Source organism: Acinetobacter sp. YH12058 (assembly GCF_013419805.1).
GTDB classification, from domain to species: domain Bacteria; phylum Pseudomonadota; class Gammaproteobacteria; order Pseudomonadales; family Moraxellaceae; genus Acinetobacter; species Acinetobacter towneri.
This window is the reverse complement of record NZ_VOZL01000002.1, coordinates 115,344-173,014: the sequence shown is the minus strand read 5'-3', so window position 1 is coordinate 173,014 and position 57,671 is coordinate 115,344. Positions and strand designations below refer to the sequence as shown.

The window sequence follows — 57,671 nt, the reverse complement described above, 5'->3', positions numbered from 1 at the left end:
TTGAATAAAATTCAGACCAGACTGTGCAACACTCAATAACATGGCCTGAATACTATCGGCACTATAATTGGTTTGCACATAATCCATGACGATGCTGCTCATGTGCGAGGTATCAATTTCCATTTCTTCAATATGAAAAGTCGAAGACACCCACGGCAAGAAGGTCGAATTGATCCAGTTAATACCGACAGGAATACTGTCACGCGCAATCATCAACTGCTTCCAAACCAAAGGAATGATGTACCAAACTGCCAAAGTCAGCGCGATGCCAATCCCAATAAAAACCAAACTGATAGATAGCCAACGTGGCAAACCGACTTTGCAAAATTGTTCAACCAATGGGCTAAATAAATAAGCCATGAAAAATGCAACAACAAAAGGAATGACAACCGGTTTTAATAAGTACAGCACCCAAAGGAGCAGAACTATCCCAGACAGGATAAAAATGCGACGCAAGGTACGATCGACCATAGAAATTCGCCTTTTTTCAGTTTATTCGTTATAGAAGTTAAAATATTTGAATAAAGATAGCATTTTAGCGCATAAATAACATAAGAGTTTCGTATATTCAGGTATAATCGCCCCGCGAATGCGGAGACTTCATTATGAGCAACTCAACCTCTAACCCAACCACTGGTTTAAGCTATAAAGATGCTGGTGTCGATATTGAAGCGGGCGACGCGTTAGTCGATCGTATCAAATCTGTCGCTAAGCGCACGACTCGTCCTGAAGTGATGGGTGGATTAGGCGGCTTTGGCGCACTTTGTAAAATTCCGAAAGGTTATGAAGAACCTGTGCTCGTATCTGGCACAGATGGTGTAGGAACTAAATTACGTTTAGCGTTGAACCTAAACCGCCATGACACAATTGGTCAAGATTTGGTGGCAATGTGTGTAAATGACTTGCTGGTGTGCGGTGCTGAACCTTTATTCTTCTTAGACTACTATGCAACAGGTCACTTAAATGTAGACGTTGCAGCCAATGTTGTTACAGGAATTGGTAAAGGCTGTGAGCTTGCAGGCTGTGCGCTTGTAGGTGGTGAAACTGCTGAAATGCCAGGCATGTATGAAGGTGAAGATTACGATCTTGCAGGCTTCTGTGTGGGCGTGGTTGAGCAAAGCAAAATTATTGATGGCTCTAAAGTAAAAGCTGGTGACGTTCTGATTGGTGTCGCTTCTTCAGGTGCACACTCAAACGGTTACTCTTTACTTCGTAAAATTTTAGACGTAAAAAATGTTGATTTAACTCAACTAGTCGATGGTCGTCCACTGGCTGACGTTGCCATGGAACCAACACGCATTTATGTCAAATCAATGCTTGAACTGTGCAAACAAGTTGATGTGCATGCTATGGCGCACATTACGGGTGGCGGTTTACCAGGTAACTTACCACGTGTATTGCCAAATGGTGCGCAAGCAGTGATTGACGAATCATCTTGGGAATGGCCAGAACTGTTCAAATTGTTACAACGTGAAGGCGGTGTAGAACAGTTTGAAATGTATCGCACCTTTAACTGTGGTGTAGGTATGGTTGTTGTTGTAGATGCCAACGATGCAGACAAAACAGTTGAGCTTCTCAACAGCCTTGGCGAAAAAGCTTGGGTGATGGGTCATATTCAAGACAACGCCGAATCCGTTGAAGGCGCAGATGAAAAAATTCGCGTAATTTTTGCGTGATTTGACTCAGATGATCAAAATAGCTGTCCTCGTTTCAGGCAGCGGAAGTAACTTACAAGCCCTGATAGATGCCAATCTTTCAGGGCAAATTGTTGGGGTTATTTCCAATAAGCCTGATGCTTATGCTTTACAACGCGCTCAACAAGCAGGGATTCAAACTGCAGTGATTGAGCACAAACAATATCCGAGTCGTGAATTATTTGATGATGTCATGCATCAACAATTACTTGCATGGGATGTTGATTTGGTGGTGCTTGCGGGCTTTATGCGTATTTTAAGTGCCAAATTTGTGCACGCTTGGGAAGGTAAAATGCTCAACATTCATCCTTCACTCTTGCCGCATTATAAAGGCATGCACACCCATCAACGTGTACTCAATACAGGCGATACTTTACATGGTTGTACCGTGCATTATGTCACTGCTGAATTAGATGCAGGTCAAGCACTGGCACAAGGTGTGTTGCAAGTAAACATCCACGATGATGCCGAAAGCTTGGCGAACCGTGTGCATGTGTTGGAGCATTTGATTTATCCGCAAGTGGTTGAATGGATTTGTAACGGAACCATTCAGCACACTGCGCAAGGTGTGATGTATCGCCAACAACTGATACAACAACCTGTGCAGTTTTGCAATTTTTAAATATTCTTTAAGTATGTAGCTTTTGATATATACGAAAAAACGCCTGTTGATCAGGCGTTTTTTATGGTTCGTATTTGGTTCAGACTGAATTAAACAGAAGCAGCTTTACTCTGCTGTGCTTGAATCAAATCTTTAATCAACTGCACCGTCGCTTCAGGTTTTTCTAAAGGGAACATATGTCCACCTTCAACCACCTGATAAGCAATGTTGAATTTCTTGGCGGTAATTTGTGGGAAACCTGCTTTTAAGAACGGCCCTTTTTTTGCAATCACCAATTCTGTCGGCACTTGCAGTTTTGCTTGCGGTAACCACCACAGTGATGGATTGGTTCTAAAAATATTGACCTCGTCCATTTTTGGAATGGTCAATTGTACTCCGCCTCGCACATGGTCATCAGTCAAAGCATGCTCGATATAAGCCTGAAAACAATCGGCATCGAAATCTTGATAAAAACCTTTCGGACGCAATAAGTCTGCTGCTTGCTCACGACTTTCCCAATGATCACGACGGCGCAAAGACAAAGATGCAGGCGACAGTTGATCTACTGCTTTAAGCTTAAACATTTTGGCAAAATGTAAAAACACCGATGCTTTACCCATAATTAAAGGTGGATCAAGCATGATCACTTGTTCAAATAATTCAGGGCGTTGTAAAGAGGCTTGAAACGACAACACTGCACCTAAAGAATGCCCCAACGCAATCACTTTACGTCCCTGAGCTTGACGTACAACACTATCAATCACTTGTTGGGTTAAGCTTTGCCAATGATTATCAATCGGATAACGCTTATCTGGCCCCAACAAAGGGACGTAAATCACATCGTAATCATCTTTAAGTAAATCAAACAGTTTTTGATAAACCTTCGATGGCACGCCATTGGCATGCGCAAAATGAATCAGTGGTTTCATTGTAATTTCGCGTTTTGCTCAGTCTGAATATGTTGAGATAAAGAAGTGGCAAAGCCCTCTCCCACTGCTGCCCCCATACGACCCAACACAGAGTCTAAAGGACTGTGTTCAATGGTATAGTTCACTGTTTTATCTAGGTTTAAATCACGCTTCAGGCTATTTAAACTGCCAATCTTATCGGCAATGCCTAAAGTCACGGCTTGCTCACCTGTCCAGAACAGACCTGAGAAAATCGCAGGATCTTGTGATTTCAGTTTCGCGCCGCGTCCATCTTTCACTGCTTGAATAAAGTGGCCATGCACATTATCTAATACGGCTTGCACATGTTTTTTCTGTTCAGGATCAACAGGTTGTGTCATCGACAATAAGGCTTTATTTTCACCTGAGGTCATAGTACGATCTTCCACACCCATCTTCTGCATTAAACCGCTCAGCCCATAATTTGGCATAATCACGCCAATTGAACCCACCAAACTTGATGGATTGACAATAATTTCATCTGCAGCGGAAGCAATGTAATACGCACCTGAAGCGCCAGTATCGCCAATCACGGCATAGAGTTTTTTCCCTTGATGCTGTTTTTTCAGATATTGAATTTCTTGCCAGATTTCATCTGACTGCACAGGTGAACCACCCGGAGAATTAATATTTAGCACCACCGCCTGACTGTTGCTGTTTTCATAGGCTTTTTTCAGTGACTTGATGGTATCATTGCTGTTCACACTTTGCTTATCAGATGCAATTGTGCCAACAATATCCACCACCGCGATATGTGGACTCGCTGCCGATGGATTCGTGGTCGTGGTACTGCACCCTTTGCCCATTATCACCAACAGTAAAAATATATAAGCAAAAGTTAAAAACTTAAAGAAAATCCCCCAACGACGTGCACGACGTTGTTCTTCAACTGAAGCTAAAACAGCTTTTTCTAATAGTTTCCACTCATTGCCTGTGGGCTGCTGTGCTTGTGGAGATATTTGTTGTGATTCATTTTGTGGTTTTGGTGGCCAATCGGACATGAAACAATCCAAAAAATAGTAAATTTGCTCCATTATATACACGGAATTGGCAAAAACTGTCTAAAGCCTGTATTTTCTCCTATAATATTTTACATCTTTATCCTTTCTATCAATTGATGCTGTCGTTATGACCGAACCTGCACCGACAACGGCTTTATCGCGCCTGCTTGATTTTGTCAGTCGACAACCTTTAACAGTTGCGCGTTTTTTTGCAAAATCTTTGGCTTTTTTGGTCAATACACTGCGTTTGAGTAAAACCTCTCAAACCATTCAACTCAATCTACAAATTGCGCTTCCTGAGCTGAACTCACAACAACGCGAACAGATTATCCAGCAAGCAATTCGTAACGAACTGACCTCTTATTTTGAGTTTTTTCATATTTGGGGATCAAGCAATCAAAAAAATATTCAAAGAATCCATCAGGTACATGGTTTAGAACTATTACAAGATGCACTGGCTGCACAAAAGGGTTTGGTCTTAATTGTGCCGCATTTTGGCACTTGGGAAATTATGAATGCGTGGATCGCTCAATATACGCAAATGACCATCATGTATAAACCTGTCAAAAACCCTGCGGCAGATGATTTTGTGCGCCAAGCACGTAGCCGTGAACAGGCACATTTAGTCCCAACAGATGAATCTGGGGTACGTCAAATTTTTAAAGCACTCAAACAAGGCGGAACCACTGTCATTTTGCCAGACCATACCCCAAATATAGGTGGTGAGATGATTCCTTTTTTTGGTATTCCGTTGGAATCGAGTAATTTAAGCGCCAAATTGATTCAGAAAACTAAAGCAAAAGCTTTGTTCTTATATGCGTTAAGAAATGCAGATCAAGGCTTTGATATGTATATCGAAGCGATAGATGAGCACATTTATCAGTGTGATGCCAATGCAGGGACAGCTATTATTCACCGTGCAATTGAAGATTTGATCCGTCGTTATCCTACACATTATCACTGGAGTTATAAACGCTATAAAGCCCATCCAGATTTACGCGGGGTCTATCATAAACCTGTGCAAGAAGCCTTGGCAGATGTGCAGGCTGTACGTGCCCAGACACAGAACCAAACTAACGCTGCAACCACAATTTCTGCTGCCGATACGGCTGTATAAGCATACGCTGTTGTGCATCTACAGAAAAACGTACGCTGCCCTGTTGTATGGTGTTCATGAACGGAATATTGAGCGCAGCCAAGCGTTGCTGAACTAAAGAACTAGGATGTCCATAACGATTATCAAAACCTGCAGATGCCACGGCCAATTTGGGTTTAAAATGTGCTAAAAAATCATAGGCAGAACTGTGCTTACTCCCATGATGACCCAAAATTAACACATCTACTTTTAAATCAGGATATTCCTGCAACAATTGATATTCAGTTGCCCAACCTGCATCGCCCATCACTAAAAAATGCTGATATGGCTGTGCGGATGGCACTGAAATATACAACACACATGACAACTCATTTTGTTGCTGTGCGGCATAGGGTAATTGACTCGGTTTAGGAGATAAAACTTGTATCTGTACCTGATGTGGTAAAGACCACTGTTGCCCTTGCTGACACAAATTAAACTTGCTATTTACTGCCACATCTACGGTCTGATTGGCAAAGACATGCTGAATATTGACTTCATTTTGCAAATGAGGAAATGCACCACTATGGTCTTGGTCTAAATGACTTAAAACCACCAAGTCCAGTTGTTTAATACCATGCACCGCTAAAAATGGACGTAAAATTTGCTGTCCAATACTAAACTTACTTTCATCATAAGAACCGCCCACATCAATCATCATGTTGTAATGACCTGAACGTAAAAATAAAGCTTGTCCCTGCCCCACATCGAGTACTGTTAATTCAAATGGTTGTCGTTGGCTATCGACTATAATCAGTGGAACAAAACATAAGATTGCCCAAGTTTTAGGCAATACCGATTGTGGTAAAAATAGCAGAAATAAGCCTAAACATAGACAGACATACACCGCTGCAGACATCGACAAAGTATGTAACCGTGGTACAAAAACGGTTTCCATCCCCCGAAAAATCAAGCGCAACAAAGCCATAGCTAGATCATTCAATTGAAACAGTATTGACGCCAAGGGTTCAAAAATAAAAAAGCAAATTCCTGCCAAAACATCTAAAGGCACGATCAGCATACCAATCAATGGAATTGCGATGATATTAATAAGCGGTGCAATCCACGCCACTTGTTTAAAAAACACAATCACCAAAGGAAATAAGGCAATAAAAATTTTCCATTGCGACTCGATTAGAATTTTGCTGGCATGTTTCAGTTGCTGCCAACGATTCAGCTCTATACGTGGTTGCGCACTCAAGCTCTGATAAATACGCAGTAGAATAAAACAGGCCCCGTAAGACAGCCAAAAAGCAGCAGACAGTACACTTAAAGGATCAAACCATAATAATAAGGCAGCACTATAAATCAGCAAGGCAAAGCCTTGAAGCTTCTGCTTCAGCACTAACATTACTGTCACTAGACTGCACATCAGCAAGGTTCTTAATGCAGGAATTTCAAAACCGACAAAGGCGGTGTACAGCAATACACAACTTAAAAATGGCAACATGAGCAAGTATTGTTTAGGCATCCACAAATACCAATGCGGACGGTAATACCTAATCAGCTGACGTAATGCCCAACATAGCATGCCTGCAAAAATCAGCACATGTGGCCCTGAAATAGCCAATAAGTGGCTAATTCCAAAACGCTGAAACTGTGCTTCAGTTTCTGCATCTAATAGGCTTTTATCTCCTGTGAGTAATGCAAGAATTAAACCTTGATGATGCAAAGGTTGCTGCTGAATAAACAGTCGAATTTGATAACGCTGCTGTTCAATCCATAATCGAAATTTTGCCCATAGCGTCTGTTGGGCACGCCAATGTTGTGTAAACCCCATGGCATAAATTTGTTCAGCCGAGATAGGCTGAATCTGCTCAACCCGAAAACCACTCATAATATTTTGCTGTAAATACCACCGCTCTACATCAAATGCACCTGCTGTGGCATAACTATGCGCAGGGCGAATTTTTCCACTTAATTTGTAATAGTGTCCAAGTTCTAAATTTTGCTCTTGATCTACCTGAGTTTGTGCTAAAGTTGCTAACCATGTCACTGTTTGAGGATGTCGGTTTAACACCTCAACCCTTTGTGAAATGCTGTTGTCATTTAGCTGATTTAACTGTCTGACATAAACCACGACTTCAGCAAATTCAGGTTGTAGTTCACGCCATTGCAAACGCTGCTGCATCTGCGTATCCGCATAGATCAAACCGAAAACAAGACTCAAAACACCTGCCACTCCTACATTCAAACATTTCCAATAGATTGAAGATAAGCGAGCTTGCAACAAGTATTGCACAACGATACTGCATAAAATCAGTAAAACCATTGCACTAGGCATGGAAGTCAATGAATGTATTGGAAAAGAAGAAGAACGTATTCCGACACAGGCGATCCCAATCACCCAAGCCAGACCAATCAATTGCAGCATGAATATTAAACTTATTATTTTTATTGGCATGCATCATAAAGCCCACCGAAGTGGGCTTCAACAAAACAATCTTATTCCAGCAATTACTGTTTTAAACGCAATCGCTTTTGAGTGGCTTTACGAACTATGCCCCTTAAGCATCTACCCAAACACCATCTTGCATGTGCAAAATGGTATCGGCAGATTTTGCCAACTCTTCATCATGAGTCACAATCAACATCGCCATATTAAACTCTCTGCGTAATTCACGCAGCAATTCAAAAATTTTAACTGCAGTTTTGCGGTCTAAATTTCCAGTGGGTTCATCGGCAAGCATGAGTGCGGGTTTTGTTACTAATGCACGTGCCAACGCAACACGCTGACGCTCCCCTCCAGAAAGCTCACCCGGTTTGTGGGTTAAACGATGCGACAAACCGACACGCTCAAGCAGATACTCTGCCTGTGCCTTCACCTCTTTATAGTTCGTGCCTGCGCGTAACATTAACGGCATCGCCACATTTTCAAGCGCACTAAACTCAGGCAGCAAGTGATGAAATTGATAAACAAAACCGAGGTATTGATTACGCAAATAACCGCGCTCAGCTTCGCCTAAATTGTCAAAACGCTGACCATTTAAAAATACTTCGCCTGTACTTGGTCGGTCTAAGCCACCTAAAACATGCAATAAGGTACTTTTACCCGAACCACTCGCCCCAACAATAGACATAAATTGCCCCTGCTGAACTTGTAAATCTAGACCACGAATCACTTCAACAGTGGTTTTGCCATCGGTAAAGTGTTTAGAAACTTGTTTGGCTTCCAGAACAATCTTACTCATAACGCAATGCCTCTGCTGGTTGAATTTTCGCGGCACGTAATGCAGGGTAAATCGTCGCCAAGAAACTTAAAATTAATGACAAGCTCACAATCACCACCACATCTTGCCATCTTAAATATGAAGGTAAGTAGTTGATAAAGTAGGCATCAAATAAGTTTAGCCCTAATACATTATTCAACCATGCAATAAAGCCACTGATACTGGACGCGAAAATAATCCCCAAGATTGCACCTGAAACCGTGCCAATAACCCCAATGACCGTACCTTGCACCATAAAAATTTTGGTAATCGTGCTTGGTGATGCACCCAAAGTTCTTAAAATCGCAATATCCGATTTTTTATCGGTCACGACCATCACCAAAGACGACACGATATTAAATGCAGCCACCAAAACAATTAGGAATAACAATAGGCTCACCATTGCCTTTTCCATTTGAATGGCGCTAAACAAGTTGCCGTGCGTATAAGTCCAGTCCGAAGCATAAAAATTGGCAGGTAGCTCTTGCACAATATCTCGAGATACTTGTGGTGCAGCAAAAATATCATCCAGTTTTAAACGTACACCTTGCGCACCATCGGGTAAACGCAGCAAAGTCGAAGCATCATTCAGGGCGATATATCCCATCATCGAATCGACTTCTGCACCAATACTAAAAATACCAACCACTTTGAAGCGTTTAAAACGCGGTACAACCCCTGCAGGGGATGGCGTTGCTTCAGGTAAAACCAAGGTGATGCTGTCGTTTAAACCCAAACCCAAGGCATCAGTCATTTGTTTGCCCAAAACAATACCGAACTCACCCTTTTTCAGATTATCGATACTGCCTGCAACCATGTGGTTTTGAATGATGGATACTTTCTTTTCGTATTCGGGTTCAATTCCCGTGACCATAATGCCCGACACTTGCCCTTGTGCAGTCAACATGCCTTGCAATTGCGTAAATGGTGCAGCACCAACAACATGCTTATGTTGCTCAACTTTCGTTGCAAGTTCTGGCCAATTTGTTAAAATTTGTGTTGATGAAACAGTGGCTTGAGGTATCATGCCCAAGACACGATTTTTTAATTCACGATCAAAACCATTCATCACCGAAAGTACGGTAATGAGGACGGCAACACCCAAAGTTAGACCGATCATCGAAACTAAGGCAATAAAAGAAATAAAGTGGTTACTGCGCCGAGCGCGCGTATATCTCAACCCTATATATAGCGAGATTGGTTTAAACATACCATCAAGTCCGAGGTAATACATTATGGAAAATTTACAGCATCAAAGCGTCGCGTCTGAACGTCGTGTCATGTCACGAATTGATGCTGCCCTGAGAATCAATTACCAGATCATTTCTGACGATGTTGCGCTGAACGACCCTTACGATGCTAATTTTGTTTTACCGCGTTATTTTCTACTACTCGCAGAATTAGATCAATTTGATCATGCATTAAACTACGAATTAGAACAATTAACTGAAAAAGATCAACAAATTGCTCGAATCTTATCCTTATTCAACCAAAAATTAAACCTTATTACAGGGTCTTTATACGATGCAATTGTACAAAGCATGTTACCTATCCCTGAACAGGTCAATTTTTCAGAAAGTGGTTTCAGTTTTTATAGTGAACGTGAATTAAACACAGGCAGTTATATTCATGTCACGCTCAGCCATCCTGAAAACTTTTTCCATATAGCCGCAACCGCGCAAGTGGTTTACAGCCGTGAAGAAGAAAATGGACAATATCGTACTGGGGCGTATTTTATTACTTTACACCCTCAAGATCGCGTCAAACTTGCAGAAGCCGTTGCTTTAAAACAAGCATAATCTAAGAAATAAAATAAATCATTTCTGCATGTTCGCGTATATAAAATCACGTGGATAACGCCATCTTTGCATATCGTTAGGATGGTGTTTTGATTTTCTGAGCCAATGCCCGACTTGCTTTAAGATCACGATAAAAATACAGCACTAAGCCTGACAATAAAACCAAAGCGCCCAAAAATACCATGACCGATAAAGCTTCTTGATTGAGTAAAGCACCAATCAACAAAGCAATCATTGGCGTCATGACGGTGGTTAAAGATAAGGTGGTCGCCTGAATATTCTGCACCAATTTAAAATAACAGAACATTGCAATCAAAGAAGCCATGATCACGGTATAAAGTAAAGCTGCGATAGATTTAAGACTCGGCAAACTAGTCGGTACATATTGCCAAATAAACGGCACAATACATAAAGCCGCAATGGTTGATACCAAAATCGAGCCAGTTGCCTGTGCTACAGGTTCAACTTGCGCATTAACTTTTTTCACCCAGAAAATAGACATGGTGTAGGTCAATACACTAAACAGCATTAAAACAATACCCAGAGGATGCACATGCTGTGTTTCGCCGCCAAAGCAGATGATGCCAAGCCCTAAAATGGACACTGTCATTCCGATCCATTGAATACGTGCCAAATGCAACTGAAACACAAAACGACCAATCAAACCTGCTATGATGGGGGTCAGACCAAACATCAGGGCGATAATGCCTGAGCTTAAATAAGCGGTGGCAATGTAGGTGAAAATTTGTGAACCGATCAGACTAAACGAACCTGCCAAATAACTATGCCACGCTTGTAGATGATGTGGAAATTTCACTTTTAACAGCAGCAATAAAATAATAGCTAAGGGCAAAGCAATGAAAAAACGTAGCACCAAAGCCCAAAGCATGTGTAAATCTGACACACTCCAGACAATTGCCAAAGGCGTTGTTGCCCAAATGAAAACCAATAAGGCATAGGTCATCATAATATTGGTTTTAGAAGGCATGCGTGACTCGTATTAAGCAGTTTTACGTTTTTGCTTTTGGATAGTTTGATCTAGACTACTTGAAAACTCACGTTTATCACGTTCTGAAATAGGTGCTGGCCCACCTGTTTGTACGCCTGCACCACGCAAAGTATCCATAAAATCACGCAAATGCAGACGCGCTTTCACATTGGCAACAGTATAAATTTCACCACGTGGATGAATCGCTATTCCGCCCTTTTCAATCACTTGTGCCGCTAGTGGAATATCCTGCGTGATCACAATGTCGTGTTCCTTCATGCGATCTACAATTTCCTGATCGGCGGCATCGGCACCATGCATCACTTGAATAGAGTTAATCCGTACCGAAGGCGTAATCCCGACCGATTGATTGGCAACAAAAGTGACTTCAAGTTGGTAACGATCTGAAGCACGTAAAATGACTTCTCTTAGAATTTTAGGTAATGCATCTGCATCAACCCAAAGTTTAAATGGCAGCACTGTGCAACCCTGATAATAATATGCGACTAGTGTATCAAACTCATTACATTGCAGTATGTTTAAAATGCTCAGAATTGCATGCTAAAGTGTAGATGGATGTGATTTTGTTTCTGCTGCATCGCTGTCCACAATCTGTACAAATGCAGTGGCATTACATGAAATTTCAGCCAAAGACTTGAAAAATCGAAATAACCCTCGATCTAAGAGTAAAGAAAAGAACCCAACATCTCAAAGTGCTTATGAACAATCAAAATAGACCAGAAATCATCCGCATTGAAGATCAGAACTTCGGCAGCCATGTTGAACATTGGAATTTACTCACGGATGAACCCTGCACCGAAGTTCCAAAATGGTTAGGACTGGCTCTAGATGCACCAATTATGCCAATGGGTTTATGCCGCCAAGAAGCAGAAATGGATCAAAGCACATGGCTGATTCAAGGCCCAAGCAAAGAGGCAATTCAATTGACACAAGTGATTGCGGTTGAAAATAACAAACCACAAGCTGTAAAAACGGCTTTCCCTTGCTTTGAAAGTCCTTACAAAGTTGAAGCTAAAATTGAACGTATCATTAGCTGCAAATCTAACACTCAAGCGGTGCTTCGACTCAATTTAGGCAACAACAGTATTGTCTATGCTTTTGACAGTTTATACAGCGTCAACCATCAACAATACCAAAAAGATCAAACCTACTGGGTGCATTTAAACGCATGGGCGTATGAACTTGAAGCTGTTGCTGAAGGCGAACAATTGGTGGTCGATGATCCTGCGTCAATTAAACACCATCGTGCGCTGAATGATATTTTAGCAGCCAATGATGGTGTTGCACCTGCCAATCTGCAAGAACAAATTGACGCATGGCAACCTAAGTCCGAAGATGACAAAGCACCTGTAACGGTGGATTTTTCTAAAATGGTCGCATATTTATATGGCGAAAATATCGGTCAGGAAGATGAAGCTTGGTTTCAGGGCAATGTTGTTGGTAAAACCAGTTTTGAATTCATGAATCAAGCCTATACTGTTTATGATGTCACTCTAATTCATGATGAAAATCAGCCTACGATTTTAATTCGTCTTGCAACTAAAAATCCTGCGCACCAAAACTTTGAAATTGGACAATACATTCGTGGCAATATTTGGATTCAAGCCAATATTCACAATATAAAACAGTAGTTTATTAAAAATAAACCTCAAAGTAGCTGTCTAAATAATAAATTCATATTCATCATCCCCCCATCCTCGCCTTCTCCTCAGGGAGAAGGAACTTTCAATACTTATTTCACTGATGGCTTATAATCAATTTTTGATTGTTAAAAGCATGCTATTGATAGTATGAATATATTGATGCTTATTTAAGCATTTTAAATTCAAAAAAACGCAGTTATCCACAGCTTTAAATTTATTATAAATTCAAAATAAGCCATATTTTAAATCGAATATGTGGATAAGTTATTTTAAAACCCAAACATCTGCACCAAGCACCGTAGATAATCTGAAAGCCTTGAGTGGTGCGGATTTTAAAAATCAACACAGAATTAATTCATTATTGGCAGATATTATATTTAAAATAAAATTAGTACTTTATTTAATCAATTTTTTATGCTAAAAATATAGCCGTATTTAAATATTTAACGATAAATAGATCATCGGAAAATAATATCTATGAAAATCGTGCAAGAAGAAAACTTACAGCATGTAGAACATCAACTTGAGCAACGCTATCAGCTCGACCCGATGTCTTGCCTATTTTTTGCATTAGGCATGCTGCTCTCCGCCTACGGCTTACACTATTTTGTGTTCTGAGTTTCACTCATCAACAAGCCTCTATGACTTTTCACCTATTTCTATAAAAAAAAACCCAGCTAATTCAGCTGGGTTTTTGCTTTTTACTACTATCAATTAACCGTGACGTTTTGCAAAGTCATCCATAAAGTTAACCAAAGCTTGTACGCCATCTAATGGCACTGCATTATAAATACTTGCGCGCATACCACCTACAGAACGGTGACCTGCCAAGTTCAACAAACGGTTTTCTTCAGCTTCTTGCAAGAATTGTTTTTCCAGTGCGGCATCAGCCAAAGTAAACGGAACGTTCATAATTGAACGGTTTGCGCTATAAATTGGATTCGCGTAGAAATCGCTTGAATCGATATAACCGTATAATAATTTCGCTTTTTCTAGGTTAGCTTGATGAATCGCATCTACACCACCGTTTTGCAATAACCACTCAAACACTAAACCAGACAAATACCATGCATAAGTTGCAGGTGTATTCACCATGGAATCATTTTTTGCCTGTGCTGAATATTTCAAAATGCTTGGAATTTCAGGCTTGGCTTGATCAAGCAAATCTTCACGTACAATCACAATGGTTAAGCCTGCTGGGCCAATATTTTTTTGCGCACCTGCATAAATCAGACCAAATTTAGATACATCTAAAGGTGCAGATAAAATGCTTGATGAGAAATCACATACCAACGGTTTGTCTGTTTCTGGAATATTGGCAAACTGCAAACCACCAATTGTTTCGTTATCTGCATAATGCACATAGGCAGCATCGGCAGATAAGTTCCATTGGCTTTGTTCGCTAATGGCATGCTTACCTTCAATCTGAATACCCGCTTCAACGACATGAATATCGCCATAGCGCTGCGCTTCTTTTAAGGCTTTTTCAGACCAAATACCCGTGTGGATATAATCTGCCTTGTTGTTTTTACCCAACAAATTCAATGGAATCGCAGAGAATTGTAGCGATGCACCACCCTGCAAGAACAATACTTTGTAGTTCTCAGGAATATTCATGAGTTTGCGCAGGTCTGCTTCCGCTTTTTCAGCCATGGCAACATAGTCGGCACTACGGTGGCTCATTTCCATGATCGAAAGACCTTTGCCATGCCAGTCAAGCATTTCAGCTTGAGCTTTTTCAAGTACGGCAGTCGGTAATGCTGCAGGACCAGCACAGAAGTTGTACGCGCGCATGATTTTTCCTTTCAGAGTGAAACACAATAAAATGATGGCATTTAACCATATCTGGCAGGGTCTTGCACAAAATTATTTCAATCTATGAGCCAAGATAGAGTCAAAAAATCAATGTAGATTCGAGGGATAAATTTACTAAATCAAAAAAAGAGGCTGAAATGTGTGCGACAATATCTGTCGCAAATTGATCAAAAAACCACCCACTACTCCTAATTAAATGATATTTTAAATAAATATTAAAGGAGAAATAAACAATGACAACATTCCTCAATCACTTTAAGGTAGATAAAAATTTACTTGAAGTTGACTTCTTTGACCCTAATCTGGAAACAGATACTCGCTTATACATTGATAGTTATTATTTAACTCGTTGTGAGAACATACATTCCAAGTCTGCTCTGACTACTCAGCAAAATTTTATGAAATGTTTAATGGAAGCTCTTAAAGAAAAAGATGAAATTAAAGCAAGAAAATTATGCTCCCATTTTCCTGAGCCCAAATATACTGGCATTGGTGCAACTAAAGAAGGAGTAAATGGCAAAGGATCACACGATATTAAAGTTGAATATATACTCACATGCTTAAAGTCTTCTCAGGCAGCTCAGACAGGCTTATTAGAAGATCTTGAAGAATTAATATTAGTTGCAGATGGTATAGGTCCGGACACTATTTCAGATATAACGACTAGGGTCTGTTGACATTTCATAAATGGCTTGCGCTGTAGGCTAAAACTGAGCAGATCAGGCATGAAACGCAAGGAATAGCGAGATTATTGCTAAGTTTCATAACGCAATCTGAGAAAGTTTTAGCCACAGCCTTTCAGGGCGAGCATATTTTTTGCTGCTATTGCGTTATGTGCCAGTCATTTAAAATGACTAAATTTCCTGTCCCATGCCTTATAGCAGCTAAAAAATATGCGTTGCCGCAAACATAGACGAATTGTCAACAAACCCTAATATTTGCTTTAAACATTTTGCAGAATATACATTAGAACAATGTGAAAAATTAGGTATAGAAACGACTGAAACAAAAGAGGCTATTCATTTCTTTTGTGCAATCGATAACGAATGGAAAAAATCAAAATTTTCACTTCCTCACGCTCCTTGGGGGCCTAATAAAGTTGTTGGACCTGTAATTTTGTTACCTCAAAATATCTTGGAATCTATGATTAACTATAAAACTAATTATTTTTTCACTAATATTAGACCTCTTGCGAAAGTAAAAAATTGTTTATACTCATCTCATGAAATATGAAAATTTAACAAGATTTAATGATGAAGAATTTAAACGACTTGTTGGAGTTCCTCGTCCATTATTCTTAAAAATGGTATCAGTGTTACAACATGCTGAACTTGCCAAGAAAAAATCTGGAAGACCTCATTCGTTGTGTTTAGAGGATCAATTGTTGTTAACTTTAAATTACTTACGCTGTTATAGAACTCAAATTGAGTTATCCGCCGACTATAACCTAGCTGAAAGTAATGTGAATCGTACGATTCAGAAAGTTGAAAATGCTCTGATTCAATCACGGATTTTCGCATTGCCGAAAAGGAATCAAAAGTTTAATGAGGGGGATTATGTAATCGTTGATGTTACTGAGTCACAGATTGAGCGTCCCAAAAAAACAAAGAAAATTCTATAGTGGTGAAAAGAAGAAACATACGCTAAAAACACAGGTCATTTTTAACCCCCAATTAAAGCAAATTGTAAGTATACAGATTGAAGATGGCAGAAAACACGATCTGAACATTGCGCGTAAGCATTTGAAGGAGATGATTATTTATCCTTATATCATGGCAGATTTAGCCTATAAAGGATTTCATCAGATTAAGAGTAAGTTACTCATTCCAATCAAGAAACCTAACAATTTATCATTACCCCAAATAGCAAAACAGATCAACCAAGAAATCAGTCGGCGTAGGATCACAATTGAACATATCAACGGCAAACTTAAACATTTTCGGATATTAACAGAACGCCATAGAAATAGACGGAAACGATTTGGTCTAAGAATGAATTTAATTGCTGGAATGGTGAATTGGATGCTCTTAAATTAACTTTCGTAAGATCTATTGCCACCCCTTTATTTAAAGAAGAAGTTTTACGTAGAGATGCTTCAGCAAGCTTTATTTATTCTTTAAAATCTGGCGAGAAAAGAGTGAATGTAAAAAAATGCGAGAGCAACATCCTGAATTTCGAGGGGGGAAAAAGCAATATGGATGAATTAATCGCAAAAAATCCAAGACTTTTAAAAGAATATATAGAGAAAAAGTAGCTAAAAAACGCTATTTAAAAAGAAAAGGTAAAAAAAGAAGATTAGAGGACGCATAAGCGTGCTTTTTATAGACAAATGTACAAGAAACAATACTATAACTTTACACTAGTTCTATCTGCGAACCTTTGATTTATACTAGCGGGATAACATTACCAGCTTTAAATCAGTTTAGCGACTTTATGAACTTAAAGAAAAATAAAAGACAGCTTGTCTGGGGTTTAAATCTGCTTGCATCTATGATGTATGGCAGCTTTGCTCATGCACAGAGCATCAGCTTTCAGGATGCTGAACGTCAGTTGTTGCAAAATTCTTATAGCAGCCAAGCCTATCAAAGTCTGGAACAGGCTTCAAAACTTGAAGCTGAAGCAGTAAAAGGCGTAGGTCTGCCACGTGTCGACCTGAATGTTCGTGCCTATGCCTTTCACAGTGAAGTCGATATTCCATTAAAGCAATTTAAAAATAATCTGGAGAATTCACTCTCTCAAGGCGTGAATGGCCGGCTTAATGAGTGGGAGGCCAGTAATGGCGTGGATCTACCTGCAGGTATTACCGATCCACTGCGTGATGGACTTAACAATACTATTCATAGCGGAGTTGGTCTGATTCCGGATACGTCTAATGTCATCCTTGAAGATCAGGTGATTCGCCCCACTGTTTCCGTGATTATGCCAATATATACTGGAGGCCTCACCCGTAGTGCCAAAGAAATCGCCAATATTCAGGTCGGTCGTAGTCAGCTCAGCAACAAACAGCAGCAAGACACGCAGCGTTTTGAACTGATTCAAAGTTATTTTAATGTACAGCTCCAAAAGCAACTGCATGCAGCTGCGCTGTTTAATCTGAATGCCATGCAGCAGCATTATCGCAATGCCTTAAAGATGGAACAGCAAGGTTTTATCAGTAAAGGGCACCGCATGCAGTTTGAAGTGGCACGCAATAATGCCGAGCGCAGCCAGCAAAATACACAGGCCAATTTGAATGCTGCCCTGTTCCAGCTGAATAATCTGCTTCAGGAAAGTAGCATCACCGAACTTTCGACGCCTTTATTTGTCAATAAAACCGAGCCACAGGCCTTAAATCATCTGCTGAAAACCTTTAGTCAGAACTCTGCGCTGATTCAAAAAATGCAGCTGGATACTCAATTAGCTCAAGCCAATGTCAAAGCCCAGCAAGCAGCTAAAAAACCGAATGTTTTTGCTTTTGGCGAATATAGTCTGGATCAAAATGAAAACTGGATTGTCGGAGTTGCCGCACGCTATAACCTGTTTTCTGGGATCGATAAAAACAAAAATATTCAGGCTGCCGAACTCAAACGCTCTGCCACAGAACTGCTCACTGCACGCACCCAGCAGGAAATTGAAAATCTGATTTATAAATCTTATAGCGAAGCACTCAGCGCACAGCAAAGTGATGCACTTCTGGCACAAAATTTGAAAGCCGCACAGGAAAATTTACGCATCCAAGAATTGTCCTTTAAAGAAGATATGGGCACCGCCATACAGGTCATCGATGCACAAAATATGCTGAGCGGACTACGAGCCGAAACTGCCTTGAATGCTTACAAATATGTGATGTCACTGGCCACACTATTACAAAGCCATGGCTCGATTGCAGAATTTCCGAACTACATCCAACATACCAACACTCACTATATTCGCTAATGGAGCCGAACATGAACGAAGATCAAAAACCCAATGATCCTGTGAATGAAGCGGCTTCATCCAGCGATACAGAAAAATCGCCTGCGCAACAGGTAGAAACAAAAACTGAAATAGAAAACAACGCGACGACTTCGACCGAGCAACGACAAGCTCCTGAAATCGCTAAAAAGAAAAAATATTTATTGCTGGCCCTGATTCCAGTTCTGCTGGCAGTCATCGCATTTGGATTATGGAAAAGCTACCAACCGGCTCCGCTTGAATTGCAGGGTCGTGTAGAAGCTGAAACAGTTCAGGTGGCGACCAAAGTGCCAAGCCGTATTGAAGAAATTTATGTAGAAGAAGGTCAGCGAGTCAAAAAAGGCGATGTGCTGGTGCGCTTAAACAGCCCGGAAATTCAGGCCAAAAAACAGCAAGCCGCAGCGGCTTTACAATCTGCGCTGGCCTTACAATCGACTGCTGAACGTGGCTCGCAAGAAGAAAATATCGCCAGCCTGTATGCCAACTGGCAATCGCTGAAAGCACAGCAAAATTTAGCCAAAGTTTCTTATGAGCGTGGTGCAAATTTATTTAAGGAAGGTGTGATTTCACGCCAGCGCCGTGATGAATTGTATGCAGCCAGTCAATCAGCGGCACAAATGACAGAAGCAGCGTATCAGCAATACGCACGTGCCAAACGTGGCAGCACCTCGCAGCAAAAGAGTTCTGCCGATGCACAAGTAGATATTGCCCAGGCTGCGCTGGATGAAGCCAATGCATTAGAGGCAGAAACCCAATTAGTAGCACCTGTAAACGGAACGGTGTCTAAAACCTATGGCAAAGTCTCGGAGCTGGTAGCCACCGCAGTCCCTGTGGTCAGCCTGATTGAAGATCAAATGTGGGTGAGCCTGAATATTCGTGAAGACCAATATGCCCCGTTTCAGAAAATGAGCAGTATTGAAGGTTATATTCCCGCCCTAGATAAAACCGCCACTTTTAAAATCAAGCAGATCAGTGCTGAAGGTGAATTTGCCACCATTAAGACCACACGCCAAACCGGCGGTTATGATGTGCGAAGTTTTAAGCTGCATCTTGTGCCCACACCAGCGATTCCTGAACTGAAAGTTGGAATGAGCGTGTTATTTAAACTGAAAGAGACCCGATAATGTGGACGGGTATATGGCGCGAACTGCGCTATCTGCTCCGCGAAAAATGGGATCTGTGTCTGGTCACGCTCGCACCTGCACTGGTGATTATTTTATTCAGCAGCATGTTTGCTCAAGGGAAACCGGATCATTTACCGATTGCGATTATTGATCAAGACCAGAGTGCGCTGAGTCAAAGCATTTATCAGCATGTGGCGCTGAATCATACTCTTAAAATTGCTACAGTGTCGGAACAAACAGCTGAAATTGAGCGCCTGTTAAATCAAAATAAAATTTGGGGTTATATCCATATTCCCAGCGGTGCCGAGCAACGTCTGGTTCGTGCCCGGGATGCTGACATCAGTATTGCCTTTAACCAGAGTTATTTCAGCATCGGAAATACCATTTCCTCTGCCATGCTGGTCAGTACCCTACAAGCACTCGCTGAATTTAGCGGACAGCAATATCTGGGCAACCGGCTGCCTTCTCTCGAAGCACCGTCACCGCATATTAAAATATCTCCGCTGTATAATCCGCAGCTGAATTATGAATTCTATCTGGAACCCTATGTCATTCCGGCAATTCTGCATTTACTGCTGTGTTGTTGTGTGGCATTTTCCGTCGGTCAGGAACTGAAGCGGCAGACCTTAACAAGCTGGATTAGCAACTCATCCATCTGGATGGCATTGCTGTCTAAGAACCTGATCTATGTGGCTATTTTTAGTCTATGGACCTGGATCTGGATGTTCTGGCTGATTGAAATTCGCGGCTGGTTTGTTGCCGGCTCGCTCGCTCTGATTCTATCGGCACAATTTCTGCTATATAGCGCTTATGCATTTTTAAGCAGTGCAGTGGTTCTGGCAACCAAAGATTTAAGTAAATCTTTTGGCATCATTGCGGTCTATGGTGGTTCATCTTTAAGTTTTGCCGGTGTGACTTTACCTTTAAATAATGCGCCCCTATTCACCCAGCTCTGGTCCAATATTATTCCGTTTACGCCCTATGCCAAATTACAAACTGAACAATGGGTGATTGGTAGTCCATTGCATATTTCACTGCAAGCTGGATTCATGCTGCTGATCTATGCCCTAGTTTACGCTCTGCTGGCTTATCTGTTTCTTAAAAAAATAGTTAAAGGAGCAGTCCAATGAAATCCCTCTGGTTTTACTATCTGCAAAGCTTTAAGGATATTGTCAGTCACGGCACGATCTTTACCACGCTTATTCTATCCGTCTTGTTTTACAGCTTTTTTTATCCAACCGCTTATCAGGCACAGCAGGCTGAAGCCTTACCGATTATTATTGTCGATGAAGAACAAAGTAACTTAAGCACCCGTATTATTGGTCAAGTGGCACAAAGCCCCAATGTGGAGATTGAGGCGATTACCGGCAATTTTTCCGAGGCCAAACAATGGGTGGAATCACAAAAAGCCGATGGTATTTTACTTCTGCCGGACAATTTATCGCAAAGCTTAAGGCATGGTGAAACAGGTGGCATTGGCCTGTATTTAAGTACAGCCAACTTTTTAGTAACCAAACAAATTGGTCTGGGCTTAGCCACATCAGTTGAGCAAACTTTGGCAGATTATACTGAACGCTTTGGCAAGGTCTCGGATTTTTCACCTGCCCTTTCTGTGCATCAAATTCCTTTATTTAATCCGCTGTCCGGCTATGGCAGCTATGTCTTTCCTGCGGTTGCACCTTTAATTATCCACCAAACCATTCTTTTGGGTTTGAGTATGCTGATTTTGGTATATCGGGAAAGAAAAATAGAATTAAACACAAATGCATTGATTGGGATGTGTTTAGCGGTCTTCACCATTGGTTGTCTGGGATGTTTCTATTTATTCGGCTTTAGCTTCTGGCTATTTGATTATCCGCGCGGTGGCAACCTGCTCGGGATGCTGCTGGCTGTTGCGGTTTTTATCTACACGATAATTGGCATGACCTGCTTATTTGCTAGTTTTCTGGATCTGCCGGAACGTGCGGGGCATGTCATTGTATTCACTTCTATTCCACTGTTCTTTTTATCTGGTGCGGCCTGGCCGCATGCTGCCATGCCCACCTGGATGCAAGTCGTTGGCGAAATCCTGCCCTCTACCCAAATTGTGCAGATGTTTATTCAACTCAATCAGATGGGTGTGCCTACAACACTGATCTTGCCTAAATTGCTCTATCTTGGAATGATCGGTAGCTTGTGCTTTTTTTTGGCTTATCGACGTTTAATTTCTGGTCATCAAAGCAGATAGAGCATTATAGCAATGCTCCTATTCCACTTATTTACCCGATTCGCCAAAGACTTGAATATTGAAATTATGAATCTTGTTGCTACCATTCGGCTTGTCAAAACTAACATCATACTGAACCAGATTTTCCGGATAGGCAATTTCATAGCTGACCTTATATTGCCCAAGCTGATTGGTTGCTTCTTCAATCTCTTTGGTCATTAAAGTCTTAGACTTGTATTCACCTTGAGGAATTGAACGTGAAAAGCGTTTCATCAGCTTTTCATTGTCCTTAAACTGGGTTTGCAACTGCGGCTCTAACTGATCCAAAAACTCGTCATACTTCCCATCACGCAAATCCTCATAGGCTAGCTGTGCCGCCTTTTCCTGTTCAGGACTCGGATCTGGAATATTGTCCATTGAATTACAGCCACTCAATGCAACCGCTGCTGCCAACAACATTAATTTGGTTTTCATCGCTTACCCTTATGCAGTCAACGTTTATAAAAAAGGACGCCGAAGCGCCCTTTTTATCAGTAAAAAACTTATTCTTCTACTGAATTTTCACCGTCTTTTTCCACTTGCTCAGTTTCAGCAACTGCATCCGTTTCAGCCACTAAAGATTCTGCACCTTCAATCGCTTCAACAAACTCGTCTTCTTCAACAGCTTCAATCGCTTCTACACCCACCAGTGTTTCGTTTTCACCCAAGCGGATTAAACGTACACCTTGTGCATTACGACCTGTTTGCGCCACTTCAGAAGCGCGAGTACGCACTAATGTACCGCCATCAGAAATCAGCATCAGTTCTTTGCTTTCATCAATAGCAACTGCACCGACCAATTCACCATTACGTTCAGAGGTCTTAATGGCAATCACACCTTTACCACCACGTTTTTTGGTTGGGAAGTCGTCTACAGGTGTACGCTTACCATAACCATTCGCCGAAGCACACAAAACTTCGCCTGTTTCTGGTACTACGACTAGCGATACGATACGGCTGATGAGTGCTGAATCTGAACTGTCTTCATCATCGCCATCGACTTCTACATCTTCGACATCTTCAACTTGTGCTGAACCGAAGCTGACACGCATACCACGTACGCCTTTGGCCGCACGACCCATTGAACGTACATCGGTTTCAGCAAAACGAATCGCTTTACCTTCATTGGAGAACAACATAATTTGCTGTTCGCCATCGGTAATTGCAACACCAATTAAAGTGTCTTCTTCATTCAATTCAATGGCACGTAAACCATTCGAACGTACGTTACTGAATTGTTCCAATTCAACACGTTTCACTGTACCTGATGCCGTTGCCATAAAGACATAAAAGTTTTTACGCAAGGCTTCTGCTTGTGATGCAAATTCTGCAATGATCTCATCGTCTAAATCGGTTGCAGAAAGCTCTACACCCAATTGTTTCAATTGCACACGCAATGCATCAGATAAATCATCACCATCTGCTAATTCAGCAAAGGCAGCTTCTAATTCTGCATAATGTGCAGCAATGATTGCGTTGGTTTGTATATGTGTAGCATTGGCTTTTACATAGCTACGGAAGTCTGCCAAACGCTCGGTAAATTTCTTCGGTGCATCAATGACAGGTAAAATCGCGGTGATGGTTTCATTGGCATCTAATGGCAATAAGTTCACCATTGGACGACCTTTCGCACCACGCGATGCCTGTGGCACTTCAAACACTTTCAGACGGTACACTTTACCCACATCGGTAAAGCACAGCACCGTTGCATGGTTAGATGTCACGATTAAATGCTGCACATAATCATCTTCTTTCATCGACGTTGCAGATTTACCACGACCACCACGACGCTGCGCTGCGTAATCTGACAATGGTTGAGTTTTTGCATAACCTGTTTGTGATACTGTCAGTACCACTTGTTCTTCTGGGATTAAATCTTCACGCGAGAAATCAATGCGAGATTCTACAATTTCAGTACGACGTGCATCGCCATATTGCTGTAAAACTTGCGCCAACTCTTCACGAATCACGCCCATCAACAAATTAAAGTCATTCAAAATTGCAGTTAATTCAGCAATTTGTGCCAAAATTTCAGAATATTCTGCATGTAACTTGTCTTGTTCTAGACCTGTTAAACGATGCAAACGTAATTCTAAAATTGCGGTCACTTGCGCAGGTGATAAACGATAGACCTGACCATCTAAACCAAACGGGCGGTTAGGGTCTTCGCCTTCAATTTCATCTGGACGTACAGAAACTGAACCTGCTTTTTCCAATAACGCAACTACACCACCTGCTGCCCACTCGCCTGCCTGTAAACGCTCACGCGCTTCGGCTGGGTTGGCAGAAGATTTAATCGTTTCGATGATGGCATCAATATTGGCCAACGCAACGGTTAAGCCTTCTAAGATGTGTCCACGTTCACGCGCTTTACGCAACTCGAACATGGTACGGCGGGTCACTACTTCTTGGCGGTGACGAATAAATGCCGCAATAATATCTTTCAGGTTCATCAATTTTGGCTGACCATTGTCTAGGCAGACCATGTTGATGCTGAATGAGTTTTCTAACTGCGTATTTAAGAACAGGTTATTCACAATCACTTCAGCGTTTTCACCACGCTTCAGATCAATTGCAATACGCATCCCTTCTTTATCAGACTCATCACGTAATTCTGAAATACCTTCGAGTTTCTTCTCTTTCACCAGTTCAGCAATACGCTCAATGGTTTTGGCTTTGTTGACCTGATAAGGGATTTCAGTAAAGACGATGGTGGTACGACCAGATTTTTGATCTTCTTCAAAATGGTACTTACCACGAATATGCAAACGGCCTTTACCTGTACGGTAAGCATCAACAATGCCTGATTTACCGTAAATAATACCGCCTGTAGGGAAGTCTGGACCTGTGATATGTTCCATCAACCCTTCAATTGAAATATTTGGGTTGTCTGCATAAGCCAAACATGCATGCACCACTTCAGTCATGTTGTGCGGTGCCATATTGGTCGCCATACCTACAGCAATACCTGCAGCACCATTGACCAATAGGTTTGGAATACGAGTAGGCATCACTTGAGGAATACGCTCAGAGCCGTCGTAGTTATCTTCCCAATCGACAGTGTCCTTTTCTAAATCGGCCAACAGTTCATGAGTAAGTTTGCGCATACGGACTTCGGTATAACGCATGGCTGCGGCACTATCGCCATCAATCGAACCGAAGTTACCCTGACCATCGACCAATTGATAACGCAAACTGAAATCTTGCGCCATACGAACAATTGTTTCGTAAACTGCATAATCACCGTGAGGGTGATATTTACCGATGACGTCACCGACTACACGGGCAGACTTTTTGTAAGCTTTGTTGTAGTCATTGCCCAATTCGTGCATTGCGAATAGCACACGACGATGCACAGGTTTTAGACCATCTCGTACATCTGGCAGCGCACGTGACACAATCACGCTCATCGCATAGTCTAAATACGAGTGCTTGAGTTCATCCTCAATGGCAATCGGTCTAATTTCCGATACGCTCATGCATACTCCTTATTCTGCAAACAAATTTTGCTTGCATTTTATATGTCGTAAAACTTGCAAATGATTAGCCTGAAATGCAGGCTAAAAATAAAAACTAGCGAAAAATTATAGCATATACGCCTGTGTTTTTGTGCTTCAGAGATGATCTTAATCTTGTTAATTTACTTAAATTTAACGGTGATTTTTTAGGCAAAAAAATATTCACACCCAAGAAACAAAAGTGCGTCATATTTTTAAGAGTCACGTCAAAATATCTTCAACATATACTTGCTCGATATGTACCCACATATACGCTAAGTTCACATAATGTACTTAAAACCAATCACTGCATCTAAATTAAAAAAGACAATAAAAAACGCCCCTATGCTATTCACATAGAGGCGTTTTTGACTGTGTTCAGTAATTAGATTTTAGATACTAACTCTGGAACAACAGTGTTCAAATCACCCACTAACCAGTAGTCTGCTACTGCATTAATTGGTGCTTCTTCGTCTTTGTTGATTGCAACAATCACTTTAGAGTCTTTCATACCTGCCAAGTGCTGAATCGCACCAGAGATACCCACAGCGATGTACAAATCAGGTGCAACAATTTTACCTGTTTGACCTACTTGCATGTCGTTTGGTACGAAGCCAGCATCTACTGCTGCACGTGAAGCACCTTGTGCTGCACCAAGTTTATCCGCTAATGGATCAAGCACTTTGTGATAGTTCTCACCAGAACCTACACCACGACCACCTGAAACCACAATACGCGCTGCTGTTAACTCTGGACGCTCTGATTTCACAATTTCTTCAGATACGAACTTAGAAATACCCGCATCACCTTGTGAAGCAGCAGCTTCAACTGCTGCTGAACCACCTTCTGCAGCAACAGGGTCAAATGCTGTACCACGTACAGTACCCACCACAATCGCTTCTGAAGATTCTACAGTCGCAATTGCGTTACCTGCATAAATTGGACGTTTGAATGTCTTTGCAGAATCTACAGCGACGATGTCTGTGATCATGCTAACGTCAAGAAGTGCAGCCGCACGCGGTAAAATGTTTTTACCTGTTGTTGTAGAGGCAGCAAGGATATGGCTATAACCTTTGCCTAATTCTGCAACAAGTTTTGCTACGTTTTCAGCCAATTGGTTTGCATAAGCCGCATCGTCAGCAAGTAATACTTTGCTTACGCCTGCAACTTTAGCTGCTTGGTCTGCAACTGCTTGTGCACCAGAACCCGCAACCAATACAGTGATATCACCACCGATTTTTTGAGCTGCAGCAACAACGTTTAATGTTGCACCATTTAGTGCTTTATTGTCGTGCTCAGCGATAACTAAAATACTCATGATTTTTATCCTTCTGTATTAGATCACTTTCGCTTCGTTTTTCAATTTTTCTACAAGCTCATCTACAGATTTCACTTGTACGCCCGCTTTACGCTCAGCAGGTGCTTCAACTTTTACAGTTTTCAGCTTAGTACCTGTTGCAACGCCATAATCTGCAGGAGATTTGGTGTCTAGCGGTTTTTTACGTGCTTTCATGATGTTTGGAAGTGCCGCATAACGTGGCTCATTCAAACGTAAGTCAGTGGTGATGATTGCAGGAAGTGCAAGCTCAACAGTTTGTAAACCACCGTCAATTTCACGTGTTACCTGAACTTTGTCGCCATCTACTTTTACTTCTGAAGCAAAAGTACCCTGACCTGCACCAAGTAAAGCGCCTAGCATTTGACCAACTTGGTTAGAGTCGTCATCAATAGCTTGCTTACCCAATAAAATAAGTTGTGGTTGTTCTTGTTCAACAACACCTTTTAAGATTTTAGCCACTTCAAGTGCACCAATCTCATCGGCTGTTTCAACCAAAATACCACGGTCTGCACCAAGCGCCATTGCAGAACGAATTTGTTCCTGCGCTTCTTTAGGACCAATGGATACCACTACGATTTCTGAAACAGTTCCTTTTTCTTTTAAACGAACCGCTTCTTCCACTGCGATTTCACAGAATGGGTTAATTGACATCTTAACGTTAGTTAGGTCAACTCCACTATTATCCGGCTTAACGCGAACTTTAACGTTGGCATCTACCACACGTTTTACAGCAACAAGAGCCTTCATGTAATCCTCGGCTGTTTTAGCAAAAGTAAATATTGAGAAAAGTTAATAATAACTCTTCGCTTTAAATTTTTTAGGTGTCCTATCTTGCTATGTGATCGGCATTTCGGTCAAGTCAGAATTGTCTAAACAAGGCTAAAAATGCCGAAAATTAACTGAACGATGCGTTCATACTTTTTTATTTCTAAAAATTAACAAACCAAGCGACGATTATATAAGCAATTTTAAGCTTTGATTTATATTATGTTTTTTATTTATTTCCCTCATCAACAAGATTGATTGAAATGCAATTCAAATTGAGTTCCGCCTACAATTTAAGCAAAGTTCCTTACATAAAACCCCATAATCTGACTGTCATTAAAGATAGAAAACTTTATTTTTTGCAGTATTTTTTCAGATATAAATGCTCTTTTAAAATGTGACTGCTGGTTCACAAAACTGTATTCAGCAGTTTATTGGGTATGAAATAAACAATCTGTTTTATTTTGATGGATATTTATGCGCTTTCACCACGCCACCTCCCAGATAAAGGACATAAAAAAACTCAGCTTAAACTTGCTGAGTTTCTAAAAAGTCACGGTGGATATGACTTAAATCTATCAATTCATAGGCCTGTAAATTAAAAATTTCCCAAACTGCAATAAAATCTTCTTTTACATCTATTTTACTACCAGCGGATGAGCGTGCTTGCCACTGCTGATCTGAAATCCATAAATAGCTTTGTTGCGTTTGCGGATGAATCGCCTGCATTTTACCTTCGGCATTAATACCCTGCACTAAACAATCGGCAGGTAGTTCTTGCTCGATCATCGGCAAGCTTATTTCGACAAAATGTTTCACTTGACGCAAGCCATAACCTGCAAAAATTTCTTTTTGGCTTGGGCTTAATTGTTCATATTTTTCTTGAAGATTCGAAATCATGGTTTTGCCTATCATTTGATATCCAAAGTGTTATGCAGTGGAACAAAAAATAATGTCATCCATGTCTATTATTCGTGTGACCCACTCTTTCTGCTTCTTTATACTGCATAACGCACTTTTTTATTATTCTACAATAGTTGCAATGACATCTTGGTGAAAGCGCTTTTACTTAAAGTATTAAGTACAGCACAAAGGCTTTACAACTGACTGTGAGAAAAATATTTGCAGTATGAAATAGCTATATTTTAACTTGCAAAAATAATGCCGACTTTAGGTAAAGCTTTACTTTTTACTCGCACGTGGATGTGCCTGATCATAAACTCGCGCTAACTGATCAAAATCGACATGGGTATAAATTTGCGTGGTGCTTAAATTGCTATGCCCAAGCATTTCTTGGACTGCACGTATATCCCCACTATTCGACAGCATGTGACTTGCAAAACAATGTCGCAATAAGTGCGGATGCAAATCGACATTAACGCCCGCACGCTGCGCCTGAAACTTCACCCGATTTTCAATTTGGCGTGCTTTTAAGGGTTCACCTTTTTGAGTAATAAACAATGCTGCATCGGGTACAAAATCGCCCTGCCATAAAGGGTAAATCTGCAGCCATTGCATCACCGCATCTTTGGCTTTGCGACCAAAAGGCACTATACGGGTTTTATTGCCTTTACCCGTAATGCGCAGCAATTGACGGTTAAAATCTAAATCGCGGATACGTAAACTTTGTACCTCTGCTAGGCGCAAACCACTCGAATAGAGCAATTCTAAAATCGCTTTATCGCGTCGCCACATTTGTTGTTGTACTTCAGTTTCAGGTTCAGGCTGATCCAAAATTTGATGAATCGTTTCAATATCAATCAAACCCGGCAAAGGTCGTGGCTGACGTTTTAGCTGAAAATTATCAATTGGATTAAATTGTAAATACTGCCCTTGCTCGGCCCATTTCATAAACTGACGAATCGCTGACAACATGCGCTGTAAACTGCTGCTATTTAACTGTTGCTGTTCTACTTTTTGCGCTAAATAATGGCGCAAATCTGCAGCCTCTACATCATATAAGGCAAGTTGTTGTTGCTCACAAAAGCTAAAAAAATCGTTTAAATCGCGTGCGTAGGCTTTTAACGTATGCGGTGACTGCTGTTGTATTTCTCGTTCTTTGAGCCACATCTTTAATAGTTGCTGCGGATCGTACATTAGTCACGCTCCGATTGCTGAACTGCGGCAAACTGAGATAAATAAGCAGCAATGTGTTCAGCCGCCTGATCTGCATGTGTTTCTAAAAACAAATGATCACCATCATGCACAATTTTTAATACGGCTTGTGGAAATTGTTGTTGTAAAAACTCACCTACCGCCAGTGGACTTATCGGGTCTTGATCACCCCATAACAACAAAATAGGCATGTTGATTTTAGCAAAGTCTACCGTGTAATCGGCCTTTGCCTCTACAAACCAGTCAGGATAATTTAAATCACTTGCTTGATAGTCTTGTCGCCAATCTTGCACCTGAAAACTGCTTAAATCCATGCCACCAGATGTTGCAACCAATACTAATCCTTTGACTTTTTCTGGATATTGCAACGCGGCAGCAACTGCAAAAATACCACCCATCGACTGTGCAATGATAATGCAATCATCTGGGATATTCGCCAACACATAAGCCTGCAAACTTGCAAAATCATGTACCTGTGAATGTGCAGGTTGATGATTAAATTCAGGATAAGCCACAATTTTTACAGCATTCTGCCACGGCAATTTTTCAATTTTTTCGATTAGCGGATGAAAAAATGCGGTATTGCCTGAAGCGCCAGGTAAAAAAATCAGTTGCGGCATAATGAGTAGAAGTTTTTAGAGTGACATTCAGTACAGCATACCTAATCCGTGCTGCAAGATACAAAAAAGCACCATTCGTTTTGAAAAGTGCTTTTAAGTAAGATAAGAGCTGTTCATGTTAGAACGAAACATCAGCCCTGAAAATAATTTAAATCCAAACGACCGTGATAGACATTAGCAGTTGGCCCTGTCATCCACACCACATCGCCTTCACGCCATTCGATTTGCAACTTACCACCTGCCAGTTCAATTTCAACTGAATTAGACAATAAGCCACGGCGCATACCCGAAACGGCTGCAGCACATGCACCTGTACCACAAGCCAAGGTTTCACCTACGCCACGTTCAAACACACGCAAACGCGCATGTTTTTCGTCAATGATTTGCATAAAACCTGCATTGACGCGCTGTGGAAAACGCTCGTGTGATTCCACTTGTGGGCCAATACCTGCAACATCGGCAGTCAATACATCAGGCACAATGGTCACAGCATGAGGATTGCCTATGTTCACCACATCAATGGTCAATGCAGCACCATCTTTCAGCGCAATGTCATATAAGTTATCAGGCTCATCGGCAATAAAAGGAATTTCTTGCGGTAAGAATTTAGGGTAGCCCATATTCACCCGCACCCAACCATTTTGACCAAGTTCAGGTTCTACAATACCCGCTTTGGTCTGTACCTTGATTTTGGTCTTGGTGGTCAACTGACGTTCATGCACAAAACGGGCAAAACAACGCACACCATTGCCACACTGCTCCACTTCAGAGCCATCGGCATTGAAAATGCGATATTTAAAATCCACATTCGGCAAATCGGGCGGTTCCACAATCAGCAATTGATCAAAACCAATGCCAAAGTGGCGGTCTGCAAGGCGCTGAATCGTTAGTGCATCTAAATACGCACGTTGGCTGATGAGATCAACCACCATGAAATCATTGCCTAAACCATGCATTTTGGTAAATTCTAATAACATCTCGAATTCCCCTTATGGCAATAAACGCTCTCTTTCCCACAAAGATTCAATGCTTTCACGTTCACGGATTAAGTGTGCCTGATCTGCATCGACCATCACTTCGGCTGCACGACCACGAGTGTTGTAGTTAGAGCTCATCACAAAGCCGTATGCACCCGCACCCATCACGGCCAAAATGTCATTTTCAGCAATCGCCAATTCACGGTCTTTACCCAAGAAATCGCCTGTTTCACAGATTGCACCCACCACATCCCATGCTTTGCTTTCAACATCGGTACGTGGCGTCACTGGCTGAATATCCATCCACGCTTCATACAATGCAGGGCGGATTAAGTCATTCATTGCCGCATCAATAATCGCAAAATTACGATGTGTGGTCGGTTTCAATAAATCAACCTTAGTCAGCAATACTCCCGCATTGGCAGAAATACTACGGCCTGGCTCCATATACACTTTAAGACCTAACTTTTCTAAAGCTGGGCGCAAAGCATTGGCATATTCTTCAACGCTTGGTGGTGTTTCATCTTTATAGGTCACACCCAAACCACCACCAATATCAATGTGTTTCAGTTGAATACCCATTTCTTTTAGGGTATCAATCATCACAATGACACGATCCAAAGCATCCACAAAAGGTTGTGTTTCGGTCAATTGTGAACCGATGTGACAGTCAATGCCGACAATATCCAAGTTTGGCAAAGACGCAGCATATTCATAGGTGCTGTACACAGAATCTGAAGGAATCCCGAATTTATTTTCTTTTAAACCTGTAGAAATATAAGGATGGGTTTTGGCATCGACATCTGGGTTAACCCGTAATGAAATTGGTGCTTTGACATTCATGCTTGCCGCAACTTTTTGAATACGGTCTAATTCTGCATGCGATTCTACGTTAAAGCAGGCAATCCCAACTTCCAACGCTTTTTGAATATCGGCTTCAGTTTTACCTAAACCTGAAAAAACAATTTTCGATGCATCACCACCTGCTTTGAGAACACGCGCCAATTCACCGCCTGTCACAATATCAAAACCTGCACCCAACTTAGCCAATACATTCAATACCGCAAGATTCGAGTTTGACTTTACCGCAAAACAAATTTGATGATCGATAAAGTGGAAAGCACGATCCATATCTAAATAATGCTTTTCAAAAGTCGCTTTTGAATAAACATAGAGTGGTGTGCCAAATTGCTGTGCGAGTTGTTGTAGCGAACATTGCTCGGCGTGCAAAACCCCTTGAATGCGGGTAAAACTCATGAATGTATCCTTTATCTAGAAAGCGTTAAGGTGTAGTCGATGTAGATGCAGCAGGTGCAGCAAACTGCTGTTGCACAGGTACGGCTGTGTCTGACGATGTTGCCGATTGCGTTGCACGTTTAGGCGCAGCATCTGGATATAACAAATATTTTGCGCGTTTGTCGTAATTTGGGTCATTGGGTAACTGTAATGTACCTGACTGACCACAACCGACCAAAACCACTGTTGTAAGCAAAACACTCATGCAGCAAATGACGGTACGCATCTGACCACCTATAAAATATTTTCGATGAAGTATAACGCGATCACTGCCGCGACCAAAGTGCTAATGCAGAGAGATTATATTGAGCTTAGTAAAAATTCTAGCTTACTTACTATTCTGCTGGCATAGATTGACCTTATCAGGTCTGAAAAATTGCGACTTCTGACACAGATAAAGTCAATTTTATTTCAAGGCATCAATTGTCAAAATCTAAAAACTATGCAAAAAATATAACGTGCTTAAAACCAAGTTCTTTTAACAGGAAGTTTTAAAGACTGGCATATCACTTGCTTAATTTTTACAACTGTTCAACTACAGTCACAAACTAAGCATTTATACACTGCGTTTATAAGAAGAAATTTATGCAAAATTTACAATCGATCATGGAAACCTTAAGCGGCTGGGTCTGGGGTCCATATATGCTCATTCTCATTGTGGGAACGGGTGTTTTCCTTACCTTCCGTTTATTGTTCTGGCAATTCCGCATGCTGCCTCTGGCTTTTAAACAAGTCTTTTGCAAACATGACAAAGCTGAAAAAGAACCTGGCGATATTTCACATTTCGCCTCACTGATGACCGCACTCTCTGCCACCATTGGTACGGGGAATATTGCGGGTGTCGCAACTGCCTGTGTACTGGGTGGCCCAGGTGCCGTTTTCTGGATGTGGATGACTGCGCTATTTGGTATGGCGACCAAATACGGCGAAGGTGTACTAGCAGTTAAATATCGAATTAAAAATGAAAAAGGGCAAATGTCAGGTGGTCCAATGTACTACATTGAACGCGGACTAAAATGGAAATGGTTGGCGATTATCTTTGCTTTCTTTGGTACTGTTGCCTCATTTGGTATTGGCAGTTCGGTGCAATCCAACACGGTAGCTTTGGCTGTACAAAATAGTATGGGCGTAGAAACCTGGATGACAGGTATAGTGATTACTGTATTTTCAGCGCTCGTCATTTTAGGTGGAATTACCTCTATTTCTAAAGCGTCTTCGGTGATTGTTCCAATTATGGCCATTCTGTATGTCGCAGGCGGCCTGATTATTATTTTAAACAATCTGCACCTCGTTGTTCCTGCATTTGAACTGATTTTACGTGATGCCTTTACTGGTGAAGCCGTTGCAGGTGGTGCAATTGGTGCCGTGATTCGTTACGGTGTGGCACGTGGCGTGTTCTCGAATGAAGCAGGTATGGGTTCTGCGCCAATTGCCGCTGCCGCTGCCAAGACCGACCACCCTGCCCGTCAAGGCTTAGTGTCTATGACAGGTACATTTATTGACACCATTATTGTTTGTAGCATTACAGGTATTGTTTTGGTCATGGGCTTTATTATGGCCGACAATAGTTTTGGCGGTGCAACAGGTGCAGTACTCACCACACAAGTCTTTGACCAGTTATTACCTGGTTTCGGTGGCTGGGTGGTAACTTTCGGGATCATCTTCTTTGCCTACTCCACTATTTTAGGTTGGAGCTACTATGGCGAAAAATGCTGTACTTATTTATTTGGCGAAAAATACGTGTTGATTTACCGCCTGATTTATATTGCTTCGGTGTTCATTGGTACCATCGCGACACTCGATCTCGTTTGGTTATTTGCCGATACCTTTAACGGTTTAATGGCTGTTCCGAACCTGATTGCCTTATTATTACTGTCTGGTGTGATTGCCAAAGAATCTAAGGACTTTATTGCCAAACGCAAATCTGGCGAGTTGTATTAAGCCTTAGCTACAAATGTAATTTCATCCTTGCCCATCATACAATCACCATTGTGGTTGTATGATTTTCCTTGAAAGATCAAGATAACATTCATTTCCCCGCCTTTACTCTGTATGCTGTAGCCAGTTTTCAAATAAATACAACGACTGGACTTATGGCAAAAGTAAAAAGTGTCTATCGCTGTGAACAATGTGGCGCAGATCATCCTAAATGGGCAGGACAATGCTCGGAATGTGGCGAGTGGAACTCGCTGAATGAAGTCAGTATTGCACCTGCAGTCACGCATCGTGCCCAACCCAAAATGGGCGGTGGCTATGCAGGACAAGCTGCAGCAATTACTACATTAAACAAAGTATCTGTTTCGCATGAAACCAGACTAACCACAGGCATTGGTGAGTTTGACCGTGTATTGGGGGGCGGTTTGGTTACAGGTTCTGTGGTGCTCATTGGTGGTGACCCTGGTATCGGTAAATCGACCATTTTGCTGCAAACTGCAACACACATGGCTGCGGCCAACAACACCGCCTTATATATCACGGGTGAAGAATCGCTTTCACAAGTGGCATTACGTGCTCAACGCTTAGACTTACCCACAGATCAGCTCAAAGTCATGGCAGAGACCTGTGTTGAACGTATTTGCGAAGTGCTTGCGCATGAACGCCCTGCTGTGGCTGTTTTAGACTCAATTCAAACTTTATATACCGAAACGTTGCAATCTGCACCAGGTGGCGTTTCACAAATTCGTGAATCGGCGGCACTTCTAACTCGCTTTGCAAAAAACAGTGGCACAGCACTCTTTATTGTGGGTCACGTGACCAAAGAAGGCGCTTTGGCAGGGCCACGCGTCTTGGAACACATGGTCGATTGTGTCCTATATTTTGAAGGTCAGTCAGACTCTCGTTACCGTATGATTCGGGCCGTCAAAAACCGTTTTGGCGCAGTGAATGAACTGGGCGTTTTTGGCATGACCGATAAAGGCTTACGCGAGGTTGCCAATCCATCTGCGATATTTTTGAGCCGTTATGATGAGGCAATTCCAGGTTCTATTGTCATGATTAGCCGCGAAGGAACGCGACCACTTTTAGTTGAAGTACAAGCTTTGGTGGATGATGCACATGGTCAGCCTAGACGTGTGGCTTTAGGTCTGGAACAAAACCGTCTGAATATGCTATTGGCGGTGATGCATCGGCATGGCGGCGTACAAACTTCAGGGCAAGATGTGTATGTGAATGTGGTCGGCGGCTTAAAAATTACCGAAACAGGTTCAGACCTTGCTGTACTACTTGCCTGTGCTTCTAGCTTGCGTGGCAAAGCCCTGCCACAACAATTGGCAGTATTTGGTGAGGTCGGTTTATCGGGTGAAATCCGCCCAGTACCAAATGGTCAGGAACGCTTAAAAGAAGCTATTAAACACGGATTTAAATATATTATTGTGCCGCGTGGCAATGCCCCACAAAAAGCCATTGCAGGTGTGCAAATTATTGCGGTGGCGCGTTTGCATGAAGCCTTAACTGAAGCCATGAATTTAAGTGAAAACTTAGGTTAAATCCTTGGATGATATTTTTTCAGTTTCAAGAAAAAATATCATATTTATATTGAAATTCGCAGCAAATGCCTGCATAAATACACAGCTTAACTTTATTTTAATATAGGAAAATTTGATGGAAGTTCGACAGCGTGGTTTGATCGCAGCAATGCTCACAGCGACTTTATTGGTAGCTCCGTTAGCAGCAGAAGCAAAACGTGCAGGTGGCGGTAAAAGCCATGGCATGAGTCGTTCGGCTGCTCCAACTCAGTCTTACCAACAACCTCGTCAAACAACGCCAGCACAACAACCAACAACTGCACCAGCACAGCAAAAATCTGGTCCAGGCGTAGGTGGTATGGTTGCTGCAGGTGTTGCAGGTGCGGCAATTGGTGCGGTTGCTGCCAATGCCTTGGCCGATGATCAAGCTGCAAGTGCTGCCGAAGCGCAAGAGGAAAAAGGCGGTATTCCAAGCTGGATTTGGATTTTACTCGCTGCTGCTGTTGCCTTCTTCATTTTCCGTAAGATGGGCGCAAAAAAAAAACTAACGCCTAATCCGTATGCGCCAAATAGCGGTGCCAATCAGGCACCGTTTGCGCAAACACCACCTGCTGCAGCGCCACGTAACGACAATACCAATATTTTTGGTCAATCTGTTGGGGGTTCTGCCGCTTCTACCCAAGCGCCTTTTGGTCAAGCTGCCAATAATAACGCGCCATTTGGTGCAGCTTATACCAACAGTGGCAATCAATTGCCTGATGGTTCAGAGCCTGCAACCTTTTTACGTGTAGCGCGTCAGCGTTTTAACCATATTCAGTCTATGAACACAGCCAGTAATATCGCAGAAATTCAGCGTTATTTAACTCCTGATTTATATCAGTCGATGTATCAGGACATTATGGCAAACCAAGACCAAGATGTAGCAGAGTTTTCTAACTTGAATGCCATGGTGGTCGATTCTGCAACTGAAAATGGTCAATATGTCATAAGTGTACGCTTTACAGGTACAGTCAGCGAAGACCTGAACAGCTTACCGCAACCATTTACAGAAATTTGGCACTTTGTAAAACCTGCAGGCTCTAATCAAGACTGGTTAGTGGCAGGTATTCAGCAAGAGCAATAATTTCAATGGATCTAGAAAAACAGCGACTTCGGTTGCTGTTTTTTATGCCTTTCTTTATCTAAGTTGAGACCCATCATGTTTAAACAGCACGTTTAAATCTTCTAAGACATCAACACCGAATACATCCACACTTGCCACACAAAACCAAACCCTCGATTGATTAGATCTATCAAAAAGTATCATCATTCATCAATACAGTTTATTTAGCCCACCTTCTCTTTGTATCTACCCAGAGATAAATCAAATCACGTTATCCGTATCACTTTGGTTATTTCCAGTCGATCTCCATTTACTTAGCCAACAAAAAAGCCCTGCAAACGGGCAAGGCTAAATTGTTACTGTTAAATCTATTATTCAGGCAATGGAATAAATTGCTTATCGGTATTTTGAACTTTGCGCTCACCGACTGCGACTTCCAAATCTAAGGCTTCTTCACCACGTTCAACTGAAACAGTCACCGTCGTATGCGGTGCTTGTGCAGCAACATAATTAATTAAATGCGAGGTTGAAGTAATCGCTTCATCATTCACTTTTAAAATTTTGTCACCACGTTTTAAACCTGCTTCTGCTGCAGGGCCACCGCGCAGTACATCAGCAACCACTACACCGCCTTGTGCAGGTTCTAAAATGTTGTCTTGTTGCACAGGCAACAAACTAATACCTAACCAACCACGAACCACACGTCCATCTTTTAAAATCGAGTTTAAAACCTGCTGACAGACTTGTGCAGGAATTGCAAAGCCGATGCCCAATGAACCACCTGATTGCGAGAAAATTGCCGTATTTACCCCAATCAAATTCCCTGCCACATCAATCAATGCACCACCTGAGTTACCTGGATTAATTGCTGCATCGGTTTGAATGAAATCTTCATAGGTATTAATACCCAAGTCAGAACGTCCTGTCGCAGAAATAATCCCTTGAGTCACGGTTTGTCCCACACCAAATGGGTTACCAATCGCAAGTACGACATCGCCCACTTCATTGCCACTCAGTTTAAATGGCAATACAGGCAGTTTTTCTAGATCAATTTTAATGACCGCTAAGTCTGTGTCTGGGTCAGTTCCAACAACTTTTGCAACCGCACGGCGTCCATCGTGCAAAGCCACGACAATTTGTTCAGCCTGCGCGATCACATGATTATTCGTTAAAATATAACCATCTGGACGAACAATGACCCCAGACCCCAAACTGTTTTCATTTGGGCCTTGCTTAAATTGATCGGGTAACTGATTGCCAAAAAATTCACGAAATGCAGGGTCATTTAACAATGGATGATCCATTTGTTTCACTTTTTGTGTGGTAAAAATATTTACCACCGCAGGCGCTGCCACTTTAACCGCAGCGCTATACGACACCACCCCACCTGTCCGTGTTGTATCAATTAATGGTTCAACTTTCTCGGCAGGCATTTTGACCCCATCGGCAGCCACAGGCGCTTTCGGTTTTTGCAGTTGTTGCCAAGTCACAAAGCCAATAATAACCAGAATGAGTAACACCCAAGGTAACCAGGTAAAGGTCCGGCGCACGTTTTGTACCTCTAAGTAAATTTTTTTTGATGATTAAGTCATTGAATGAGCTATTGTAAAACGAAACACAAATAGAAACATAAAAAAGCCCAATAGTTTTGTCTTGCTTTAGTTACAATACAAAATATGTTTTGATATTGGCTAAATATGAGCAATTTGAGAAAGTTATGGCGCAGCTAAAAGAAATTATTCAATGGTGTGATCAAACTTTAAATACACATGAATTTAAAGATTACGCGCCCAACGGTTTACAAATTGAAGGTAAGTCTGAAGTTCAAAAAATTTTATGTGCAGTGACTGCCTCTCAAGAGGCTATTGATGCTGCTATTGCCCAAAATGCAGACTTACTGTTGGTACATCATGGCTATTTTTGGAAAGGCGAACCTTACCCAATTACAGGCATGCGCGGTAAACGCATCAAAAGTTTAATCCAGCATGATATTTCTTTGGTGGGTTATCACTTACCGCTCGATTCACACCCAAGTCTAGGCAATAATGCTGCCATTGCTGAATGTTTGGCATTAGAAAATTTGCAAGCCCTAGACCCGAGTGAACGTCATCCTATTGGCAATATTGGTTTTTTAAAGCAAGCCATGAGTGCAACTGAATTTCGTGACTATCTCACAGCACGTTTAGGCTTTAATACCATTCATCTTCCTGCCGAAAAAAGTCAGATTCAAAAAGTTGGGTTCTGCACGGGTGCAGCACAAGATTTTATTGGCAAAGCCGCAGAACAAGGTTGTGATGCCTTTATTTCGGGCGAAGTCAGTGAACGCACCTATTATGAAGCCAAAGAACTAGGCGTGCATTATTATGCATGCGGGCATCATGCGACTGAGCGCTATGGCGTGCAACGACTCGCAAAAGCTATTTCAGAACAGTTTAATATTGAGTATAGTTATTTTGAATTAAATAACCCAATTTAATACACCGTTTCACCCAACGATTTCACTTAAATGACATCTGTGTTTAACATAGTCTTTAGATGTATACATTCGAGTCTTATTCTGTATGGTTATTTATACCTAATGCGCAATTTATCTCGAAATCTATTACAATAGAGCCACTTAATGTTAAAACCCAGCAAAATGCAAGGAATTGAAAACATGACAACCATTACTTTACCAGCTTTACCGTACGGTTACGAAGATCTTGCTCCACACATCAGCAAAGAAACTTTAGAATTCCACCACGACAAACACCACAACACTTATGTTGTGAACTTGAATAACTTGATCGCGGGTACAGAGCTTGAAGGTAAAACTTTAGACGAAATCATCAAAGCAACTGCAGGTGATGCTGCTAAAGCTGGCGTATTCAACAACGCAGCGCAAGTTTGGAACCACACGTTCTACTGGAACTGTATGGCGAAAAACGGTGGTGGTAAAGCTACTGGTGCTTTGGCTGCTAAAATTGATGAAGCTTTCGGTTCTTACGAAAAATTTGCTGAAGAATTTGCTGCTGCTGCAACAACTCAATTCGGTTCAGGTTGGGCTTGGTTAGTAGCTGACGAAGTGAATGGCAAACTTTCTATTATGAAAACTTCAAATGCTGACACACCAATGGCGCACGGCAAAGTTGCAGTATTGACGATTGACGTTTGGGAACACGCTTACTACATCGACTTCCGTAATGCACGTCCTGTTTACATCAAAACTTTCTTAGAAAGCCTTGTAAACTGGGATTACGCAAATGCGAAATACGCAGGTCAAGATGCTGGTGTAGAAAAATAATTTCTATTTTTCTGTAGAAAAACTGCTCTTTATGGGCAGTTTTTTTATTTTTGCAGATGAAATGAATATTTATAAAGCAAACAATACATTTCTGATGATGAACGTGTTGACGACTTAAACTTTCATCCCTAAAATGCCCCACAGATTCTCCAATAGCTCAGTCGGTAGAGCGACGGACTGTTAATCCGCAGGTCCCTGGTTCGAGCCCAGGTTGGAGAGCCAATCTATTCTCCCATAGCTCAGTCGGTAGAGCGACGGACTGTTAATCCGCAGGTCCCTGGTTCGAGCCCAGGTGGGAGAGCCAAGATTCTAAAAATCCCACGCAGTATGACGTGGGATTTTTTTTTGCAATTTTTATTGTTTTTATAGTGGATATGATGTTCTAAACGAATGGAACAGGCCTCACTCTCCCCTTAAATCAAAATTAAAACCATACAGTGAAGATCGGGCTATCCCCTCTTGTGATGACTCTATTTTTTCGCTAACTTAGGTTCATCAACAACAATAAAACTTGAAAGCCCATGCAAGCGCCTTGGTTAAAATCCCTGATTTTTTGGACAATTCTGATTGTGGTGATTTTTGCAATTTTTCAATGTACGCAAAAATCTGAAAGCAATAAAACTGCTGCGACACTCATGTATGAACGTCTGTATCAATGCAGTCGTGATCTGAACGCACAACAACAAGCCACCTTAAAACAAATTCAAAGCCAAGTGAAAACAGAAATGACTCAGCAAGAGATGCTGCAATTAATTAACTTATGTCGTAAAACCAACCCACCACAGACACGCGAAGATTATATAAAAGCCATTCAAGCACTCTAAAAACTGCGTTGAAACAAAGCTAGATGATTATTTTTAAAGCAGTTAATCTATAATTACGGTTTTTTTTCAATTCCAGCTTGACCAAAAACAGATACCCACATAGAATGCGTGTCAGATTCTCCCATAGCTCAGTCGGTAGAGCGACGGACTGTTAATCCGCAGGTCCCTGGTTCGAGCCCAGGTGGGAGAGCCAAAATTCTTAAAAAACCCACGCATTATGACGTGGGTTTTTTATTCCTGCTGTTTAGGGTCTAACGACACCGCATCATCTATGTTTGAATCCAGTCAATCGACTTTCTTGCTTATTGGCAGCTTGGCTAGCCTTGCCCTGTTTATCTTAATTTTTAAGCAATTATTTTTCCCCAAGAAAAACTTTTATCCTAAACCGATGATGACTGCTTTTGAACGCAGAATGTTTATGCGTTTAAAACAAGCTTTTCCTGAGCATCACATCTTGGCACAAGTGGCGTTTAGCGCATTAATCACCAACAACCACTATAAAATTCGTGCGCTGTTTAATCGTAAAGTGACTGATTTTGTGATCTTAAATGCAGAAATGCAGGTCATTGCAATTATAGAGTTAGATGACCCCTCACATATTGGCAAAGAACAGGAAGATGCAGAACGGGATGCAATGTTTCACGAGGCAGGTTATCGCGTTGTCCGATACACCGAAATTCCGAGTATCAGACAATTGCAATCAGATTTGAGCTGAAATCATCAACTCGATATTAAGGTGTAGCTTCTGAAGCGGCTTGTATCTGACTGGCCTGCTTCGCTTGTTGTTCTGCAGCTTCACGCGCTTCAATACGCGCAATAATTTCTGCCTGCTGTTGTTTATATTTTTCCTGATTTTTAGCATCACTATTAACTGCTAAAAATGCCATGCTAACCAAGAAAATAGGAATCAACAAACCTAAGCTTGCCAAGAAAATCATCTTTTTTAGGCTTGGCTTTTTTGCAGGTGCTTGCTGTTCAGACTGTGACATCATCTATTCCTAATTCAAACTTCAAAATGAGGCTCAATATATCAGAATAATGCTGATTGTGCTTTGTGCATAAGTACGCACGTTCTAATGCTCAGTTTAATTTTTAACAGCAAAAATTGATCAGCGATCGAATAAAAAAGCACCTGACCAAACTACCATCAGATGCTTTGCTCAGTTTTTTATCGCACAGAAATATTTACATTAAAGCCAATACAATTCCCACAAAAATAATCAGCCCTACCCAACGGTTATGACGAAATGCCCAAAAACAGCGTTGCGGGTCTTTATCTTTGGTTTTACTCCATTGGTATATAAAGTCTGCAACCACAACCAGTAATGCCGCTAAACCAAACGGAATCAGTAAATTTTCTAACCACAATGCCGTACCAATCAAAAGTACACTGCCCGCTTGCAACAATGAAATAATTTGAATGTCATAGCGACCAAATAAAATTGCGGTAGATTTCACCCCAATTTTCAAATCATATTCACGGTCTGTAATTGCATATTGAGTGTCATAAGCCACAGTCCACGCCAAATTGCCAAAATACAATAACCAACAAGTAAGATCAGGCGTTGCACCTACAGCGGTATAAGCCATAGGGATAGACCATGAAAATGCCGCTCCCAAGAACACTTGCGGTAAATGAGTGTAGCGTTTCATAAATGGATAAATAAACGCTAAAAATAATGCCCCAAATGACCAATAGAAAGTTTCAATTGGTAAAAATAACAACATGGCTGCGCTTAGTGCAACCAAACCTAAGAATACATAAATGGCTTCTTTGGCACTAATCACACCCGTGGCTAAAGGACGTGTTTTGGTACGCTCTACATGACCATCCACCTTACGGTCAGCAAAGTCATTAATGGCACAGCCTGCAGCGCGCATAAAAATTGTGCCCAGAATCATAGGGATTAATATCCCGATAGACGGCATGCCCTGATTAGCAATCCACAAGGCCCACATGGTTGGCCAAAACACCAGTTCTGTGCCAATCGGTTTATCGAAACGACACAAATAATAATATGCTTCTAAACGCTCACGCCACGTGATCTGCTGTGCCAATGCCATACCAATCTCGTATCTTAATGTTGTTGAATAAATTGCTCAAAACGCGGTAAAAAAGTTTCTTGCACAATAAATTTACAGCCATGCCAAGTATAGCAACTCTGTCGTGTCCAGCCTTCATCGAGCAAAACCACACGCCTTTGACACAACGGATTGGTACGCTGAAATAAAAACCAGCCAATGGGTTTATTGCCAATATGCTGAAATAAACGGGCTTTGCTTTGCAAACTTAGAATCGGAAAAATACTTTTGGCTTTGACCCATGGCTGTTCATCACACCCATATAAATAGCTTTCACGCACCCATGAAGTGTGCCAATGTGGCATTTGCATCCACTGGGCATCTTGTAAATTTAAACGCTGAAAAGATTGCTGCAGTGGTTCAACTTTAAATTGTCCGCCTGCGAGCTGAGTCAGTTGTTGGGTCAAAGAACCTGCTGCATATAGCCATGTTTTTAATTCAGAAGGCAGATTTGCCTGCTTGGGAAAAATAGGCTGTGTTCGCATGTTCCGCCACCTTAACAAGATAGCCTAGTGTAGCCCAAATTTAGGCAAAGTTTTGTGACCGATGGCGCAATTCCCTGCAATTATCCAAAAAAATTAAGCGAATTCTTATATTTTGATAAAATCCATGCCAATTCAAAACCATGATTGCACCATCTAAAACAAAAAACCCGCCGAAGCGGGTTTTTCAAATTTAAGATTTTTGATGTATTACAAGCTGTAGTACATATCAAATTCAACTGGGTGAGTCGTCGTGTTCAAACGACGTACATCTTCAGTTTTCAATTCGATATAAGCATCAAGCATGTCTTTGGTGAATACACCACCTTTTAATAAATAGTCGTGATCTTCTTTCAAAGCATCAAGCGCCATTTCTAGGTTGTGTGCCACAGTTGGGATTTTTGCTTCTTCTTCAGGCGGAAGGTCATACAAGTTTTTATCTGCAGCTTCACCTGGGTGAATCTTGTTTTGAATACCGTCAAGACCCGCCATCAACAATGCCGCAAAACCTAAGTACGGGTTCATCATTGGATCAGGGAAACGCGCTTCAATACGTTTGCCTTTCGGGCTAGACACGTAAGGAATACGAATAGATGCAGAACGGTTACGCGCTGAGTAAGCCAACATAATTGGTGCTTCAAAGTGCGGTACTAAACGCTTATATGAGTTGGTCGATGGGTTAGTCAACGCGTTCAAAGAGCGGGCATGTTTGATAATACCGCCAATGAAGTACAACGCCATTTCTGACAAACCTGCGTATTCATCGCCTGCGAATAAGTTTTTGCCATCTTTAGAGATAGACATGTGTACGTGCATACCTGAACCATTATCGCCTACCATTGGTTTAGGCATAAAGGTTGCAGTTTTTGCATATTGATGCGCAACGTTCCAAACTGCATATTTGAACTGTTGCACTTCGTCAGCCTTACGCACCATAGTATTGAAGCTCACACCAATTTCTAACTGGCAAGATGCAACTTCATGGTGATGTACTTCTACACGACCAGGCCCCATGATTTCTTCAATTTTTGCACACATATCTGCACGCATATCTTGAGAAGAATCTACTGGTGGTACTGGGAAATAACCGCCTTTCACACGTGGACGGTGACCTGAGTTACCAGCTTCGTAGTCTTTACCTGTAGACCATGCAGCTTCTTCAGCGATTAATGTGTGGCGCGCGCCAGACATATCGATGTCCCATTTTACTTCGTCAAATACAAAGAATTCTGGTTCTGGGCCAAAGAAAGCAGTATCACCAATACCTGTCGATTTTAAATATTCTTCAGCACGGCGAGCAATAGAGCGTGGATCGCGGTCATAGCCTTGACCTGTCGATGGTTCGATAACATCACATGTTACAACCACTGTTGGTTCTGCAAAGAACGGGTCAATAAAACCTGTGTTGGCATCTGGGCGTAAGATCATGTCTGATGCTTCGATTCCTTTCCAGCCTTCAATTGAAGAACCATCAAACATTTTACCGTCTTCAAAGGTATCTTCATCGATACTGTCTGCAGGATAAGTTACGTGCTGCTCTTTACCCTTAGTATCTGTAAAGCGGAAATCGACCCATTTTGCACCACTTTCTTGGATGAGTTGAAGGACCTTGTTCGCCATGCTCATTTTGCTCCGATGTTTTTTGTTGCACCCGAAAGTGCGTGTTAGTAGTTGGCAGTTATTAAGCAATTAGCGTACCAACTTTTAAAAGCAAAGCTAAAACCATGAATTCCGTATGAGAATACATCATTTAAAAAAATTACTTTGTCTCTATTATACTGTCAGAAATACGATTTGCACCATATTCAAACACTGTTCATTTGATTTGATTTAAAACTGCAAAACATAGCACCATTTTAGTGCATTTATGTTTTATTTCTGTTGAATTGTAGATCAAAAAATAGCTCAAACAGTATCTATGCAAGCATTTTGCTGTGCCATGGTTGTATTAAGCAATGCAAATTATCCGACCAATCTTAAACAACACTTTATTTTTTATTGAGCAAAAATAATAAGATCGTTTAAAAATCCTAAACCTGTATTATTTTCGATCAAACTGATTGAAAATATCTATACTGCAGATTTGTATTTTCTATCGAAACGCTGCACTCAAACTACCTGACGTGAACCGCTAATAACATGCGCCATGATGCTACTTTTTAGCGCATTTTTTACGTTATCTATAAGTGTGAAGCTAAAATATGACTGGTGAATGACCCTGTTTGATCATGTGTTCATTTCTTTCAGATCAAACCTGAACATTGCGCAGCAAGCTTTGAAAATCTATAAATTGGTGAATGCGCTGATAAGCTTTAACAGGGATTATCATATAAATAGTCCGCAGAAAATGCTTATTTTTTGCTATGATGATAAGCGCTTCCTTATTCCACCTTCTTTTCGACAAGAAAAATAAAGTCCTTTCTCGTTATAGGCGCAGGAATAAAGCAAATTATCTCAGACTCTTTAGCACTTAAAGTGTTCAATTTTCAATAGGTTAGCTCATGCTTTTAATGATCGACAACTATGACTCTTTTACCTACAACATCGTCCAGTATTTTGGCGAGTTAAATCAGGAAGTAAAAGTCGTTCGTAATGATGCCGTGACATTAGAAGATATTGAGCGATGGCAACCCAAGTATTTGGTGATTGGCCCAGGCCCTTGTTCTCCATCTGAAGCAGGGATTTCTATTCCTGCAATTCAGCATTTTGCAGGCAAAATTCCGTTACTGGGTGTGTGTTTAGGACACCAAAGTATCGGACAAGCCTTTGGTGGAAACATTGTGCGCGCTAAAACCGTGATGCATGGTCGTTTATCGGATATGTACCACAGCAACACAGGTATTTTTAGCAATCTGCCTTCACCATTTTCTGCAACCCGTTACCACTCTTTGGTGATTGATCAAGCAACCTTGCCAGATTGTCTGGAAGTGACATGCTGGACCAAAGAAGCAGATGGTTCGATGGAAGAAATTATGGGCGTGAAGCACAAAACTTTGCCTGTTGAAGGCGTGCAATTTCACCCCGAATCGATCCTGAGCCAACACGGTCATCAAATCTTTAAAAACTTTTTGGAAATTTACGCATAATGAGCGAGTCAAATCACATGAATATTCAACAAGCACTCAACCATATTACAAAACAAATTCACCTGACTCAGCCTCAAATGGAAGATGTGATGCGCGCGATTATGTCGGGCGAAGCAACAGACGCTCAAATTGGTGCATTGATGATGGGCTTACGCTTAAAAGGCGAAAGCATTGATGAAATTACTGCTGCTGCACGTGTAATGCGTGAATTTGCCATCAAAATTGATGTCAGCGATATTCCTTACCTCGTAGATATTGTTGGTACAGGTGGCGATGGTCAAAACCTATTTAACGTATCTACCGCCTCTTCCTTTGTCATTGCAGCTGCAGGTGCAACCATTGCCAAACACGGTAACCGTGGGGTTTCAACCAAATCAGGCTCATCTGACTTACTTGAGCAAGCAGGCATTAATCTTGATTTAAACATGCAACAAACTGAACGCTGTATTCGTGAAATGGGCGTAGGTTTCTTGTTTGCACCGAATCATCACAAAGCCATGAAATATGCGGTTACCCCGCGTAAAGAGTTGGGTATTCGCAGTATTTTCAACTTGCTTGGGCCATTGACTAACCCTGCGGGTGTAAAGCGTTTTGTCATTGGGGTGTTTAGCAATGAATTATGCCGCCCGATTGCAGAAGTGATGAAACAGCTCGGTGCTGAGCATGTCATGGTGGTGCATTCTAAAGATGGTTTAGATGAAATTAGCCTTGCTTCGAGCACTTATGTTGCAGAACTCAAAGATGGTGAAATTACCGAATGGGAACTTACCCCTGAAAGCGTGGGAATTGAATCTCAAACTTTAACAGGACTGATTGTAGAAAACTCTGCTGAAAGCTTGAGTTTGATTAAAGATGCTTTAGGCAAAAACAAATCAGATAAAGGCGAAAAAGCGGCCAATATGATTGCACTCAATGCGGGTGCGGGTATCTATGTTTCGGGTCTAACTACAAGCTACAAACAAGGTGTCGCTTTGGCACATGACATTATTTATGGTGGACAAGCTTTGGAAAAAATGGGCGTGTTGTCTGAATTTACCAAAACGCTCAAACAGTACGAAGCATAAAGCAAATCAGGAAGGTGCATCATGGTGGATATTAGCAATACCATTTTAGGTAAAATTGTAGAACGTAAAAAAGAAGAGTTTGCCGAGCGTTTAAAACAACGCAGTTATGCAGACCTAGAACAATTGGCACGTGCAGCAACACCTGCACGTGGCTTTGCACAAGCCTTGCATAACAAACGCCCAGCGGTGATTGCGGAAATTAAAAAAGCATCACCATCTAAAGGCATTATTCGTGAAAACTTTGACCCTGCCGAAATTGCACAGCAATATGAAGCCGCAGGCGCAGCCTGTTTATCTGTGCTGACTGATGTCGATTTCTTTCAGGGTGCAGATGAAAATATTCAGATTGCCCGTTCACACTGTAACTTGCCTGCTCTGCGTAAAGATTTCTTGATTGATCCGTATGGTGTGGTAGAAGCACGTGCCTTACACGCAGACTGTGTGTTATTGATTGTGTCTTGCCTATCTGACCAACAGTTGGAAGAAATGTCGGAAACGGCTTTTGAACATCACTTAGATGTGTTGGTTGAAGTGCATGATGAAAATGAATTGGAACGTGCTTTGAATCTTTCAGAGCGTTGTATTTTAGGGGTCAATAACCGAAATTTAAAAACCTTTGAAGTCGATTTAAACACCTCATTGCGTTTAAAAAACTTGTTGCCGCCTGCGCGTTTATTGGTCACTGAAAGTGGTATCGCCACACCAGAAGATGTCCGCATGATGCAAGACCATGAGATTCACAGTTTCTTGGTCGGTGAAAGTTTTATGAAACAAGCACGTCCTGACCATGCCTTTACGGCACTGTTTGGTCAGCCTGAAAATCTATAATCCAATTTGAAATACCATGAGTAAACATGATTCTTCGCTTTCTAAAGAACAGTACAATTTACTAAAATCTTTTAAAAAGCAAATCACTCAGCCTCATACTTCAAGCATTGCCAAGCCGTCTGAACCCAAAGTTCAGACGCCTGAGCAACAACAGGAAGATGATCTCGCATTGTTTCGTCAGCAAATGCAAGGCGTTCAAAAAATGGACGCAGGCAATATTGCAAAAATCGAACACACTGCCAAGAAAAAACCAGATGCCCAAACGCTGGCCAAACGCGCAGCAGCCATAGGCCCTATGGAAACCGATGATACCTTGCTGTCCGATACGCAAGCCATGCTTAACCCTGTGGGCAGCCAAGCTTCGCTGAGCTATCGCATTGCAACTTTGCAACATAAAGTCTTTGAAGATTTAAAAGCAGGCAACTTACGCTGGTTTGAAGCTGTTGATTTGCACGGTTGTACGGTAGAAGAAGCGCGGGTAGCCGTTTTGCAAATCATTCAAATGGCTAAAGATGAAAACCAGAACGTGATTAAAATTGTGCATGGCAAAGGCCCTGAAGCCATTTTAAAAACTTATGTAAATGGCTGGCTGCGTCAGCATCGTGATGTTTTGGCTTTTGTGAGTGCGCCTGAAAAACAAGGTGGCACTGGTGCAGTTTTAGTGTTGCTTAAACGCAGCGAAAAGAACCCAAAGTTTAAACAGTAATCGGTTTCATCTTTTAAACAAGGCATTGCAATAGTTTTCTGTTACAATGCCGACCTTGTTCAATATCAGTGTAAGTGAACACGTCTTATGTCTATGCAGCAATCCTACGCAAACATCCTAACCGCCGTTGGTGAAGATCTTAATCGTCCAGGTCTAAAAGATACGCCGATGCGTGCTGCTAAAGCTTTTTCGTATTTAACTTCGGGCTATAGCCAAACCTTAGCCGAAGTGACCAATAATGCCGTATTTCCATCCGACAACCGTGAAATGGTCTTGGTGAAAAATATTGAGTTCTACTCACTGTGTGAACATCATTTATTGCCATTTTATGGTCGCGTGCATATCGCCTATTTACCTGAAGGTAATGTTTTAGGCTTGTCTAAATTTGCCCGTATTACCGAAATGTTTGCACGTCGTTTGCAAATTCAGGAAAATCTGACTCAGCAAATTGCGGAAGCTGTGGCTGAAGTGACCAAAGCACGCGGTGTTGCTGTGGTGATTGATTCAGCCCATATGTGCATGATGATGCGCGGTGTAGGCAAACAGGAATCGACCACACGTACCGTATCTTTTGTAGGTGACTTTAAAACAGATAAAGAAGCCCGTCGTGAATTTTTAAGTGCGGTGCCTGAGAGTTTTTAAATTGTGGCTAAGTTCCTCAATCAAATAAAAAATCCCGAAATTTATGTTCGGGATTTTTGGGTTTTAGATTAAAAAATTAGCTTGATACATCTTCAGATTCAACCTACAGACACATTGTTGCGTCCATTATTTTTTGCCATATACAAGGCTTTATCCACTTCTTCAAAAAAACGTTGATAGTCTGGATGCCCATCATATTCATGCACACCTATACTAATGGTAAAGTTAAATTCTTCACCTGTTGATGTTTTTAATGTGGCTTTTTCGACACGTTTACGAATATTTTCAGCGACTACCAAGGCACGATCAATGGTGGTATCAATCTGTAACAGTAAAAATTCTTCGCCGCCAATTCGGAAGGCATAGTCACTGCCTTTTGCATATTGCAAAATCACATCAGCTAAAAACTGTAATGCATCATCTCCTGCTGCATGTCCATAACGGTCATTGATTGATTTAAAATGATCGGCATCTATCGCCAACAATGTTAAAGGCGAATTATTTTTTCGTGAAAAATTAATTTCACGGGACACGATGGTATTTAAATAACGGCGGTTGAGCAGTTGAGTTAAGGCATCATTGCCTGAATTGATATATTCAGACACCTGAAAAATTTGATCGACTAAATGCAAAATTTCACGATTCTTGGCACGAATGGATTGAATCATTTCAATTGCCTGTGCCTGACTTTCACATTGACCAATTTTCTGAATTAATTCATCCACCTGATAAATAAATTCAGTAATAGTTTGTACTTGTTCCGAACTTGAAAATGCATAAGCCGCTTTATGAATAAACCATAAACCAAATTCTGTTTTAGATAAAATCGGTTGCGTCATTTTGGTGTGATCGGACACCACCTGAAACATCAGTTCATTTTCCCAATCCAGCAAAGTTCCGCGTTGTCGATCTTTGTGCACGGCAACATCTTGCATGGCAGAAAATAAGCGATAGGTATGTTTCATATCATTATGTACTTCGACCTTCATTTCATAAGATCGGCACATAATTTCTGTGGCAAAGCATAAAATTTGGCTTAAATAATTAAACTGATTTAAGTTGCTATTGGCTTCTGTTGCAAAAAACTCAAAAGCCTTTTTTATAATAACGCGCACACCACGAATAATCAGCCAAGATGGAATTTGTACACGTGCATGCACATCGCCCACTTTAAATTGCTTTTCTACAATCTCGTTATAATTGTGTTGAAACGGAACTTCAAAACTGGAAATTAGCCACTGATATAAAGAGTTTTTTAAGCGATTCTTCACCATCTCTGCAGACAAAAATTCTGTCGCATGTTCTTCAAGCAACATTTGCTGATAGAACTCGATCACAAAATCTTCTGCATGTGCTTGAATAAACTGGAATGTCGCTTGCAAATCTTCTGGCTTAAATTGCTCGCAAATTGACTTCCATTGCTCTGCAAGCTCATGCGTACACTCTTGATACATCCACAACAACCCAGCCAAAAGAAACTGCTAAATTTTAACGGGTTTCACCAGCAACTCAACTTGTTTAGCTGGTTTTTTACAATTCAGTATAAATTCAACAGCTCTTTAAAAAAAATGCACATAGCCTAAACTGGTCTTGTTCCAGTCCTGTTTGTCCTGTTGTTGATATTCCCAACCCAATCGCAACACATGCTGCGGGTTGAGTACATATTGCAACTGGCTGTTCAGCTTAAATTGCCATTGGTGACGATCTTCCCAATACGGTAATTCAAGCTGAACCAAACTATTCATGCGTGCTGACCAGATATTTTGACAACCCAGTGTTGGGCCAATTCCAACACGCCAGCCTTTGTCTAAAGCCTTACCCGCTTGCACATGATTTTGAATTTGCACATAACACAAATGTTCACGCGCTTGATTAGCCACGCTATAACCAAACTGTGTTTTTAAACTTAAAACACCATGCTGTTCCGTTTCGCTAAAAGCCCCGTGCGAATTCAGGGCTTCTTGCTGCCAACCCAAATTAAAGCCCCAACTAAGTGGTGTTTTAAATGCGGTCATTGGGTTATAAGAGTTCACCGAGAGTAAATCTAACTGATTCAGTTTTAAGCGGTCTTCACGATATTGCACAGAAGCTTCTAAAAAGTTGAGTTGCGTCCCTGTACGAAAACCACCTTGCGGATCAAGTAAGTCATGGTAAGCCTGTCGATGACTCAACTCTACAAAATGCTCGCCTTGCACCTCGCCAGTACGCACAGCAAAGCTTCGTGCATGATGCCCCTGCACAGGATCGACCTGAGGGCGTGCGACATCCTGACGTTGTTTTTCTAAATTGATCTGACTTCTTAAACTTAAAATTTGTCTCAGTCGCGGTTGTGCAATTTTGGCTTCAATTTTGCGTCCAATCAGTTTCAGATACAAATCGTCATAAGCCATTTCCAGAATTTTAGCTTGATCGATTTGGCTGTGATTTTGCAAAACTGCCGCCACATTTTCAGGTTCTGCTTCGGCCACTTGATGGGCAGTTTTTGCCAACGCTGTGCCATGTTGTCTAGCTTGCGCCAATAACTGAGTTTCCAAAGCAGGACGATAGACAACATCTGCCACTAAATTTTCCTGCTCTACAGCTTTTAGTGTTTCAATTGGAATAGATGCGACTCTAAACTGCTGCTGTAAATTCAGCTCAGGGCGCACCAAATCCATTAAACCCAATAAGCGATAGGCACAATTATCACTGATAAAATAATACGGAAATTGCACATGCTTCATTTCCCAAATGTGCTGCACTAAAAATGTGGTTTCCTGCTCATTCAGTGCCAGTTCATATTCCCACAAATCTCGGCTTTCTAAATCGCCATATTCTTTTACTTTGCGGTAATACGGCATCAGTGAATATTCACCCGGATATTGCCCTGTAAGTCCTTTCCATGCATAAGACCAACCTTCGCTGCCCGTTACCGTTGCTGCATAATTGACAGCATAAGAAATTAAATTCAGTTGTTTTTGATCTTTTGGGTCTAAGCGCAATAAAGTATGCCCAAACATAGAACTTGGATTGCCCATAAAGTCTGTGGCATAAATCAGCACTGCTTTATAAGGTTTAATTTGTCCAATCCATTCGTCCAATTCAGGACATTGCACCTGTGCCAAATCTTGTTGAGGAATTTGTAATTGTTCAATTAACCAGCGGCTACGTGCAGGAAATTTACACTGCACCGATTGATTGGCAGGCGCTGTTTCAAATAATGCCTGCACATTGCGAAGTAACTCTTGGTTTAAATTGCTTCCGCCTTGTTCCGACACAAAATAGCCTGCATATTGCACTTCACTTTTGCCTTGCTGCGCATACATTAAACGCTGCCAAGTCACCTGTTCTGCCAAGTGTAGGTCTTTGGCTTTTTGCACATAATGTGCGGAAGATATTGCTAATTTATTTGTATTTTGTACTGTAGAAGTGGCTGTAAGTGGCTGAATCTGTATTGGAGATATTTCAGGAGATAACGCAAAAACCGTAGGAGATAAAAAAACTAAACTACTTAAAATAATGGATTTCATGGACATTTTATAAATTTTATATACATATTCAGGCTTAAACGTATTCTTGTGCTATAAAAAAGCCCTGCGAATAATGCAGGGCTTTATTCAAACTTAAACGTATGCTTTTAAAACGTCATCATTCGCCATCACGCTCTGTAAAGATGCCAATACTTCTAAAGAAGTCTGGTTTTCTGCAGAATAAATAGATGCAAAGTTTTGCTTAGAAACCGCAAAGAAATGTGCTTTATCTTCTGCTTTAATGCTTAATAATTCAGCCAATACGTTCAAGCTTTCGCCTTCACCAACTGCCATATCGCGTGCCAATGTTTCAGCATTTTCATTGGTAAATGTCACAACTTGTGCAGTTACTGTACCTGTACCGCTACAACCTAAAGTACCAAATGTGATACCAAACAATTGGTTTGCAAAAATACCGTTTGTAGTTGCTGCTAAAATTTTTGCAACTTTGCCAGACTGACCTGCCCAAACTTGAGAACCGATACCACAACCTGCATCACGGTCTGCAAATGCTGCTGTAGAACCCACTGCCAAGACAGCAGCCAATGCTAATTTTTTAATCATCGCCTTACTCCAGAGATTTATTATTCGAAAAATTATGCTTCGAATCGTTATTCTTTATTGCTATGTGTAATTTTTATTACACTATTTTAAGATAGCGAGATGTCACTCAGAAGGCAAAACATTTATCACAAAATCAGGCATTATTTTTGTGCATTTTTGTAGCGTCGATTGGTTTTTAGCTTAAAGATTGGTCTTAAATTTGAAAATAGATTTTAGTGTTGAAGATAGCATTTAGATTTACAGCTGCTGTTGATCCTCAGTTTTCAGTGTCCACTGCCCTTCTGCATCGCGATAACCCAAAATTTTCATGACCAGAACCAGACTCAGTAACAGCAATAAATACCAAGAACCGAGTTTGCCCCAGCCGACCATGTGCCACGCATCGACCTGACTTGGATACAACCATATTTGATAAAAGGTGCTAATGTTTTCTGCGACCCAAATAATAAAAGCCAAAAGCATCAATACAGGCAACATTGGCAGTTGTAATTGAGACCGTTGTAATTGAAAACGAATTTTGGTTTTCCAGAAAATCACAACGCTCCACGCAAACAAGCCATAACGAATATCGGGGATAAAAAACTTGCTCATGAAGTTGATGTACGACAACACTGCCAAGGCCATCATATTGCTAAAAGTCGGCAAATTCCGTAAAGATACCCGATACAAACGCAAAGAACGCGCAAAGAAACTGCCAACTGCAGAATACATAAAGCCTGCAAAAAGCGGTACGGTCATAATTTTAAAGACAGCAGGTTGAGGATATTGCCACGATGCAATTTGTGGATGAGTTAAAAAAATTTCCATGATCATCGCTAAAATATGAAACAAAGCGATGACTTTGGCTTCTGCCCAAGATTCCAGTTTTAAATATAAAAGACAAACTTGAATAATTAAGGCATAGAATAATAAATAGTCGTAACGGAAAAATCCGAAATATTCCTGACTGCCCATTGATGCAGTGAGTGCAAATGCAATCAGCAATAAAATTCCAAATAAGGCAGCCGAAGCTGCCTTAGTCGAAAACTCAAGTCCTGACTTTAACCATGTTATCCACATGATCTGACAACCTGACCGAAGCTGAGATTACACCTATACATCTACAAATGATCCATCTATATCATTGTGCGATTATAGATATTTGGCACTGTATTCATGTACCGTGTCGATAAATACTTTAGGACGTTCAGGGTCTACCCACTGGGTAATACCATGCCCTAAGTTGGCTACATAACCTGTTTTTTCACCATTGGCATAGGCATCATCCAGCATCGCACGTGTTGCTTTGGCAATTGCTTCAGGTGAACCGTACAAAGTGGCTGGGTCTAAGTTACCCTGCAATGCGGCACGACCACTCACCGTTTGACGTGCGACATTTAACGGTGTTGTCCAGTCCAGACCAAAAGCATCTGCACCTGTTGCAATCATTGGCTCCAGCCATTGACCGCCACCTTTGGTAAATAAAATAACAGGGATTTTACGTCCATCTTTTTCACGTTGCAGACCTGACACAATTTTCTGCATATAGTGGAGTGAAAATTCAAGATATTCACGATGGGCCAATGCACCGCCCCAACTATCAAAAATTTGTACTGCCTGTGCGCCTGCATCAATTTGTGCATTTAAGTATTCGGTCACTGCATCGGCCAAACGGTCTAATAGTGCATGTAAAACTTCAGGCTGTGCGTACATCATGTTTTTGGTGAAACGGAAATCTTTGCTTGAACCACCTTCAACCATATACGTTGCCAAAGTCCATGGACTACCTGAAAAACCAATTAAAGGCACTTGTCCGCCCAAAGCAGAACGAATGGTCGATACTGCATTCATGACATAGTCTAAGTCTGACTTGGCATTAAATTTAGGTAAATTGGCAACGTCTTGCTCGGTACGCACCGTTTTATGAAACTTTGGCCCTTCGCCTACTTCAAAATACAGACCTAAGCCTAATGCATCGGGTACAGTTAAAATATCTGAAAATAAAATCGCAGCATCTAATTCATAACGACGCAAAGGCTGTAAAGTCACTTCACAGGCAAATTCAGTATTTTTGCATAGAGAAAGAAAATCTCCTGCCTGCGCACGTGTAGCACGATATTCTGGTAAATAACGTCCTGCCTGACGCATCATCCATACGGGCGTGCAATCTACTGGCTCACGTAATAAGGCACGAAGAAAACGATCATTTTTTAAGGTCGTCATTTACTTTCCCAACTCATTTTCAATCTTGCAGCCATCATATCAAAAAGGTTGAAGTTTTAATAACTTCATTTCTTGCTCGTCTTTTCAGCCTATTCTAAGTGTTCAAATTCAGCTTACGTTTATGTGAAATACATCACACAAACAAAAGTCACTGTAAAATTGGGGTTATCTTGCATATTTACACAAAACAACTACTGCATCTCCTTAGTTTTTCTGCAATACTTGGCTAGTTTTTATCTATGTAAATGAATAATTCTCAAGGTTGAATTACATGTTGGTTCGCACAATACTCGCAATGAGTTTAAGTTGCATTTTTGCAGGGACTACTTTTGCTGCATCTACTGCTGAACAACCGTTAAATCCACAAGTGATTAGCAATACCGCTATTGAAGATCCGATTGATCCTTTAGCGACAGAAGCATCGGCTGCACAAAATAATCTAAATGCAACAGACACTGCTATTACGCAACAAGAACAAAATGATTTAAATAAGGCTTCAAAAACCTTAGATGATCTACACAAAACTGAAGATACCACTGCCGATGTAGGCACTGCACCAACAAAAAGCTCTGCAAGCCAAACTGCTACATCCAACACAGCAGCACCAAAAGCTTCATGGACTTTAGATGGTTTAAATAATGCCACTTGGTATGAAAATATTGGTAAAGGTCAGTTCCCTGTGTATGCACGTGCACACGTGATGCTGAACAATTCACATGCTTCTCCAGGTGCAATTGATGGCACTAGTGGTAAGAACACCCTAAAAGCAATTGCATCATTCCAGCAAATGAATGGCATTAGCCCAACGGGTATTTTAACCAAAGAAACTTGGGATGCGTTGGTTGCACGTCAAGGTTCACGTCCTGCATTTGTAGAATACACGGTTACTGAAGCGGACTTAAAAGGTCCTTATGCGAAATCTATTCCGCATGACTATGCAGAACAAGCCAAAATGAAAGGCTTGTACTACACCCGCGTAAGTGAAATGTTAGGTGAAAAATTCCACATGGATGAAAATTTCTTAAAGAAATTAAATCCGAATGCAACATTTAATAAAGTGGGTGAAAAG

General features: G+C 41.3%; 56 protein-coding genes and 3 tRNA genes (2 of these 59 cut by a window edge). 30 read left to right on the top strand and 29 right to left on the bottom strand.

The window, feature by feature from the left end:
* Positions 1-471, bottom strand: partial view of a chloramphenicol efflux transporter CxpE gene (gene cxpE / locus FTU09_RS02240; RefSeq protein ID WP_167845886.1) — the start only. Its footprint begins 750 nt before the window's first position; the window shows 471 of its 1,221 coding nt (coding positions 1-471); it begins with the start codon at positions 469-471; its stop codon lies off the left edge, out of view.
* Positions 472-605: 134 nt separating this feature from the next.
* On the opposite strand from cxpE, the gene purM reads away from it, so the two are divergent.
* Complete coding sequence (gene purM, locus FTU09_RS02235) at positions 606-1,676, top strand: phosphoribosylformylglycinamidine cyclo-ligase (protein WP_104853216.1); 1,071 nt, start codon at positions 606-608, stop codon at positions 1,674-1,676.
* Between the two features lie 10 nt (positions 1,677-1,686).
* On the top strand, positions 1,687-2,316 hold the full coding sequence (purN, locus tag FTU09_RS02230; RefSeq protein WP_104853305.1) for a phosphoribosylglycinamide formyltransferase: 630 nt from the start codon (positions 1,687-1,689) through the stop codon (positions 2,314-2,316).
* Positions 2,317-2,405: 89 nt separating this feature from the next.
* Here the strand turns inward: purN and FTU09_RS02225 are convergent, their stop codons facing one another.
* A complete protein-coding gene (locus FTU09_RS02225) occupies positions 2,406-3,224 on the bottom strand; it encodes an alpha/beta fold hydrolase (RefSeq protein ID WP_004971819.1) in 819 nt (272 codons plus the stop codon).
* Positions 3,221-4,243: a signal peptide peptidase SppA gene (gene sppA / locus FTU09_RS02220; RefSeq protein ID WP_004971820.1), complete on the bottom strand. Its 1,023-nt coding sequence runs from the start codon at positions 4,241-4,243 to the stop codon at positions 3,221-3,223. Before sppA ends, FTU09_RS02225 begins: the two co-directional genes overlap by 4 nt.
* 127 nt (positions 4,244-4,370) lie before the next feature.
* Here sppA and FTU09_RS02215 point away from each other — a divergent pair, with 127 nt between their 5' ends.
* Positions 4,371-5,360, top strand: a complete 990-nt coding sequence (locus FTU09_RS02215; RefSeq protein ID WP_178865707.1) for a lysophospholipid acyltransferase family protein — start codon at positions 4,371-4,373, stop codon at positions 5,358-5,360.
* Here FTU09_RS02215 and FTU09_RS02210 read toward each other — a convergent pair.
* From FTU09_RS02210 to FTU09_RS02200, 3 genes are all read right to left on the bottom strand, one after another.
* A complete protein-coding gene (locus FTU09_RS02210; protein WP_104853215.1) occupies positions 5,317-7,752 on the bottom strand; it encodes a DNA internalization-related competence protein ComEC/Rec2 in 2,436 nt (811 codons plus the stop codon). The two genes, FTU09_RS02215 and FTU09_RS02210, sit on opposite strands and share 44 nt — an antisense overlap.
* A gap of 133 nt (positions 7,753-7,885) precedes the next feature.
* A complete protein-coding gene (gene lolD, locus FTU09_RS02205; protein ID WP_179991114.1) occupies positions 7,886-8,569 on the bottom strand; it encodes a lipoprotein-releasing ABC transporter ATP-binding protein LolD in 684 nt (227 codons plus the stop codon).
* On the bottom strand, positions 8,562-9,797 hold the full coding sequence (locus FTU09_RS02200; RefSeq protein ID WP_104853304.1) for a lipoprotein-releasing ABC transporter permease subunit: 1,236 nt from the start codon (positions 9,795-9,797) through the stop codon (positions 8,562-8,564). The genes lolD and FTU09_RS02200 overlap by 8 nt, the downstream gene beginning before the upstream one ends.
* A gap of 25 nt (positions 9,798-9,822) precedes the next feature.
* Here FTU09_RS02200 and FTU09_RS02195 point away from each other — a divergent pair, with 25 nt between their 5' ends.
* Complete coding sequence (locus FTU09_RS02195; protein WP_004971830.1) at positions 9,823-10,386, top strand: PilZ domain-containing protein; 564 nt, start codon at positions 9,823-9,825, stop codon at positions 10,384-10,386.
* A 76-nt stretch (positions 10,387-10,462) separates the two neighbouring features.
* Here FTU09_RS02195 and FTU09_RS02190 read toward each other — a convergent pair whose 3' ends face one another.
* Together FTU09_RS02190 and FTU09_RS02185 are read right to left on the bottom strand one after the other, a co-directional pair.
* Positions 10,463-11,374: a DMT family transporter gene (locus FTU09_RS02190; RefSeq protein ID WP_179989282.1), complete on the bottom strand. Its 912-nt coding sequence runs from the start codon at positions 11,372-11,374 to the stop codon at positions 10,463-10,465.
* Between the two features lie 12 nt (positions 11,375-11,386).
* Complete coding sequence (locus FTU09_RS02185; RefSeq protein WP_004971836.1) at positions 11,387-11,854, bottom strand: YaiI/YqxD family protein; 468 nt, start codon at positions 11,852-11,854, stop codon at positions 11,387-11,389.
* Between the two features lie 239 nt (positions 11,855-12,093).
* Between FTU09_RS02185 and FTU09_RS02180 the strand changes: the two genes are divergently transcribed.
* Positions 12,094-13,026 (top strand): hypothetical protein, encoded by a 933-nt coding sequence (locus FTU09_RS02180; RefSeq protein WP_180079468.1) that lies wholly within the window; start codon positions 12,094-12,096, stop codon positions 13,024-13,026.
* A gap of 489 nt (positions 13,027-13,515) precedes the next feature.
* Entirely contained in the window at positions 13,516-13,656 is a 141-nt protein-coding gene (locus tag FTU09_RS02175) for a hypothetical protein (RefSeq protein ID WP_004971840.1), read from the top strand.
* Positions 13,657-13,752: 96 nt separating this feature from the next.
* Here FTU09_RS02175 and serC read toward each other — a convergent pair whose 3' ends face one another.
* Entirely contained in the window at positions 13,753-14,832 is a 1,080-nt protein-coding gene (gene serC / locus FTU09_RS02170; RefSeq protein ID WP_004971842.1) for a 3-phosphoserine/phosphohydroxythreonine transaminase, read from the bottom strand.
* Between the two features lie 254 nt (positions 14,833-15,086).
* Between serC and FTU09_RS02165 the strand changes: the two genes are divergently transcribed.
* From FTU09_RS02165 to FTU09_RS02130, 8 genes are all read left to right on the top strand, one after another.
* Positions 15,087-15,530, top strand: coding sequence for a hypothetical protein (locus tag FTU09_RS02165; protein ID WP_004971845.1), 444 nt, complete (start codon positions 15,087-15,089; stop codon positions 15,528-15,530).
* Positions 15,531-15,771: 241 nt separating this feature from the next.
* The gene (locus FTU09_RS02160) at positions 15,772-16,086 is read left to right on the top strand and encodes a hypothetical protein (protein ID WP_167845881.1); all 315 of its coding nucleotides are present in this window, start codon (positions 15,772-15,774) and stop codon (positions 16,084-16,086) included.
* Positions 16,076-16,889 (top strand): IS5 family transposase gene (locus FTU09_RS02155; protein ID WP_180079467.1). Its coding sequence is split into 2 segments (ribosomal slippage): positions 16,076-16,462 and positions 16,464-16,889, totalling 813 coding nucleotides; the frame shifts between segments, so codons are not numbered across the junction. Before FTU09_RS02160 ends, FTU09_RS02155 begins: the two co-directional genes overlap by 11 nt.
* Positions 16,871-17,107 (top strand): hypothetical protein, encoded by a 237-nt coding sequence (locus FTU09_RS02150; protein WP_180079466.1) that lies wholly within the window; start codon positions 16,871-16,873, stop codon positions 17,105-17,107. The genes FTU09_RS02155 and FTU09_RS02150 overlap by 19 nt, the downstream gene beginning before the upstream one ends.
* 179 nt (positions 17,108-17,286) lie before the next feature.
* The gene (locus FTU09_RS02145) at positions 17,287-18,768 is read left to right on the top strand and encodes a TolC family protein (protein WP_180061928.1); all 1,482 of its coding nucleotides are present in this window, start codon (positions 17,287-17,289) and stop codon (positions 18,766-18,768) included.
* Positions 18,769-18,779: 11 nt separating this feature from the next.
* The gene (locus FTU09_RS02140) at positions 18,780-19,910 is read left to right on the top strand and encodes an HlyD family secretion protein (protein WP_180079465.1); all 1,131 of its coding nucleotides are present in this window, start codon (positions 18,780-18,782) and stop codon (positions 19,908-19,910) included.
* Entirely contained in the window at positions 19,910-21,040 is a 1,131-nt protein-coding gene (locus tag FTU09_RS02135; protein ID WP_179991117.1) for an ABC transporter permease, read from the top strand. Before FTU09_RS02140 ends, FTU09_RS02135 begins: the two co-directional genes overlap by 1 nt.
* Positions 21,037-22,137 (top strand): ABC transporter permease, encoded by a 1,101-nt coding sequence (locus tag FTU09_RS02130; RefSeq protein ID WP_096901141.1) that lies wholly within the window; start codon positions 21,037-21,039, stop codon positions 22,135-22,137. The genes FTU09_RS02135 and FTU09_RS02130 overlap by 4 nt, the downstream gene beginning before the upstream one ends.
* Before the next feature lie 27 nt (positions 22,138-22,164).
* Here the strand turns inward: FTU09_RS02130 and FTU09_RS02125 are convergent, their stop codons facing one another.
* The 10 genes from FTU09_RS02125 to FTU09_RS02080 all read right to left on the bottom strand — a co-directional run bounded on the left by FTU09_RS02125 (position 22,165) and on the right by FTU09_RS02080 (position 32,990).
* Entirely contained in the window at positions 22,165-22,590 is a 426-nt protein-coding gene (locus tag FTU09_RS02125; RefSeq protein ID WP_180079464.1) for a DUF3887 domain-containing protein, read from the bottom strand.
* Between the two features lie 68 nt (positions 22,591-22,658).
* Complete coding sequence (gene gyrA, locus FTU09_RS02120) at positions 22,659-25,634, bottom strand: DNA gyrase subunit A (RefSeq protein WP_167845878.1); 2,976 nt, start codon at positions 25,632-25,634, stop codon at positions 22,659-22,661.
* Positions 25,635-26,037: 403 nt separating this feature from the next.
* Positions 26,038-26,970 carry an electron transfer flavoprotein subunit alpha/FixB family protein gene (locus tag FTU09_RS02115; RefSeq protein ID WP_131261593.1) on the bottom strand — a complete coding sequence of 311 codons (933 nt, stop codon included), beginning with the start codon at positions 26,968-26,970 and terminating at the stop codon, positions 26,038-26,040.
* Between the two features lie 18 nt (positions 26,971-26,988).
* On the bottom strand, positions 26,989-27,738 hold the full coding sequence (locus tag FTU09_RS02110) for an electron transfer flavoprotein subunit beta/FixA family protein (RefSeq protein ID WP_096901145.1): 750 nt from the start codon (positions 27,736-27,738) through the stop codon (positions 26,989-26,991).
* Positions 27,739-28,284: 546 nt separating this feature from the next.
* Positions 28,285-28,656 carry a hypothetical protein gene (locus tag FTU09_RS02105; RefSeq protein ID WP_004971871.1) on the bottom strand — a complete coding sequence of 124 codons (372 nt, stop codon included), beginning with the start codon at positions 28,654-28,656 and terminating at the stop codon, positions 28,285-28,287.
* Positions 28,657-28,938: 282 nt separating this feature from the next.
* Positions 28,939-29,853, bottom strand: a complete 915-nt coding sequence (gene xerA, locus FTU09_RS02100) for a site-specific tyrosine recombinase/integron integrase (protein ID WP_004971874.1) — start codon at positions 29,851-29,853, stop codon at positions 28,939-28,941.
* Positions 29,853-30,491, bottom strand: coding sequence for an alpha/beta fold hydrolase (locus FTU09_RS02095; RefSeq protein WP_096900946.1), 639 nt, complete (start codon positions 30,489-30,491; stop codon positions 29,853-29,855). The genes xerA and FTU09_RS02095 overlap by 1 nt, the downstream gene beginning before the upstream one ends.
* A 131-nt stretch (positions 30,492-30,622) precedes the next feature.
* Positions 30,623-31,468: a diaminopimelate epimerase gene (dapF, locus tag FTU09_RS02090; protein WP_180079463.1), complete on the bottom strand. Its 846-nt coding sequence runs from the start codon at positions 31,466-31,468 to the stop codon at positions 30,623-30,625.
* A 12-nt stretch (positions 31,469-31,480) separates the two neighbouring features.
* A complete protein-coding gene (gene lysA, locus FTU09_RS02085; RefSeq protein WP_180079462.1) occupies positions 31,481-32,725 on the bottom strand; it encodes a diaminopimelate decarboxylase in 1,245 nt (414 codons plus the stop codon).
* A 25-nt stretch (positions 32,726-32,750) separates the two neighbouring features.
* Positions 32,751-32,990 (bottom strand): lipoprotein, encoded by a 240-nt coding sequence (locus tag FTU09_RS02080; RefSeq protein ID WP_004971884.1) that lies wholly within the window; start codon positions 32,988-32,990, stop codon positions 32,751-32,753.
* 359 nt (positions 32,991-33,349) lie between these two features.
* On the opposite strand from FTU09_RS02080, the gene FTU09_RS02075 reads away from it, so the two are divergent.
* The 3 genes from FTU09_RS02075 to FTU09_RS02065 all read left to right on the top strand — a co-directional run bounded on the left by FTU09_RS02075 (position 33,350) and on the right by FTU09_RS02065 (position 37,351).
* Positions 33,350-34,705 carry a sodium:alanine symporter family protein gene (locus tag FTU09_RS02075; RefSeq protein ID WP_154320921.1) on the top strand — a complete coding sequence of 452 codons (1,356 nt, stop codon included), beginning with the start codon at positions 33,350-33,352 and terminating at the stop codon, positions 34,703-34,705.
* 152 nt (positions 34,706-34,857) lie between these two features.
* Positions 34,858-36,249, top strand: coding sequence for a DNA repair protein RadA (gene radA, locus FTU09_RS02070; RefSeq protein WP_180079461.1), 1,392 nt, complete (start codon positions 34,858-34,860; stop codon positions 36,247-36,249).
* Positions 36,250-36,364: 115 nt separating this feature from the next.
* The gene (locus FTU09_RS02065) at positions 36,365-37,351 is read left to right on the top strand and encodes a Tim44 domain-containing protein (RefSeq protein ID WP_004971891.1); all 987 of its coding nucleotides are present in this window, start codon (positions 36,365-36,367) and stop codon (positions 37,349-37,351) included.
* Between the two features lie 350 nt (positions 37,352-37,701).
* Here the strand turns inward: FTU09_RS02065 and FTU09_RS02060 are convergent, their stop codons facing one another.
* The gene (locus tag FTU09_RS02060; protein WP_004971893.1) at positions 37,702-38,880 is read right to left on the bottom strand and encodes a trypsin-like peptidase domain-containing protein; all 1,179 of its coding nucleotides are present in this window, start codon (positions 38,878-38,880) and stop codon (positions 37,702-37,704) included.
* Between the two features lie 167 nt (positions 38,881-39,047).
* On the opposite strand from FTU09_RS02060, the gene FTU09_RS02055 reads away from it, so the two are divergent.
* The 7 genes from FTU09_RS02055 to FTU09_RS02025 all read left to right on the top strand — a co-directional run bounded on the left by FTU09_RS02055 (position 39,048) and on the right by FTU09_RS02025 (position 42,152).
* Positions 39,048-39,806 (top strand): Nif3-like dinuclear metal center hexameric protein, encoded by a 759-nt coding sequence (locus FTU09_RS02055; protein WP_180079460.1) that lies wholly within the window; start codon positions 39,048-39,050, stop codon positions 39,804-39,806.
* Positions 39,807-39,986: 180 nt separating this feature from the next.
* On the top strand, positions 39,987-40,613 hold the full coding sequence (locus tag FTU09_RS02050) for a superoxide dismutase (protein WP_026438302.1): 627 nt from the start codon (positions 39,987-39,989) through the stop codon (positions 40,611-40,613).
* A 146-nt stretch (positions 40,614-40,759) separates the two neighbouring features.
* A tRNA-Asn gene (locus tag FTU09_RS02045) sits at positions 40,760-40,835 on the top strand.
* Positions 40,836-40,841: 6 nt separating this feature from the next.
* Positions 40,842-40,917: transfer RNA gene (locus FTU09_RS02040), tRNA-Asn, on the top strand.
* A gap of 217 nt (positions 40,918-41,134) precedes the next feature.
* A complete protein-coding gene (locus FTU09_RS02035) occupies positions 41,135-41,437 on the top strand; it encodes a hypothetical protein (protein WP_004971899.1) in 303 nt (100 codons plus the stop codon).
* Between the two features lie 117 nt (positions 41,438-41,554).
* Positions 41,555-41,630, top strand: a tRNA-Asn gene (locus FTU09_RS02030).
* A 78-nt stretch (positions 41,631-41,708) separates the two neighbouring features.
* Complete coding sequence (locus tag FTU09_RS02025; RefSeq protein WP_004971902.1) at positions 41,709-42,152, top strand: DUF2726 domain-containing protein; 444 nt, start codon at positions 41,709-41,711, stop codon at positions 42,150-42,152.
* A 16-nt stretch (positions 42,153-42,168) separates the two neighbouring features.
* Here the strand turns inward: FTU09_RS02025 and FTU09_RS02020 are convergent, their stop codons facing one another.
* From FTU09_RS02020 to glnA, 4 genes are all read right to left on the bottom strand, one after another.
* The gene (locus tag FTU09_RS02020; RefSeq protein WP_004971904.1) at positions 42,169-42,426 is read right to left on the bottom strand and encodes a hypothetical protein; all 258 of its coding nucleotides are present in this window, start codon (positions 42,424-42,426) and stop codon (positions 42,169-42,171) included.
* Positions 42,427-42,622: 196 nt separating this feature from the next.
* The gene (gene ubiA, locus FTU09_RS02015; protein WP_178318581.1) at positions 42,623-43,501 is read right to left on the bottom strand and encodes a 4-hydroxybenzoate octaprenyltransferase; all 879 of its coding nucleotides are present in this window, start codon (positions 43,499-43,501) and stop codon (positions 42,623-42,625) included.
* A 14-nt stretch (positions 43,502-43,515) separates the two neighbouring features.
* Complete coding sequence (locus FTU09_RS02010) at positions 43,516-44,004, bottom strand: chorismate lyase (protein WP_004971911.1); 489 nt, start codon at positions 44,002-44,004, stop codon at positions 43,516-43,518.
* Positions 44,005-44,211: 207 nt separating this feature from the next.
* Positions 44,212-45,627: a type I glutamate--ammonia ligase gene (glnA, locus tag FTU09_RS02005; RefSeq protein WP_171287402.1), complete on the bottom strand. Its 1,416-nt coding sequence runs from the start codon at positions 45,625-45,627 to the stop codon at positions 44,212-44,214.
* An 875-nt stretch (positions 45,628-46,502) separates the two neighbouring features.
* On the opposite strand from glnA, the gene FTU09_RS02000 reads away from it, so the two are divergent.
* From FTU09_RS02000 to folE, 5 genes are all read left to right on the top strand, one after another.
* Positions 46,503-47,087: an aminodeoxychorismate/anthranilate synthase component II gene (locus FTU09_RS02000; RefSeq protein WP_004971915.1), complete on the top strand. Its 585-nt coding sequence runs from the start codon at positions 46,503-46,505 to the stop codon at positions 47,085-47,087.
* 17 nt (positions 47,088-47,104) lie between these two features.
* The gene (gene trpD / locus FTU09_RS01995) at positions 47,105-48,151 is read left to right on the top strand and encodes an anthranilate phosphoribosyltransferase (protein WP_004971918.1); all 1,047 of its coding nucleotides are present in this window, start codon (positions 47,105-47,107) and stop codon (positions 48,149-48,151) included.
* Between the two features lie 21 nt (positions 48,152-48,172).
* On the top strand, positions 48,173-48,979 hold the full coding sequence (gene trpC / locus FTU09_RS01990) for an indole-3-glycerol phosphate synthase TrpC (protein ID WP_104853201.1): 807 nt from the start codon (positions 48,173-48,175) through the stop codon (positions 48,977-48,979).
* A 16-nt stretch (positions 48,980-48,995) separates the two neighbouring features.
* Positions 48,996-49,685: a Smr/MutS family protein gene (locus FTU09_RS01985; protein ID WP_104853200.1), complete on the top strand. Its 690-nt coding sequence runs from the start codon at positions 48,996-48,998 to the stop codon at positions 49,683-49,685.
* 93 nt (positions 49,686-49,778) lie between these two features.
* Positions 49,779-50,327 (top strand): GTP cyclohydrolase I FolE, encoded by a 549-nt coding sequence (folE, locus tag FTU09_RS01980; RefSeq protein WP_171062567.1) that lies wholly within the window; start codon positions 49,779-49,781, stop codon positions 50,325-50,327.
* Between the two features lie 98 nt (positions 50,328-50,425).
* On the opposite strand, the gene FTU09_RS01975 is transcribed toward folE, so the two are convergent.
* The 5 genes from FTU09_RS01975 to hemE form a co-directional block, all read right to left on the bottom strand.
* Positions 50,426-51,781 (bottom strand): diguanylate cyclase, encoded by a 1,356-nt coding sequence (locus FTU09_RS01975; RefSeq protein ID WP_104853199.1) that lies wholly within the window; start codon positions 51,779-51,781, stop codon positions 50,426-50,428.
* A gap of 105 nt (positions 51,782-51,886) precedes the next feature.
* Positions 51,887-53,836: a DUF4105 domain-containing protein gene (locus tag FTU09_RS01970; RefSeq protein ID WP_179990135.1), complete on the bottom strand. Its 1,950-nt coding sequence runs from the start codon at positions 53,834-53,836 to the stop codon at positions 51,887-51,889.
* 93 nt (positions 53,837-53,929) lie between these two features.
* On the bottom strand, positions 53,930-54,400 hold the full coding sequence (locus tag FTU09_RS01965; RefSeq protein WP_104853198.1) for a DUF3015 family protein: 471 nt from the start codon (positions 54,398-54,400) through the stop codon (positions 53,930-53,932).
* A gap of 237 nt (positions 54,401-54,637) precedes the next feature.
* Complete coding sequence (locus FTU09_RS01960; protein ID WP_179991124.1) at positions 54,638-55,459, bottom strand: DUF817 family protein; 822 nt, start codon at positions 55,457-55,459, stop codon at positions 54,638-54,640.
* A gap of 72 nt (positions 55,460-55,531) precedes the next feature.
* A complete protein-coding gene (gene hemE, locus FTU09_RS01955; RefSeq protein WP_004971944.1) occupies positions 55,532-56,602 on the bottom strand; it encodes a uroporphyrinogen decarboxylase in 1,071 nt (356 codons plus the stop codon).
* 271 nt (positions 56,603-56,873) lie between these two features.
* Between hemE and FTU09_RS01950 the strand changes: the two genes are divergently transcribed.
* Positions 56,874-57,671, top strand: partial view of a L,D-transpeptidase family protein gene (locus FTU09_RS01950; RefSeq protein WP_004971948.1) — the 5' portion only. The gene runs 447 nt beyond the window's last position; the window shows 798 of its 1,245 coding nt (coding positions 1-798); its start codon is at positions 56,874-56,876; the stop codon falls past the right edge of the window.

Excerpts from the sequence above, each read along its gene's own strand:
- FTU09_RS02190 (WP_179989282.1), bottom strand. The coding sequence starts at position 11,374 with ATGCCTTCTAAAACCAATATTATGATGACCTATGCCTTATTGGTTTTC.
- FTU09_RS02000 (WP_004971915.1), top strand. The coding sequence starts at position 46,503 with ATGCTTTTAATGATCGACAACTATGACTCTTTTACCTACAACATCGTC.
- gyrA (WP_167845878.1), bottom strand. The coding sequence starts at position 25,634 with ATGAGCGTATCGGAAATTAGACCGATTGCCATTGAGGATGAACTCAAG.
- FTU09_RS02020 (WP_004971904.1), bottom strand. The coding sequence starts at position 42,426 with ATGTCACAGTCTGAACAGCAAGCACCTGCAAAAAAGCCAAGCCTAAAA.
- FTU09_RS02225 (WP_004971819.1), bottom strand. The coding sequence starts at position 3,224 with ATGAAACCACTGATTCATTTTGCGCATGCCAATGGCGTGCCATCGAAG.
- FTU09_RS02105 (WP_004971871.1), bottom strand. The coding sequence starts at position 28,656 with ATGATTTCGAATCTTCAAGAAAAATATGAACAATTAAGCCCAAGCCAA.
- FTU09_RS02110 (WP_096901145.1), bottom strand. The coding sequence starts at position 27,738 with ATGAAGGCTCTTGTTGCTGTAAAACGTGTGGTAGATGCCAACGTTAAA.
- lolD (WP_179991114.1), bottom strand. The coding sequence starts at position 8,569 with ATGAGTAAGATTGTTCTGGAAGCCAAACAAGTTTCTAAACACTTTACC.
- FTU09_RS02035 (WP_004971899.1), top strand. The coding sequence starts at position 41,135 with ATGCAAGCGCCTTGGTTAAAATCCCTGATTTTTTGGACAATTCTGATT.
- serC (WP_004971842.1), bottom strand. The coding sequence starts at position 14,832 with ATGCGCGCGTACAACTTCTGTGCTGGTCCTGCAGCATTACCGACTGCC.
- purM (WP_104853216.1), top strand. The coding sequence starts at position 606 with ATGAGCAACTCAACCTCTAACCCAACCACTGGTTTAAGCTATAAAGAT.
- FTU09_RS02140 (WP_180079465.1), top strand. The coding sequence starts at position 18,780 with ATGAACGAAGATCAAAAACCCAATGATCCTGTGAATGAAGCGGCTTCA.
- FTU09_RS02095 (WP_096900946.1), bottom strand. The coding sequence starts at position 30,491 with ATGCCGCAACTGATTTTTTTACCTGGCGCTTCAGGCAATACCGCATTT.
- FTU09_RS02195 (WP_004971830.1), top strand. The coding sequence starts at position 9,823 with ATGGAAAATTTACAGCATCAAAGCGTCGCGTCTGAACGTCGTGTCATG.
- FTU09_RS02180 (WP_180079468.1), top strand. The coding sequence starts at position 12,094 with ATGAACAATCAAAATAGACCAGAAATCATCCGCATTGAAGATCAGAAC.
- FTU09_RS02050 (WP_026438302.1), top strand. The coding sequence starts at position 39,987 with ATGACAACCATTACTTTACCAGCTTTACCGTACGGTTACGAAGATCTT.
- FTU09_RS02055 (WP_180079460.1), top strand. The coding sequence starts at position 39,048 with ATGGCGCAGCTAAAAGAAATTATTCAATGGTGTGATCAAACTTTAAAT.
- FTU09_RS02010 (WP_004971911.1), bottom strand. The coding sequence starts at position 44,004 with ATGCGAACACAGCCTATTTTTCCCAAGCAGGCAAATCTGCCTTCTGAA.
- FTU09_RS01975 (WP_104853199.1), bottom strand. The coding sequence starts at position 51,781 with ATGTATCAAGAGTGTACGCATGAGCTTGCAGAGCAATGGAAGTCAATT.
- FTU09_RS02125 (WP_180079464.1), bottom strand. The coding sequence starts at position 22,590 with ATGAAAACCAAATTAATGTTGTTGGCAGCAGCGGTTGCATTGAGTGGC.
- FTU09_RS02145 (WP_180061928.1), top strand. The coding sequence starts at position 17,287 with ATGAACTTAAAGAAAAATAAAAGACAGCTTGTCTGGGGTTTAAATCTG.
- purN (WP_104853305.1), top strand. The coding sequence starts at position 1,687 with ATGATCAAAATAGCTGTCCTCGTTTCAGGCAGCGGAAGTAACTTACAA.
- FTU09_RS02115 (WP_131261593.1), bottom strand. The coding sequence starts at position 26,970 with ATGAGTATTTTAGTTATCGCTGAGCACGACAATAAAGCACTAAATGGT.
- FTU09_RS02165 (WP_004971845.1), top strand. The coding sequence starts at position 15,087 with ATGACAACATTCCTCAATCACTTTAAGGTAGATAAAAATTTACTTGAA.
- sppA (WP_004971820.1), bottom strand. The coding sequence starts at position 4,243 with ATGTCCGATTGGCCACCAAAACCACAAAATGAATCACAACAAATATCT.
- hemE (WP_004971944.1), bottom strand. The coding sequence starts at position 56,602 with ATGACGACCTTAAAAAATGATCGTTTTCTTCGTGCCTTATTACGTGAG.
- xerA (WP_004971874.1), bottom strand. The coding sequence starts at position 29,853 with ATGTACGATCCGCAGCAACTATTAAAGATGTGGCTCAAAGAACGAGAA.
- trpD (WP_004971918.1), top strand. The coding sequence starts at position 47,105 with ATGAATATTCAACAAGCACTCAACCATATTACAAAACAAATTCACCTG.
- FTU09_RS02215 (WP_178865707.1), top strand. The coding sequence starts at position 4,371 with ATGACCGAACCTGCACCGACAACGGCTTTATCGCGCCTGCTTGATTTT.
- FTU09_RS02210 (WP_104853215.1), bottom strand. The coding sequence starts at position 7,752 with ATGCTGCAATTGATTGGTCTGGCTTGGGTGATTGGGATCGCCTGTGTC.
- folE (WP_171062567.1), top strand. The coding sequence starts at position 49,779 with ATGCAGCAATCCTACGCAAACATCCTAACCGCCGTTGGTGAAGATCTT.
- radA (WP_180079461.1), top strand. The coding sequence starts at position 34,858 with ATGGCAAAAGTAAAAAGTGTCTATCGCTGTGAACAATGTGGCGCAGAT.
- FTU09_RS02025 (WP_004971902.1), top strand. The coding sequence starts at position 41,709 with ATGTTTGAATCCAGTCAATCGACTTTCTTGCTTATTGGCAGCTTGGCT.
- ubiA (WP_178318581.1), bottom strand. The coding sequence starts at position 43,501 with ATGGCATTGGCACAGCAGATCACGTGGCGTGAGCGTTTAGAAGCATAT.
- FTU09_RS02075 (WP_154320921.1), top strand. The coding sequence starts at position 33,350 with ATGCAAAATTTACAATCGATCATGGAAACCTTAAGCGGCTGGGTCTGG.
- lysA (WP_180079462.1), bottom strand. The coding sequence starts at position 32,725 with ATGAGTTTTACCCGCATTCAAGGGGTTTTGCACGCCGAGCAATGTTCG.
- FTU09_RS01965 (WP_104853198.1), bottom strand. The coding sequence starts at position 54,400 with ATGATTAAAAAATTAGCATTGGCTGCTGTCTTGGCAGTGGGTTCTACA.
- FTU09_RS02175 (WP_004971840.1), top strand. The coding sequence starts at position 13,516 with ATGAAAATCGTGCAAGAAGAAAACTTACAGCATGTAGAACATCAACTT.
- trpC (WP_104853201.1), top strand. The coding sequence starts at position 48,173 with ATGGTGGATATTAGCAATACCATTTTAGGTAAAATTGTAGAACGTAAA.
- FTU09_RS01960 (WP_179991124.1), bottom strand. The coding sequence starts at position 55,459 with ATGTGGATAACATGGTTAAAGTCAGGACTTGAGTTTTCGACTAAGGCA.
- FTU09_RS02130 (WP_096901141.1), top strand. The coding sequence starts at position 21,037 with ATGAAATCCCTCTGGTTTTACTATCTGCAAAGCTTTAAGGATATTGTC.
- glnA (WP_171287402.1), bottom strand. The coding sequence starts at position 45,627 with ATGAGCATGGCGAACAAGGTCCTTCAACTCATCCAAGAAAGTGGTGCA.
- FTU09_RS01985 (WP_104853200.1), top strand. The coding sequence starts at position 48,996 with ATGAGTAAACATGATTCTTCGCTTTCTAAAGAACAGTACAATTTACTA.
- FTU09_RS02080 (WP_004971884.1), bottom strand. The coding sequence starts at position 32,990 with ATGCGTACCGTCATTTGCTGCATGAGTGTTTTGCTTACAACAGTGGTT.
- dapF (WP_180079463.1), bottom strand. The coding sequence starts at position 31,468 with ATGTTATTAGAATTTACCAAAATGCATGGTTTAGGCAATGATTTCATG.
- FTU09_RS01970 (WP_179990135.1), bottom strand. The coding sequence starts at position 53,836 with ATGAAATCCATTATTTTAAGTAGTTTAGTTTTTTTATCTCCTACGGTT.
- FTU09_RS02135 (WP_179991117.1), top strand. The coding sequence starts at position 19,910 with ATGTGGACGGGTATATGGCGCGAACTGCGCTATCTGCTCCGCGAAAAA.
- FTU09_RS02065 (WP_004971891.1), top strand. The coding sequence starts at position 36,365 with ATGGAAGTTCGACAGCGTGGTTTGATCGCAGCAATGCTCACAGCGACT.
- FTU09_RS02200 (WP_104853304.1), bottom strand. The coding sequence starts at position 9,797 with ATGTTTAAACCAATCTCGCTATATATAGGGTTGAGATATACGCGCGCT.